Source organism: uncultured Nisaea sp., from assembly GCF_963974195.1.
In the GTDB taxonomy this organism is placed as follows: Bacteria; Pseudomonadota; Alphaproteobacteria; order Thalassobaculales; family Thalassobaculaceae; genus Nisaea.
This window is the reverse complement of the sequence record NZ_CAXBDC010000031.1, coordinates 1-42906: the sequence shown is the minus strand read 5'-3', so window position 1 is coordinate 42906 and position 42906 is coordinate 1. Positions and strand designations below refer to the sequence as shown.

At 63.6% G+C, this 42906-nt stretch carries 42 protein-coding genes; 12 read left to right on the top strand and 30 right to left on the bottom strand.

The features are described from left to right. The 9 genes from AAC126_RS09100 to AAC126_RS09060 form a co-directional block, all read right to left on the bottom strand. On the bottom strand, positions 1–476 hold a 476-nt coding region (locus AAC126_RS09100; protein WP_339852439.1), incomplete at its 3' end, for a P22 phage major capsid protein family protein. 136 nt (positions 477–612) lie between these two features. Continuing rightward, positions 613–1824 carry a RelA/SpoT domain-containing protein gene (locus AAC126_RS09095; RefSeq protein WP_339852436.1) on the bottom strand — a complete coding sequence of 404 codons (1212 nt, stop codon included), beginning with the start codon at positions 1822–1824 and terminating at the stop codon, positions 613–615. A gap of 32 nt (positions 1825–1856) precedes the next feature. Further along, the gene (locus AAC126_RS09090) at positions 1857–2465 is read right to left on the bottom strand and encodes a hypothetical protein (protein WP_339852433.1); all 609 of its coding nucleotides are present in this window, start codon (positions 2463–2465) and stop codon (positions 1857–1859) included. A gap of 84 nt (positions 2466–2549) precedes the next feature. After that, entirely contained in the window at positions 2550–3353 is an 804-nt protein-coding gene (locus AAC126_RS09085) for a protein phosphatase CheZ (protein ID WP_339852431.1), read from the bottom strand. Positions 3354–3467: 114 nt separating this feature from the next. Further along, positions 3468–4673 (bottom strand): DUF4055 domain-containing protein, encoded by a 1206-nt coding sequence (locus AAC126_RS09080; protein ID WP_339852429.1) that lies wholly within the window; start codon positions 4671–4673, stop codon positions 3468–3470. Between the two features lie 22 nt (positions 4674–4695). Then, entirely contained in the window at positions 4696–5397 is a 702-nt protein-coding gene (locus AAC126_RS09075) for a peptidoglycan-binding domain-containing protein (protein WP_339852427.1), read from the bottom strand. Between the two features lie 46 nt (positions 5398–5443). Beyond that, positions 5444–6703: a terminase family protein gene (locus AAC126_RS09070; RefSeq protein ID WP_339852425.1), complete on the bottom strand. Its 1260-nt coding sequence runs from the start codon at positions 6701–6703 to the stop codon at positions 5444–5446. Further along, entirely contained in the window at positions 6669–7136 is a 468-nt protein-coding gene (locus AAC126_RS09065; protein WP_339852424.1) for a hypothetical protein, read from the bottom strand. The genes AAC126_RS09070 and AAC126_RS09065 overlap by 35 nt, the downstream gene beginning before the upstream one ends. 202 nt (positions 7137–7338) lie before the next feature. Then, positions 7339–7755 (bottom strand): DUF6362 family protein, encoded by a 417-nt coding sequence (locus AAC126_RS09060; protein WP_339852423.1) that lies wholly within the window; start codon positions 7753–7755, stop codon positions 7339–7341. A 226-nt stretch (positions 7756–7981) separates the two neighbouring features. On the opposite strand from AAC126_RS09060, the gene AAC126_RS09055 reads away from it, so the two are divergent. Next, positions 7982–8716, top strand: a complete 735-nt coding sequence (locus tag AAC126_RS09055) for a S24 family peptidase (RefSeq protein WP_339852420.1) — start codon at positions 7982–7984, stop codon at positions 8714–8716. 106 nt (positions 8717–8822) lie between these two features. After that, entirely contained in the window at positions 8823–9233 is a 411-nt protein-coding gene (locus AAC126_RS09050; protein WP_339852417.1) for a YbaN family protein, read from the top strand. Between the two features lie 27 nt (positions 9234–9260). Here the strand turns inward: AAC126_RS09050 and AAC126_RS09045 are convergent, their stop codons facing one another. Then, entirely contained in the window at positions 9261–9788 is a 528-nt protein-coding gene (locus AAC126_RS09045; RefSeq protein WP_339852415.1) for a copper chaperone PCu(A)C, read from the bottom strand. 78 nt (positions 9789–9866) lie between these two features. Then, the gene (locus AAC126_RS09040; RefSeq protein ID WP_339852412.1) at positions 9867–10292 is read right to left on the bottom strand and encodes a hypothetical protein; all 426 of its coding nucleotides are present in this window, start codon (positions 10290–10292) and stop codon (positions 9867–9869) included. 73 nt (positions 10293–10365) lie between these two features. Here AAC126_RS09040 and AAC126_RS09035 point away from each other — a divergent pair, with 73 nt between their 5' ends. Both AAC126_RS09035 and AAC126_RS09030 read left to right on the top strand, forming a co-directional pair. Further along, entirely contained in the window at positions 10366–11772 is a 1407-nt protein-coding gene (locus AAC126_RS09035) for a class I SAM-dependent RNA methyltransferase (protein WP_339852409.1), read from the top strand. Between the two features lie 5 nt (positions 11773–11777). Further along, positions 11778–12014 (top strand): ribbon-helix-helix domain-containing protein, encoded by a 237-nt coding sequence (locus AAC126_RS09030; protein WP_339852406.1) that lies wholly within the window; start codon positions 11778–11780, stop codon positions 12012–12014. Here AAC126_RS09030 and AAC126_RS09025 read toward each other — a convergent pair. Then, on the bottom strand, positions 12000–15596 hold the full coding sequence (locus AAC126_RS09025; protein WP_339852404.1) for an AsmA family protein: 3597 nt from the start codon (positions 15594–15596) through the stop codon (positions 12000–12002). The two genes, AAC126_RS09030 and AAC126_RS09025, sit on opposite strands and share 15 nt — an antisense overlap. A gap of 215 nt (positions 15597–15811) precedes the next feature. Between AAC126_RS09025 and AAC126_RS09020 the strand changes: the two genes are divergently transcribed. Together AAC126_RS09020 and AAC126_RS09015 are read left to right on the top strand one after the other, a co-directional pair. Further along, positions 15812–16576, top strand: coding sequence for a sulfite exporter TauE/SafE family protein (locus AAC126_RS09020; RefSeq protein WP_339852402.1), 765 nt, complete (start codon positions 15812–15814; stop codon positions 16574–16576). A 39-nt stretch (positions 16577–16615) separates the two neighbouring features. After that, a complete protein-coding gene (locus AAC126_RS09015; RefSeq protein WP_339852399.1) occupies positions 16616–16906 on the top strand; it encodes a putative quinol monooxygenase in 291 nt (96 codons plus the stop codon). 24 nt (positions 16907–16930) lie between these two features. Here AAC126_RS09015 and AAC126_RS09010 read toward each other — a convergent pair whose 3' ends face one another. Beyond that, complete coding sequence (locus AAC126_RS09010; RefSeq protein WP_339852396.1) at positions 16931–17812, bottom strand: hypothetical protein; 882 nt, start codon at positions 17810–17812, stop codon at positions 16931–16933. A gap of 221 nt (positions 17813–18033) precedes the next feature. Between AAC126_RS09010 and AAC126_RS09005 the strand changes: the two genes are divergently transcribed. Both AAC126_RS09005 and AAC126_RS09000 read left to right on the top strand, forming a co-directional pair. Beyond that, entirely contained in the window at positions 18034–18489 is a 456-nt protein-coding gene (locus AAC126_RS09005) for a DUF350 domain-containing protein (RefSeq protein ID WP_339852394.1), read from the top strand. Positions 18490–18494: 5 nt separating this feature from the next. Next, entirely contained in the window at positions 18495–19361 is an 867-nt protein-coding gene (locus AAC126_RS09000; RefSeq protein ID WP_339852391.1) for a serine protease, read from the top strand. Positions 19362–19407: 46 nt separating this feature from the next. Here the strand turns inward: AAC126_RS09000 and AAC126_RS08995 are convergent, their stop codons facing one another. Next, positions 19408–21543, bottom strand: coding sequence for a protoglobin domain-containing protein (locus AAC126_RS08995; RefSeq protein WP_339852388.1), 2136 nt, complete (start codon positions 21541–21543; stop codon positions 19408–19410). A gap of 145 nt (positions 21544–21688) precedes the next feature. On the opposite strand from AAC126_RS08995, the gene AAC126_RS08990 reads away from it, so the two are divergent. After that, positions 21689–22951, top strand: coding sequence for a PQQ-dependent sugar dehydrogenase (locus AAC126_RS08990; protein ID WP_339852385.1), 1263 nt, complete (start codon positions 21689–21691; stop codon positions 22949–22951). A 94-nt stretch (positions 22952–23045) separates the two neighbouring features. After that, positions 23046–26933, top strand: coding sequence for a trifunctional transcriptional regulator/proline dehydrogenase/L-glutamate gamma-semialdehyde dehydrogenase (putA, locus tag AAC126_RS08985; protein WP_339852382.1), 3888 nt, complete (start codon positions 23046–23048; stop codon positions 26931–26933). A gap of 24 nt (positions 26934–26957) precedes the next feature. Here putA and AAC126_RS08980 read toward each other — a convergent pair whose 3' ends face one another. Then, positions 26958–27533, bottom strand: coding sequence for a YdeI/OmpD-associated family protein (locus AAC126_RS08980; RefSeq protein ID WP_339852379.1), 576 nt, complete (start codon positions 27531–27533; stop codon positions 26958–26960). Between the two features lie 84 nt (positions 27534–27617). Beyond that, positions 27618–28382, bottom strand: coding sequence for an SDR family NAD(P)-dependent oxidoreductase (locus AAC126_RS08975; protein ID WP_339852377.1), 765 nt, complete (start codon positions 28380–28382; stop codon positions 27618–27620). Between the two features lie 169 nt (positions 28383–28551). On the opposite strand from AAC126_RS08975, the gene AAC126_RS08970 reads away from it, so the two are divergent. Further along, entirely contained in the window at positions 28552–29661 is a 1110-nt protein-coding gene (locus tag AAC126_RS08970; protein ID WP_339852375.1) for an S-(hydroxymethyl)glutathione dehydrogenase/class III alcohol dehydrogenase, read from the top strand. Positions 29662–29782: 121 nt separating this feature from the next. Here the strand turns inward: AAC126_RS08970 and AAC126_RS08965 are convergent, their stop codons facing one another. The 14 genes from AAC126_RS08965 to aroA form a co-directional block, all read right to left on the bottom strand. Continuing rightward, positions 29783–30496, bottom strand: a complete 714-nt coding sequence (locus AAC126_RS08965) for a transporter substrate-binding domain-containing protein (protein WP_339852372.1) — start codon at positions 30494–30496, stop codon at positions 29783–29785. A gap of 4 nt (positions 30497–30500) precedes the next feature. Further along, entirely contained in the window at positions 30501–30869 is a 369-nt protein-coding gene (locus AAC126_RS08960; RefSeq protein ID WP_339852370.1) for a MerR family transcriptional regulator, read from the bottom strand. Positions 30870–30947: 78 nt separating this feature from the next. Next, on the bottom strand, positions 30948–31301 hold the full coding sequence (locus AAC126_RS08955) for a cupin domain-containing protein (protein ID WP_339852367.1): 354 nt from the start codon (positions 31299–31301) through the stop codon (positions 30948–30950). 88 nt (positions 31302–31389) lie between these two features. Further along, positions 31390–32133 carry an SDR family NAD(P)-dependent oxidoreductase gene (locus AAC126_RS08950; protein WP_339852365.1) on the bottom strand — a complete coding sequence of 248 codons (744 nt, stop codon included), beginning with the start codon at positions 32131–32133 and terminating at the stop codon, positions 31390–31392. Positions 32134–32303: 170 nt separating this feature from the next. Then, the gene (locus AAC126_RS08945) at positions 32304–33575 is read right to left on the bottom strand and encodes a folylpolyglutamate synthase/dihydrofolate synthase family protein (protein ID WP_339852362.1); all 1272 of its coding nucleotides are present in this window, start codon (positions 33573–33575) and stop codon (positions 32304–32306) included. A gap of 70 nt (positions 33576–33645) precedes the next feature. After that, the gene (accD, locus tag AAC126_RS08940) at positions 33646–34566 is read right to left on the bottom strand and encodes an acetyl-CoA carboxylase, carboxyltransferase subunit beta (protein WP_339852359.1); all 921 of its coding nucleotides are present in this window, start codon (positions 34564–34566) and stop codon (positions 33646–33648) included. Positions 34567–34601: 35 nt separating this feature from the next. Beyond that, entirely contained in the window at positions 34602–35438 is an 837-nt protein-coding gene (gene trpA, locus AAC126_RS08935) for a tryptophan synthase subunit alpha (RefSeq protein WP_339852356.1), read from the bottom strand. Then, positions 35438–36673, bottom strand: coding sequence for a tryptophan synthase subunit beta (gene trpB, locus AAC126_RS08930; RefSeq protein ID WP_339852353.1), 1236 nt, complete (start codon positions 36671–36673; stop codon positions 35438–35440). Before trpB ends, trpA begins: the two co-directional genes overlap by 1 nt. 124 nt (positions 36674–36797) lie before the next feature. Beyond that, a complete protein-coding gene (locus AAC126_RS08925; protein ID WP_339852350.1) occupies positions 36798–37439 on the bottom strand; it encodes a phosphoribosylanthranilate isomerase in 642 nt (213 codons plus the stop codon). 23 nt (positions 37440–37462) lie between these two features. Beyond that, complete coding sequence (locus AAC126_RS08920) at positions 37463–37804, bottom strand: LapA family protein (protein ID WP_339852347.1); 342 nt, start codon at positions 37802–37804, stop codon at positions 37463–37465. Between the two features lie 350 nt (positions 37805–38154). After that, positions 38155–38436 carry an integration host factor subunit beta gene (ihfB, locus tag AAC126_RS08915; protein WP_028467651.1) on the bottom strand — a complete coding sequence of 94 codons (282 nt, stop codon included), beginning with the start codon at positions 38434–38436 and terminating at the stop codon, positions 38155–38157. A 235-nt stretch (positions 38437–38671) separates the two neighbouring features. Further along, positions 38672–40393 carry a 30S ribosomal protein S1 gene (gene rpsA / locus AAC126_RS08910; RefSeq protein ID WP_339852343.1) on the bottom strand — a complete coding sequence of 574 codons (1722 nt, stop codon included), beginning with the start codon at positions 40391–40393 and terminating at the stop codon, positions 38672–38674. A 227-nt stretch (positions 40394–40620) separates the two neighbouring features. Beyond that, positions 40621–41253, bottom strand: coding sequence for a (d)CMP kinase (gene cmk / locus AAC126_RS08905; protein WP_339852340.1), 633 nt, complete (start codon positions 41251–41253; stop codon positions 40621–40623). Beyond that, complete coding sequence (gene aroA / locus AAC126_RS08900; protein WP_339852337.1) at positions 41250–42581, bottom strand: 3-phosphoshikimate 1-carboxyvinyltransferase; 1332 nt, start codon at positions 42579–42581, stop codon at positions 41250–41252. The genes cmk and aroA overlap by 4 nt, the downstream gene beginning before the upstream one ends. 221 nt (positions 42582–42802) lie before the next feature. Between aroA and AAC126_RS08895 the strand changes: the two genes are divergently transcribed. Continuing rightward, the coding region (locus AAC126_RS08895; protein ID WP_339852442.1) for an FYDLN acid domain-containing protein at positions 42803–42906 on the top strand (104 nt) is incomplete at its 3' end.

Genomic DNA, 42906 nt, shown 5'->3' with positions numbered 1-42906 from the left:
TGCTTGTTCAGCAGCTTCCGGGCGGAGGTTGCGTCGGACACGTCGGAGCCGAAAGGCGTCACGCCCGCCGCGCCGACAAGACCGAAGACGCCCTTGTATTCGGCATGGACGGAGGCGTTGACCGCATTGGCCAGCGCCCGGATCGCCTCGCTCATCTGCATCGGCACGAAACTCTCGTTCCGGTCGATCTCCATCACCTCTTTATCCGTGAGGTAGAAGCCCGCCTTCTTCCACTTGTCGAGAGGCACCTGGACCTTGGAGATGGTGATGTCGTCCGGCTGCGGGGCGGTGTTCGACGGGGTGACGTCGCTTGCCGTAATCGCGCTCGGCAGCGGCACGTCCACGGTGTCGCCCTTGCGGGCGGCGTCGTTCGAATAATCCGCGTTCACCAGCCGGGGCATGATCGCTTGCTCGCGCAGGGCCAGGAGGCCGCGGGCCAGGATTTTCGGCATGATTTCGGTCATGGCATTTGCCATCTGGAAGGCTCCTCGATGTGTGAAAAGGCGTGTTCGTGCCGTGCTGCCCGGCCCGCGCGCAGCACAAAGCGCCGCCAGCCATCCCGGCCGCCGGTTGTGTAGTCAGGGAAACTTAGTGGAAGGGGGTCAGTCTAATTTATGTCCAGCGACGATTTCGTCCTGGCCTGAACCACGACATATCTGCTGGCTCCAATTCGATATTCGGAGCTGAGTTGATAGGTGGTAAGGTATATTCTTGGGCTGTTTTTCCTAAGCAAAGATCTTTCAGGTTTTTGTTGAACAATTGCACGTCTCCAAAATAATTTGGATAGGTGACCCGTAGATCTTCAATTCTATTGGCTCCAATGATTACGGTATTGTCTTGGTTGTTTGAGTCTAGGTTTTGTTTTTCTTCATCTGAATTGTATTCGTCTATCCATTTTTTGGGTTCTGTGTATTCTGATATATCGACTTGTTGAGTTTCTTTGTTGAAAGCAATTTTGAAATATTCCGGTTTAGTTTTGTTGGTGTAGACTCTATCTGTCCAATGTATCGCGAATCTAATCCCGTCTAAAATATTCACGGCGTCCAATTTTCGTTCTAAATACTCAATTTCTTGTACTCGTTCGGTGTGTTCCGGAAGGTCGTTTCTCTCCGGTGAATTCTCCGCCAGAGCAAACTCAGCGGACATAAGATCGAACAATCGAAGCCAGTCGGCATCACCCTGTGATGCTTTCATGTCCTCGCCGCGAACAAGTCCTATGGTCTCAACGGCAGTTGCCCATGTGTGTTGGAGGCGTGTTCTGATTTGAATTTCGATTCGCCGACCATCGAATTCGGATTGTCGAGCGTTTCCTTTGAACTTGTAAACCATATGATGGCTTCGGTAGCCATCACCCTTGGGTAAGGCGATATAGTCGGTTTCCCGGGATAGATCGTGTTTCGATTTTTGCCTCATTTCCTCGATAAAAGTTTTGGTGTCTTCCATCGAGGGCAAAATGATCCGGCATCCGCCAAGATCTTGAATCTGATTTAATTTTGCGGATATCCGCCTCAGTTTTTTGCGAATTGAGATCATTCGCTTTAAGCGAGCGGCAGTTACTCCGCGGAGATTGAGCGAGCGCATTCTAGAAAGCATCTCTTGTCGGATGCTTTTCATGGGCAGGGCGTGAGAGTCTCTCCAACTATGAGCGATGCGAAATATTTCGATTGCTTGATCTTTGGTGCTCTCATCCCAATGCATATCGCCTTGTAAGGCCTTCCCGGCTCTCAGGACTTGTTTCATGCTGTATTCAAGGTGCGGGAATTGCGCCATTTCATTTTCAATCAGCTCTTCATGCAACCTTGGAGAGTATAGCGCTGATTTCATGATCTTTCGCTCTAAATCTATTGAAGCTGGGCCTAGTGGGAGACCCGTATCCGGCCGCTGGCGATGGCGGCGATGTTGCGGTCGAGCGCGTTCTGGTCGCTCAGCGCGATGACGCTCTCATTGCCGCCCGCCTGGCCGAGGCTGGGGGCACCGCTGCCGCCGCGTGCGGGCGGCTCGAAGGCCCGGCCATAGACCGGGCTTGCCTGCAGTTCGCGCACCAGATCGCGCGGGGTGAGCGGGGTGCCGTCTTCCGGGTTTTCCGCCGGGGCATCGCCTTCGCCCCGGATCGTCACCGAGATCCCGGCCTCGCTCTCGGTCAGGATCAGCCGGGGCACGATGACCGGCAGAAGCAGCTCGGCGATCCCGTGCTCGGCATGGATCGCGGCGCGAGCCTCGGCAGCGATCAGCGCGGCTTCCAGTTTCACCTGGGTCAGGGACACCTCTCCGGTGCTTTGCGCGTCCAGTTCGGCTTTCAGTTCCCGCCGCGCGGCGCGTTCCTTTTCCAGCGCGGATTTCAGGCCGGAGACGTCTTCCACGCCGTCGGCGTCGAGGCGATACCGGCCCTCGTCTGTTGCGACATAGAAGGCGCGCACCGCTTCCGGGACGGCGTCGAGAGAGTCTGTTTCGGCGGGCAACGGCATGATGAGCTCCAGTAATAAAAGATGCTGAAACGAAAAACGCCCCGCTGGGCGGGGCGCTTTGGAAAAGTCCGGGTAGGAGAAACGTCAATCGAACAGGGCGTCGATTTCGTCCTGCGAGATGGCCTGGCCTTCCGCCATTGGCCCGCTCAGGGTCAGATCCTCGTCCTTGCGGGTGATGTCCTGCGGCAGAGGCATGGTCTGGAATTCGCGGATATCCCAGGTCGCCATCATCGCATCGACCCGTTCCTCGATATAATTGAGAACCTTGATCACCTTGTTGATGCGCTGGCCGGTCAGATCCTGGAAGTTACAGGCCTCGTATATTCCCGTGATCAGATCCGCGATGTCGCCGAGGCGCGAATTCGCATATTCGTCCTGCGTGACCGTCAGGAGGTCGGCAACGACTTCCTCGATTTTCTCGGCGGTGGTCATGATCCCGTCGGTCGCGGTCTCGGTCTGGCGCACGATCTCGCTGAGTTCTTCCGTCGCCGACTCGAACTTGTCGTCGTTCGAGAGCGGATGGCGCAGGGCGGCAATCTCGACCTTGGTGGCCTGGATACGGCCGGCGATCTCGGAAATCTCTGTCCGGATCTCCTCGATCTTCTGATCCTGCTTGCCGACAACCGCTGCAGTATCCGCATCTTTATCTGCTGCTACCGGTGTTGGCTGCTTCCCGTCGATCTTGCGTTCCAGAGAACGGATCGCCTCCATCACTTCGGACAGATCGACCTCGGCGGCGGTGACGACACTCTCGGCGACCAGAGCATTTCTGCTGCCGGTATTGTGCTTGGTGCCCGCACCATTTTTCGCAACCGCGCCAGTCTTCGCACCCGCATTGGGGGCGCGGCGCGTTTCGATGCTGTACGGCGTTTTCATATACCTAGGCAAAGCGCTACTCCTCTAACTCGCCCAAGTTCTACCCGATTGAGGTTATCAATCGGTAAAGATGGTTTTGTTGCATCCTGTGCCACTGCAATCATTGGGTTGCAACAGCTTCGATCTTCAGCCGGCCGAAAGATCCTGCGGGTCCTGCCGGTGCAGGGCGACACGTCCGGCCTCGCTTCTTGGAACGCCGAGCCAGTCCGCCATGAAGCCGAAGGCGGTGCTCAGCCCGTCCTCGACGGCATGGATCAGGCCGAGCAGGGATGTGTTGTTCTCCGCCGCGTCTATGGCCCGTGCCGTCGCCGTTGTCGATCCCGCGCCGCCGCGCCGGGTCATCAGATCGAGACCCATGACCGCCATGCGGTCTTCCAGATCGATCAGATCCTGCCGGCCGGCGGCGATGGCGGCACCGCTATGCTCGACAAAACGCAGATCGGCGCTTTCGCCCTCGCCGGTCACGATCCGGTTCGGGCCGAGCGCCAGGCCGTCCTCGGGCAGGGTCAGGTTGCGGCCGAACAGGATCGGCACCCGGGCGACATGCAGGATGTGGCGCTGATCGCTTGCCGATTGCCAGTGCGCCAGATTGAGCCAGGCCAGATCCATCAGCGGCGGACGGGCGGTCATGAAACCGGCCCTGTTGGCATAGATGGTGACGAGCGGAATGCAGTCGAGGCTGCTGTCCCCGGCATCGTCGCGCAGCCAGGGGCCAAGGCCGTCACCGCCGCGCCGCCAGATTTCGAAGCGGCCGGGATAGAGCACCCGGATCTGGCGTTCCGCCCTGTCGTCCCAGGTTCCGGATGTCCGGTTGACGGTCTCCCGGATGCGGACCCGCGTCAGGGCGCTGCCGATGCCGCTTTCCTGGCCGCGCCAGCCGATCAGGTCCGCCGCCTGGATATGCACAAGATAGGGCCGGGCGGTATCCTTTCCGCTCTCCCCGGCCCGGGGATGGTCCACCAGGATATGCGTGAGACCGTCCGTCAGCGCGGCCTGCATCACATCGCGGGCGAATACCGTGAGATTGCGGCCGCCGAGATCGACATTGTCCGCCAGTGCCGCCAGTGCGTCCGGCGGCGTGCCGGTCAGGCTGGCGGGCCGGTGGAACGGCTTTCCAAGCAGGGTCTGGATGGTGCGCTGAAGCCCGTTGAACAGCACGCTCCGGTTCAGCCGGATGGCGTAGGCTTCACGGCTTTCGCCGGGCTCCCGGGGCAACCATTTCTCCCCGCGCTGCCGCATGATGCGGGTGCCGCCGAGCAGGTCGTGGATCAGCTCCCAGTCGGTGGCCATGTCCTGATAGGCGGCATTCGGAGTTGCGACGTCGGAACTCATTTTTTAGCCTTTCTGCGGAAACTCATCCGTCATGCCTGAGCCAGAGTTCCCGGCAGCCGGCATAGTCTATCTGTTCCGGTATCAGCCCGCCGACGGGGCGGGTTTCCGCCGTGACGAGGGACCAGAGTGCTTCGGGAACCGGGCTGTGCGGCTGCTCAGAAGAGGCCAGCCGCCCCTGTTCGGTCAGCCATTTCAGGCCGTGAAAATGCACCCGGACCCGCTGTGTCCGGCTGTTGCTGTCTTCCGGTGCCGGAAAGCGGATCAGGAAGCGGTGCCTGTCGAACACCCGTTCGGCAAGGGCCGCCAGCCGCCGCCCCAGAACGGTGTTGCCTTCAAAGCCCAGGCTGCGCAGCTTCGCGGCCATCACCCCCAGGACCTGCTCGCCGCAACGGGGCGGAATATAGAGGGTCGCGGTGCCGGTAACGGCGCGCAGACCGGAGAGGACAGGGGCCGTTGCTTCCCGCAGGCACTGGAAAGTCACGGAGGCGGGCGAGATCACCGTCCGGATATCCTCACCGGCAGTATCGAGCAGGCCGAATTCTTCCTGAAAGCGGTTGATCGCCTCCAGCAGGGCATCGCTGGCCACGCCATCGATCCTGTCCGGCCAGTAGGGGTGCCCGAACAGATCCGTGATGTGGGCGAGCAGGGCCTGAACGAGAGCTATATCGTGCGGCTGCCCGGTGCCGGGGCCGACGCTTGTTTCGAGATACGCGATTACAGGCATCTCCCACCTCCCCCAGTGGTTGGCCCCAAAGGTCATATAGTCAGGCTCAGATCAGAAATTGCCCGGTCTGCGTCCGGTTCCGGCTCAGCAAGAGTTCGGTCAGAGCCCAGACCAGCGCATCCACCCGGTCAGGCGAGCCATTGCCGCCCGATGCTCCGGTGAAGCTGCACATCTGGTCTTCGAGAAGATCAAGGCGCCCGACATGTCGGACGCGGCCCTGCTCATAGAGGGCGGCAACCGGCTCGGCCCTTGTCTGCTTGCCGCGGCTGGCACGCACCAGCCGCAGCGGGACGGACGGGTCGACACTGCGCAGCACCTGCTCCACCATGTCTCCACCCTGGTTGACCTCGGCGACGATGCGGTCCGCGTCATGCCGGTGATAGGCGTCGATGGCGCGGACAGCCCAGTCGTTCGGGGCCAGCCGCCCGGAGAGATCCTCCAGTATGAAAGCGGTCTCGGCGGCGCGCCCGGCAACCAGGATGCCGGTCTCGTTCGAGGCGGCATGGTGGCTCGCCGCCGGGTCGATGGCGATGACGATGCGGTCCAGAGCAGGGCGTTCCCCCGGAGCGAGGCGGTCGGCTTCCAGCCGGTCCCGGCGCCACAAGGCGCCCGGCACATCGGTCAGGAATTCGCCGTCGAGTTCCTGCCGTCCGAGCCGGGTGCCGCCATAGGTATTCTCCATCGCGGCCAGGAAACCCGGCGCAAGATTGAGCCGGTTTTCCGTGCTTCGGCCCTGGATCAGCCGGGTGTCGTCGGCTTCCGCGATCCGCTTCAGCCAGTCCTTCGGACGCGGCGTCGTGGTGGCGATGCATTGCGGCCGGGGGCCGAGCCGAAGCGCCAGCATCAGATTGTGCCAGGCTTCGGGCTGCGGCCAGGCCGCGATTTCGTCGGCCCAGGCCATGTCGAACTGATGGCCGCGCACCTGGTCCGGATCGTCCGCCGACAAGAGGGTTGCGACACTGCCGGATTTCCAGGTCAGCCGGCGTTTCGATGGCTCGTAACGCGGCCGTTCCCAGGGCGGGGCGATGGCCAGAATGCCGCTCTCGCCCTCGACCATGACGTCGCGGACATCTCCGGCGGTGGCCCCCATGATCGCGGCGCGCTGGCAGCGGCCGCTTTCAAGGGCGGCCCTGATCCATTCGGCACCGGTCCGGGTTTTCCCGAAACCGCGCCCGGCCAGGATCAGCCAGACCCGCCAGTCGCCGTCCGGCGGCAATTGTTTCTCGCGCGCCCAGAACGGCCAGTCATACAGCAGCAGGGCGGCTTCGGCGTCACTGATCCCGCCCAGGAACCGGGTCCGCTCCATCGGAGTCATTGTCCGGAGCGAGGGCTTCGAGACGGGCGGCGAGCTTTTCCTTTGCTCCCTTGAGGTGGCGTTCCATGTCGTCTGATCCGGCATCCTTGCCCTCCCGGAAGGTTTCCGGGCGGTGTGCCCGCAGCAGGAACATCAGGAGCGAGTCGGAATATTTCCGGACCGTCCCGCAGATCCTGCCCTGATGAAAACGCGGTTGTTCCACGCCCTCGACGGCCCTGCTCCGGGCTTCGCCCTCGAGCAGGTCGACGGCGATATCGAGTGCTTCATCCCAGGCCTCGGCGAAGGTCTGATCCTGGCGTCTGATCTGATAGGCGTGACTGCGGTCCAGCCGCGCCTTGCGGGCGGCTTCGCTGACGTTTCCGGTTTCGGCGAGAGCTTTCAGAAATTGCCGCTTCTTGCGGGTCCGTGCTGCGGATTCGGCCATGCGTTTCACCCAAAGAAAAAGGCGCCTTGCGGGGTGTTCCCACAAAGCGCCGACGATAGGATAGTATTTAGCCGATTTTATAAACCCTGTAAAGCGGTTTTTTCCGATAGTTGTCATTTGTTTGTATGTTGATCTAGCGATGAATTATAAATATTATAGCTATATCAACATATTATAGTTTTCTTTAATCGGAAAAAACCGATTAATCAGGCCTGCGAAAAACGTGCGGCGGGGGTGTCTTCCGCAAGCGGTCGCGGATTGCGGCCAGGCCCCGATCCTCGATCCGCCGCAGGGTGACATGGCTGCGCCCGTCGATATCCTCCAGTTTTCGCCAGGCGACGCCGCAGGCCCGGGCCCAGACCACGATCCGTTCCTCCTGATCGCAGGCAAACATCCAGCCGAGGCTTTCATCGAGCCGGTCGATCGCTGCCGGACTTGGGGACGCCGGCCGTGTCCTGCCCGGCGACAATTCATGCGCAAAGCTGTTTTGCGCCACGTCCGGCCATCCCGTGAGGCGGGCTTTGGCATATGCCCGCGGTAGTCGATGCAAAGTGTCCGCTGCTTCTTTCAGGTAATGTTTGATCCATTTTGGATCCGGCACAATCTGCGTGCTCGTCATTGACTCCCTCCAGTCGGGACCGGTCCGCGCCGCATGATCAGAGCGTCGTTAAAGATGTGGGCGTGGCTTTTCTGCATTCAGAGCGTTAGGTTGCGGCGGGATCGGATTTTCCCGGTCAAAAAACATCTTTGCCACTGACGCTTAGGTTGTTCTAGGCGAAAGATTAATATTCGGCAATAGGAAAAAAACTCTTGATCATCCGATTATGGAAGTTTAGGTTCCGGTTATGAAGCTCGATATCCAGCGAAAGCGCATCCTGGAATTGGTGGCGCATCGTGATCCCCCAACGGATCTGAAGAAAGCCTCGCTGGCTTGTGGCAAGAATCACGCCTACCTGCACCAGTTCATCAATCGCGGGACGCCGCGAAAATTGCCGGAAGACGTGCGCTACGCCCTGGCCCGTCATCTTGGCGTCGACGAGGCGGTGCTGCGGCCGGAACAGGGGGTGGTTCCCCTGCCTTCTGCTGCCGGCAGGGACAGTCCTTCGGCGGCCATGCGGCCCTTTTCCGGTCTCGGCCCTGCCGCGGGCTCCATCGACCCGGCGAGAGTCACGGCGGTCCCCGAAGTCCGGATTTCCGCTTCGGCCGGCGGCGGCGCCAATCTCGAGCAGGAGCCGGGCGGCAATGACTGGTATTTCGATGCGGGCTGGCTGCGCTACGAGCTGCGGGCATCGGCCCGGGATCTGCGGGTAATTTCCATCGATGGCGATTCCATGGAGCCGGTGCTGTATTCCGGCGACAAGGTGATGATCGATCTCAGCCGGACGGCCCCGTCGCCTCCGGGGATCTTCGTGCTGCATGACGGGATCGGTCTGGTTGCCAAGCAGCTCGAATATATTCCGAACAGCGATCCGCCGCGCGTGCTGATCCGCTCGGAAAGCGCGCGCTACCGGGATTACGAGCGGACGATTGAGGAGGTGAATATCGTCGGCCGCGTGATATGGTTCGCCCGCCGGCTTTAGGGATTGTCTCTCGGGTTTTGCCCCTGGGCAAATGCCTGGCCCGAACTAATTCTTAACGGATCGAGACCATAATCGGCGCGCGAGCCGGAACGCGCGGAGACGAGAATTGAGTGAACTTCCGAAAACCATCTGCGGCCCCTGGCGCTATGTGCTGTTCTGCTTCGGCATTCTGTGCACGGCCGTGGGCATTGCCGGTATCGTGCTGCCGGGATTGCCTGGAACGCTGTTCCTGCTGATCGCGGTCTGGGCCTTTTCCCGCTCTTCCGAACGGTTTCACCTCTGGCTCTACAATCATCCGCGCTTCGGCAGCGGTGTGCGTGCCTGGCATGAGCACGGGGTGATCCCGCCGCGCGCCAAGATCGCCGCCGTGACGATGATCGGTTTTTCCTTCGCGCTGCTCTGGGGCTTTGTGCTGGAGGACTGGCGACTGGCGGCGGCGACAGGCGTCGTGCTGGCCCTGGTCGCCACCTGGATCGCGACCCGCCCCGGAGCGATCAAGCAGGAAGACCCCGCCTGATCGTCCGGTGGTCCGCGTGTCTGCGGATCAGTTCTTCTTCATGCCGTGGCCGGACTTCATGTCGTGCTTCATGGGTTTGCTGCCAGCGCCCGCGCCGACGGACTCGACCTTCACCTCGACAGTGACTGTGCCGGACTTCTCGAAACTGAGGGTCAGCGGGAATTTCTCGCCTTCCACCAGCGGTGCCTTCAGGCCGATCATCATGACGTGAAAGCTGCCGGGCTCCAGCATGGCCATGCCGCCCGCCGGAACCGGCACGGGGCCGCTCGGCCGCATCTTCATCACGCCGTTCTCATGGATATGGGTGTGCAGCTCGACCCGGTCGGCGACCTCGCCGGACACGCTCATCAGCCGGTCATCCGCGCCGCCATGGTTCACGAGCTTCATGAAGGCCGCGCCGTTCTTGGCCCGGCCGGGCGTGGCCCGGGCCCAGGGATGATCGACCAGAATGTCACCGGCCTTGAATTCATGGGAGCAGGCGATGCCGCCGAACAGCGGCAGGGTGACGATGACAAGCGCGAGAACCCGCGCGGCGTTTTTTGCAAAAGTGATCATTGCTCTGTCTTTCAGCTTTTTTGGGCAGTTCTTTTGGGTGCGGCTATACCGCTGTCTTCCTGGAATGTGAGCTGAAAGTCAGAGGGGAGGGGCCCGGGGATTGCGGAACCGGGTGAAGCCCTGGCTGTGTACCTGATATGTCAGGCTCCGGAGGCGAAGGGAGGCGGCGATCCGTCCGGCCGTCTCCGGTTCGGTAGCGGGCAGGACCGAGGCCCCGGCCACGCCGCAGAGATTGCAATGCCCGCAACTGGCGGCGCTTCCCGAAGGGCTGCCGTCATCCCAGCCGCCATCCGGCCCGTCAATGGCGCCGAGGCACAGTTTGGCAAGGTCGGCGGCGAGGCTGCCGGGAGGCGCCGAGGTCAGCGCGGCGGAGGCGCCGAGGGTGAAGCCGGCCTGGGTCAAAAGCGCCAGAACGCCGAAAACAGCCGCGATCATCCGGCGCCGGGCATGGCTGTGTCCCGCCGGATTTCGCAGTTCGGATGTTGTCAGCCTGGCGCGTTGCATGTCATCACCATAACAGGCGCCGCCGACACTGGTTAGGCGCCATACGTCGCATGCAGAAAAGGACGATGGCTTTATGGGCCGAGGACGGCAGGGAAGCAAGCGGGGGAAGTCAGCCCCCCGGGCGGCAAAACGGTCATCGCAGCGGCCGGCACAACGCAAGGGGTACGCCTCCAATGCGCCACTCCTTGACGTCGTTGTCGAGCGGCTTGGCGGGCGCGGCGACGGGCTGGCCAAGGCGGATATCACGGTCGGCTATGTCACCGAGACCCGACCGCTTTTCATTCCCTTCGCGCTGCCCGGCGAACGGGTCCGGGTGCGCCCGGTCTCCGATCGGGGCGAAGGCGTGGCCTGCGATCTGATCGAGCTGGTGGAGCCCGCGCCCGAGCGGGTGGATCCGGCCTGCGAGCATTTCATGATCTGCGGCGGCTGCGCCGTGCAGCATCTGGAAGCGGGCGCCTACCAGTCCTGGAAACGGGACCAGGTGGTACAGTATCTCGGCCGGGCCGGGCTGGGTGATGTCCCTGTCGCGGCGCTGCGGACCTGTGCGCCGGAAGCCCGGCGGCGGGCGGATTTCGTACTGCGCATGATCGGCCGGAAGCTGGTCGCGGGCTTTCATGAGCGCGGCAGTAACAGGATTGTCGAGATCACCGAATGCCCGGTGCTGCGTCCGGCGATCTTCGCCCTGATGCAGCCGCTGCGGCAGCTTTTCGACGGGATGCTGGAGCAAGGGCAGTCCATCGATTGCGTGGTGAACGAGCTGGATAACGGGCTCGACCTTTTGCTCCGCCTGCCGGACCACCCGGATCTCGATTTCCGGGAGCGGCTCGCCGCCTTCGCCGAGGAACAGGACCTGACCCGGCTTTCCTATCATGCCGAGGGTGACAGTTTGCCCGCGCCGGTGCCGCTGGCACAGCGCCGGACGCCGGTGATCACGTTCGGCCCGGTTACCGTGACACCGCCGCCGGGGGCGTTCCTGCAGGCGACGATGGATGGTGAAGCGACCATTCAGGAGCTGGTGCGTCAAGGCACGCAGGGTGCCCGCGCCGTGCTCGATCTCTATGCCGGATGCGGCACGCTCTGTCTGGCGCTGGATGGCTCGGCGGAACGGCTTGCGGTGGAAGGCGACGATGCCTTGCTGGCCGCGATCCGGGGCGGGGCCGATGCGGCCCGGCTCGGCGGCCGGGTGCGGACCGAACGGCGGGATCTGACCCAGCGCCCCTTCGCGGGCAAGGAGCTCGGCAAGTTCGATGCCGTGGTGCTCGACCCGCCGCGTGCCGGCGCGCGCGAGCAGGCGGCGGCTCTGGCGGACTCGAAAGTGCAGAGGATCGTTTATGTCTCCTGCAATCCGGCGACCTTCGCCCGGGATGCACGGACGCTGGTGGATGGCGGCTACGCGTGTCTCGAAGTCACCCCGATCGACCAGTTCCTCTGGACCCCGCATATCGAGCTGGTCGCCCATTTCGTCCGGCGTGACGGGTAGCCGGAATGCAGGATCCGGCCCGCATTCGCAAGCGCACCGTGACGGTCTCCGGACACGTCACCTCGGTGTCGATGGAAGAAGCGTTCTGGGATGCATTGAAGGCAATCGCCACCGCCCGCGATCTGTCGATCAACGGGCTGGTTTCCGAGGTGGACGCCACGCGCAGCGGCAATCTTTCGAGTGCGCTGCGCGTGTTCGTGCTGTCGGAACTGCAGAACCGGAAGCCGTTACTTGTCGAGTAGGCCTTTCAGCAGACCGCGCAGAGCCTTGCGCGGATCGACCTTCTCGACCGGCTCTGTCGGTGCGGCGTCCGGCGTTGTCGTGCTGTCGCTGCTGCCGCTCGAATCACTGCCCTTGTTGAATTGCCGCAGGATGCCGCGCTCGATCACCCGTTGCAGCACGTAGGCCTGCAGCTTGTTGGCGTCCAGGATCTGGCGCGGATTGTCGAGCGGGCCGGTGAGGCGCAGACCGATGGGCGGTGAGTTCGAATGCTCGCTGAGCCAGAACTGGGTGCGGACATCCATCTCCTGCGGCGGCAGGTTGACCACGGCGGTTCCCCGGCCCTCGGCGGCCTTGGATTTCAGCGAGATATCTTCCGATTGCAGCACGCCATTGGTGATCTTGTAGGTCGCCGTCAGGCTGTCAAAAGGCGTCGTGCCACCCTGCATGGCCCGCTGGGCGAGCACGAGAAAATCGACGGAACGGTCGAGCTGCTTCAACTGGTCGCTCACCGCCGGCAGATCGAAGCCTTCGACGGTGCCGTCGCTGACCTTGATCGAGCCATTGCCCTGCAGCCCGGAGACCAGGGCGTATTCACTGCGGCCCGCGGTCTTCAGGCTGGTTTCGTAATTCAGGGTGCCGGTGACCTGCGCCGCGCCGGAGGCGGACATCGCCGCCTGCCGCACATCGGCATTCTTGATCGACAGGGTCAGGCCGCCTTCCGGAGTAGCGCCATGCTTCAGGGACGCGGTGCCGTCGAGCGTGCCGCCGAACAATCCGGAGGACAGCTTCGATACCGTCAGCGCGCCATTGTCCAGGATCGCGGCGAGATCGAGCTTGTCGAGCTTGTAGGCGCCGTACAGAACCTGCTCCGCCTTCAGGGTGATATCCGCATCGGCGGCAAGCAGGCCCGAGGTGTCGATGGTCTCCCGCGACCAGGTCCGTGAGCTGCTTTTCACCGGAACGACCGGGGCTATGCCGCCGGCCGGCGCGGCACTGCCCTTGGGCAGCCAGGGATCGATGGCGATGGTGCCGGTTTCGGCGGCCAGCGTCAGTTTGGGGCGCGGGCCCGTCAGGGAGAGCGAGGCCGTGCCCGTCAGGGAAATCGGGCCAAGGCCGAGCCGCAGGCTGTTGATCTTCAGGTTGTCGGTGCTGCCTTCCAGGCGGCTGGCCAGAGTCGCCTGGCCAAGATCGCGCTTCGACGGCGTGTAGTCCGGGGACAGGCTGCGTATCAGGGCAACCACATCCGGATGCGTATACCGAGTGTCGAGTGCGAGCGCGGTTCTCTCGGGGCCGGGAGTGACGGTGCCCTTCAGGCCGAGCTGGCCGCCGCCGAGATCCATCGTTGCATCGAGGCTATAGGCGCCGTCCTGTGCCGACATCACGGTTGCCGCAAGCGCCAGGGAGCCGAGCTTTACGCCCTTTGGCAGGGCGCCGGGGGACAGGGTTGCCGCGAGGCTGTCCGCATTCGGGTGCTGCAGCTTGATCGCGAGATCGACATTGAGGGGCTGTGCCAGGGGATGCACGATGCCTTTGACCGTGGCGGTGGCTCCGGCGGTGCTGGCCGTTGCATCAATGGTCATGGCGGACAGATCGCCGAGGATGCTGCCGCTGAGCCTGCCGCCGCCAATCCGCTGCACTGTCTCGTCGGGCTCGATCCCGGCAAGGCGGGCGAGCCGGGCCAGAGACTTGGCGTCGATGTCGAATTCAAGTTTGGTGTTCGGGTCCGATACGGCCCCGGCGAGCGAGCCGCTCAGGGTAACCTTCGCGCCGCCGAAATCGGCGATGGCGAGCTTGTTGACGGACAATGCCCCGTTCTGGATGCGCGCTTCCAGCTGACCGCCGATGATCGGGGTCTTGTGCACCGTGATTTCCTCGAACCCGATCCGGACATTCGCATCGAAACTGTTCAGGGCGACGGCAACCTGCTCCATGGGAGAGGGGCCGGGCTGCGGGCTTCCGGCCGCTGCGGACTGGTCCGTGGCGGGCTTCTGGCCGCCCGTCTGGCCGTCTGGCGGCAGATAGGCATCCAGATTGATCTTGCCGAGATCCAGCGCCAGACCGAAGGCGGGCCGGTCGCGCAGCAGCAGGGTCAGGCCGCCCCGGATCCGGGTGGTGTCGAGATCCATGGTCCAGTTCGTGAGCTGGATCTGTTCCTGGTTGGCGGTGATGTCCGCGCCGAGACTTCCCTTGCGCAGCCGGTCGGCGGCGACGGAGTCGAGACCGGCACCGAGCCAGTCGAGCGTGCCGCGCAGATTGTCCGAAACGAAGTCGGCCCGGCCGGAGAATTGCGGGCCGCCATTCGCGCTTTCGAGGCTGCCGGAAAGGCTGATGTCGGAGCCGCCGGGCATCTGCGCGCTGAAGTTTTTCAGGACCGCGACGCCATCGGCGAGGGAGGCTTCGAGCCGGGGCTGACGGATCACCCCGCCGCGATAATCCACGGCGTCCGCGGTCAGGACCAGATCGGCGTCGATCCCGGCGGGAAGAGCAAAGCCCGCATCCGCCGAACTGGCCGGGGCCGGACTGCTGGCGGGCGCCGGGGCAGGGCCGGTTGCCTGTTTCTGCAGGGAGGCCAGAACCTCGTCAAGCTGGAAGCGATCCAGGGCCAGCGCCGCGTCAATGGCCACGCGGTCCGCAAGGGAGACGGTCACGGAACCTTTCCCGGAGAAGCCGCCCGCACTCATCGTCAGGTCGCTGAGCGCGGCCTGTTCCGGGGAGGCCTGCATTCTGGCCGCGAGCTTGAAGGGGCCGGCGAGGGCCGGCGGAAGCGCGTCCGTGCCTGCTCTGAGCGGGGCCAGCGCGGCACCGGCCGCGACAAGATCCTTGCCGGAGGCACCGATGCTGCCCATCAGCCGGGGCGTGTCGCCGAGCACGAGGGTGCCGCTATAGCTCAGCTCCGCTGCCTTGTCGCCGAGCGTGACGATGGTTTCCAGCGGGGTTGCCCGCCCGGCATCGATCTGGCCGGTCGCGGCCGAAAGCGTGAGCGGAACCCCCTTGTAGGTGAGATCGCCCGTCAGCTTGAACGGGCCGTTCAGGCTGCTGGCGCTGAGGGCGGCATTCAGGCCGGACAGGGTATGCGTGGTGCCCGTTCCGTGGTCGTAAAATGAAATGCGCCCGTTCGTGATCGTGGCGCCGTCGAGGCTGAAATCAATATCCCCGCCTTCGGCTGCCTTGGTGTCCCCGGCGCTGCCTGCCGCTTCCCCCGCCGGGCTTCCGGGAGCGTTGAATGTCCAGTTGTTCCGGCCGTCGGGAAACTGTTCCAGCGCGACAACGGGATCGTTCAGGGTCACGGAGGCGACCCTGATCTTGCCGCTGAGCAAGGGCGCCAGTGCCACATGGATCTGGAGCGCGTCGGCGGAAACGAAGGTGTTGGCGCTGCCGCCCTCGATGTTGGCGAGTTTCAGCTGTTCCACCGAAAGCCGGGGAGCCGGGAGTATCTGGAAGCTGATATCGCCGTCGATCTGAAGCCGGCGGCCGGTCTGTTCCTCGACGGTGCGGGTAATCTCGTCCTTGTAGCTGTTCCAGTCGATGAAGCTGGGCCCAACGAGGACGGCTGCGCCCAGCACGATGATCAGCGCCAGAACCGTAAGAACCAGTTTCTTCAAGAGGGGTCTCCAAATGGTGCCGTCCAATGTGGGGCGGCACTGGGTTGATTGAGAGTACGGCTGCAATATGCACGCAATCAGGTTCTCACTCTACATGGCGCGTTCTCCGGCACAAGTCACCTGCGCGCGACAGGGTGGCGGCCGGGCCTGGATGGGGTAAGCTGCGCCCGCTTTTAATAATTCCAGTAATAATTCCAGCGTTGGGGGACGCGTCCGTGATCGAATTCCTGCTGCCTGATTCCATACCGCTATGGGCTGGTATATCGCTGATCCTTTTCAGCTATGTGACGTCCGCGGTAACCGTTGCCTTCGGCCTTGGGGGCGGGGTCATGATGCTGGTCGCGCTCGGCTCCGTCCTGCCGCCGCTGGCGGTAATCCCGGTGCATGGCGTCGTGCAGTTCGGCTCGAATGCCGGGCGGGCCTATGTGATGCGCGCGCATACGGAGCGCAGGCTCTTCGGGTTCTTCGTGATCGGTGCGCTGATAGGCATCGCCATCGCGGCGCAGATCGTCGTCTCCGTGCCGCAGGCGGCCCTGCAGGCGTTGCTGGCACTGTTCATCCTGTACACGGTCTGGGGACCGAAACTCGGCAAGCACAAGGTTCCGGCGCCCGCCTTCATCGGGGTCGGCGCGGTGACCAGTTTCGCCACGATGTTCGTCGGCGCGACCGGCCCGCTGCTGGCCGCCTTCCTGCCGCCGGACCGGTACGGAAAGATGGTCACGGTGGCGACCCACAGCGCCTGCATGACGGTGCAGCACGGGGTGAAGGTGGTGGCGTTCGGCATTGTCGGCTTTGCCTTTCCGGAATGGCTGCCGCTGATCGCCGCCATGATCGCGACCGGGTTTCTTGGCACGGCAACGGGCAAGAAGGTGCTGGAATGGATGCCGGAACGGGTCTTTGCCATCGGCTTCAAGACCGTTCTGACACTGCTGGCGGCGCGGCTTCTCTGGGTCGGCGTCAGCAGCCTGCTGGCGTCCTGATCAGGCCGGTATCGGAAAATTTCTGAAGGGGTGAAAGCGATGTATGTCATCACCGTCGAGTTTCATATCCGGCCCGACATGGCGGCCGGGTTCAGAGTGGCGATGCTTGAGAATGCGGAGGCGTCGTTGCGCCTTGAGCCGGGGTGTCACCGGTTCGAGGTCTGTTTCGATCCGCAGGATCCGGCGCATTGCTTCCTGTACGAACTTTATGACGACGAGGCGGCCTTCAAGGCGCATCTGGCGAGCGACCATTTCAAGGCGTTCGACGGCCGGGTCGCGCCGATGATCGAGCAGAAGAACGTGACGGTCTGGGAGCGGGCCGGCGTCTGAGCCGTGATCCTTTGCCGGCGGGAACTATTCCGCCGGAACCGGTTCCGGGGCGATGCCCTCGACGGCGGCCGGAACATCCGGTGAGGCCTCTGCGTCAATGCCTTGCGCCATTGCTGTAGCGCCCGCTGCCGTAACGCCCGCTGGCAGGGTCAGGGGCATCGGGCGTACCACCGGGTGCATTTTGATCGAGCGGATCTTGAGGTCGTGGATCGCATCGCGCGGCACGTATTCCACGGCGATGCGGGCCAGTTGCCGGCGGAGCTGCGGCAGCCGGATCTGCCACACCGCGCTATCGACCAGACGCTGGATTTCGGTTTGGCAATGCAGGGAGATCGCTTTCGATTTCTCCCGGATCACCTGGGCGCTGGCCGGGCCCGGCGCCGTGAAGATGACGTCGATCACGCATTTCTGGTCGAACCCGCGATCGGTCTCGAAATAAACCTCGATCGGAGGCACCAGCCGTACCGGTTCAATGCGGATATAGCGGTTCGGGTCGTGGCTGATGATCGGCTCGAAATGCAGCACGCTCATCATTGCCGTGATCAGGCAGGTGCCGAACGTGATGAAGCCGAACAGATGCGCCCAGGGCATGTGATCGAGCGTGATGGGGATCATCGGATACGTCACCAGCCGGTGATAATAATCCGGGTCGACCCGCCAGTTGAAAATGTTGATATGCAGCAGGAACGAGAAATCGCCCCAGTCGTTCAGGGTCGGTCCGATACCGAGGATCGCGGCGTTGTAGAGGGCGACGACCAGGCCGACCAGGAAGATCATTCCGAGGGCGGAGACCAGCGCTATGCAAAGGTGCCATTTCATCCAGTACGCAGCGACCTCGACGCGATAGCGGTGCATGACACGCGCTTCACGTTCGGCTTGCTCGTCGAGGATGACATACTGTTGCATCAGCGGAAATCTTTTCCCTTTTAATGCACTTTTTGTATTCTATTTCTGATCTTAAACCAATTTTGATCAATTGACTTAAAATATATTAGAGAACTTATGATTGTCCAGAGGCGCGTTTATTATAAGCCGAAATTGCGATGAATATCCTTAAAATTTCGAATATTTTGTGGCGCCCATGCCCGGCCTGACGCATATGTCGTGGCTGGGGGAGATGCTTTATCATGGCGATCCCGTTCGTGTTGTTTCTGGGTGAGGGGCGAAAAATGTCCGGTGTCTTCAGCAGTCTGGCGGCTGGTCTTCCGTATCTGATCGCGCATTTCGCGGCGAGCCTGGGAATGCTCCTGATCGGAACCCTGATCTATATGCGGATCACGGCGCATGACGAGATGAAGCTGATCCGGGAAGGTAACGCCGCGGCCGCGCTGTCGCTTGCCGGTGCCGTGCTCGGTCTGGCCATCCCGCTTGCCTTTTGCCTCGCGGCCAGTGTCGGCCTTCTCGATATTCTGATCTGGGGCACGGTGACATTGCTGATCCAGATTCTGGTTTTCAGGCTGACCGACCTCATGGTGCGTAATCTTTCCAAACGCATCGAAGCAGGCGAAATCGGTGCGGCGACGCTTCTTGTCTCGATGAAGCTGTCGGTGGCGGCCCTGAATGCGGCGGCTGTTTCGGGCTAGCGGTCATGCGCTCTCTTCCTCCTGAAAAACTGGGAATACTCGGCGCCGTGGCGGCCTTTGTGCTGGCCGGGCTGTTCGAGTGGGGTGGCGATCTTCTGCAGCCGGCGCCGGAAGACCGCCCCGGCCGTCCCGCATATGAGGCCCCGCCGGTTCAGGATGCGGGCCGTACGCCGCGCCGTCCCTTGCCCGCGCCCAGCCGGAATGACATCCGGCTGCAGCTCGAGGAGCGCGAAAAGATCCAGAGCGGGGTTGGCACGGCATTTGTTGTCTCGCGGGATTACTGGCTGACCGCGCGGCATGTCGTCGAGGGCTGCGACCGGCTGGGGTTTGTCGTTGACCGGCGGCATGTGACGCCGATCAGGGATGCCGCGGTCTCGCATCCGGACGCGGATATCGCGCTGGTGCATGCCGATGCCGGGCGCTCTCCCGCACTCTCCCTCGGCCCGCTGCCGGATATCGGCGATGCCGGGTACCATTACGGATTTCCCGGTACGGGCAAGGGACGCGTTTCCTCCACGCTGCTCGGGCGGGGCGATCTGCGCTCGGCGTCATTGCGCGGTGTTGGTCGTCTTGTTCTGGTCTGGGCCGAGACCGGCCGCGAGGGCGTGGCGCCGGGCAGCCTTGGCGGCATCAGCGGCGGGCCGACACTCGATGCATCGGGGCGTCTGGTCGGCATCGCCATTGCGTCGAACACGCGGCGCGGGCGTGTCTCGACGGTCGCGCCGCGCACCATCCAGCAGATGCTGAGCGCCGAAAAAGTGCCGGTCGAAACCATGCAGCAGGCCGGCTGGACCGCCGCGCCGTCCTTTTCGGAACTGGAGCGGGCCGGGACCGTCCGGCAGCTCTATTGCAAGGTCAACGGCCAGGGGTGAGGCTGGGCTTTTGCTCCGCCGCAGCCTTGTTCAGGGCCAACCCTGTTCAGGGAACAAAGGCGCAGCGCATGTTGCCCCAAAGACGCCCGGACAATGTGATCGGCGCGTCGATTTCCTTCAGCAGCACCTTCTTGCCTCCGCCCATATCGCGGAGATAGGTCTGCAACTGGTGCGGCTCCCTGTTGCCTGCCGCCAGCAGGCCCGCCCGGTCGTCGAAAATCCGCCGGTTGCGGCAGTTCGCGGCGTTCCAGACCGGATCGTCCGGGCGCTGCGGCTGCGAGACCGCTGCGTTGTGGGTGCCGATATAGCCATTTCTGTCGGTCGCACAGAGCAGCCGGATGCGGTCGTCCCGCTCCTTGTGGCGTTCCTGGATCGGCGTCAGCAGCTCATCCGTCAGATCGACAAACTGGGTCGTGTATTGTGTCGGGTTTGTCTCCGGTATGATCGAATACTGGCTGTCGAACAGCGCGTCCTCGGATATCCGGCCCGACCGCAGGGCGCCCTGCAATGCATCCTCCGCCTCCTGCGCGGCGGTCACGCAAATGTCCCGGAAGACATCGTTTTCGCCCATCGCCTGCTCGATCATGGCGCCGATCATTTCGGCGGCCATGGCATCGATATTCTCGAAGGCGACATGCAGGCCAAGGGATGTCGCCGCAACCACGCGGGCCGGAAGGGCAACCCCGTTCGGGAGCGTGATGCTGCCGATACTCGCCGCTTCCGCATCTTCCTGCCCGTCGCACAGCAACAGCGCGCCGCGTGGCGAGAGGTCCGCGATAAAGCCCTGTGCGCTGAGGCCGCCGAAGGTGAGCATGCCGCCGATCACCGTCGGCACCCGGTCGCTGCCCCGCCGGTTGGCTTCCTCGCCCGCCCGGACCACGATGCCGAGCCTGCGTTTCATGTCGCTGACATTGAGGCTGACATTCTTGGCCAGGGTCTCGATCGCGCTGGCGGACCGGCTCGTGCGCTCCGCCTGTTCGGCCACTTTTGCAATGGAGGCCGCGACCTGCCCCGTCATCTCCGACGCCTCGTTCGAGGAACGGCCGATTTCGCTCGTGGCGGCCAGTTGCTCTTCGACGGCGGAGGCGACGCCGGATGAAATCCCGTTCACCTCGGCAATCTTCGCCGCGATCCCGGTGATGGCATCGACCGATGAGCGGGTTGCGGTCTGTACGCCGGCGGTATGCTGGCTGACATCCTGAATGGCGCTCTCGGTCTGTTGCGCCAGCGATTTCACCTCGGAGGCGACAACGGCAAAGCCCTTGCCGGCTTCTCCCGCGCGGGCGGCTTCGATCGTCGCGTTTAGGGCGAGCAGTTTCGTCTGCGCCGCGATCGAGTTGATCAGATCGACGACGGAGCTGATGTTCTTGGTGGCTTCCTCGAGGGCGGAAACCTGCTCGCGCGCGCCGTCGGCGCTGCTGGTTGCTTCGCTGGTCAGGCGGGCGGAGTCGGATACCTGCGTGGCGATCTCCTGGCTCGACGCGCTGAGCTCCTCGGTCGCGGCGGCAACCGAATTCACGTTTCCGGCCGTGATATCCGTCGCCCCGCGGACTTCATTCACCAGCGCCGCCATTTCGGTTGCGGCGGAGGCCAGGCCGTTCGTCAGCTCGGCAACCCGGCTGGCCTGCAGCATGACTTCCTCGACGGTCTGGTCGATCTCCCGCTCCAGAGTGTCGGCGAGATTGAGGATCTGCTGCTTCAGTTTATCCGCCTCGCCGGACGAGCTGTAGGAATCGAGGGCGAGGTCCATGTCGATGGCAATCGCCTTGGCCACGGCATTGCAGTACCGGGTGGCGGCGTCGGCGCGCTTGTGGTGCTTTGCGATCAGAGAGAACAGGCGCGGCTGGATGAAGGCGTAGGCGCCGATATACCAGCGCGGGCTGAGCCCGATGCGGGAATGGATTTCACCGATCTTTTGCGCGCGATCGAGGAAGTCCTGATTGAAGCCGTCAGTAAAGACGGATTGCCAGTGGCGGATCTGGGCTTTCTTCAGCGGCTCGATGCCGGGGCCATGCTCCAGGATGACGGCGGTCTCCGGGGTGGCGGAGATGTGCCGGTAAAACTGGTCGAGGATCTGCGGCAGACTGCGTTCCACCAGGGGCCAGATCTCTCTGAGAGCCGCGAGAGCCGGCTGATCGATCTCGGCAAATGCCAGTCGCGAGGTTTCCATTTGATCCGTCATTGCCGCTTCCCCCTCGTATTGTCCTTGCGCGCCGTTGTCCGGCCTTGCCTGCGCGTTTTCTGACTCAGCTCAGTCTGAAGTTGATTCCCCAAACACTACAATAATGTTCGGGATAATTTCCGGGAAAATAGGACGGAATTTTTATGTGGGTTTGCTGAATGTCCTGGCAGGCACCGCTCTTTCCCGCCGGGGTCTTGCAGGTGGCGTCCATGACGCCATGTCCATGACAGGCGTTGCAGTGGAGGAAGACATGCGGACGGGATTTTTTTCACGTAAGCGGGGCGGGGCGGCTGGCGCACTTGGCGGCATGGTGCTGCTCGGCCTGTCGGCTTGTTCCGCCGGTGCCGACATCCCCATGACGGAGCGATCCGGCGTTCACGATTTCCGGGTGACGCGGCTGGCGGGCGGGCTGGATCATCCCTGGGGGCTGGCTTTTCTGCCGGACGGCCGCATTCTCGTGACCGAGCGGGAAGGGGCGCTGCGGATCGTCGGGCCGGACGGGCTGGAGCCGGAGCCGGTGCGCGGCACGCCGGAGGTCTATGCTTCCGGTCAGGGTGGCCTGCTCGACGTGGTGCTGCATCCGGATTTTGCCGAAAACCGGCTGATCTATCTGTCCTTCGCCGGGCGGGGCGACGGTGGCGCCGGAACCGAAGTCGCGAGAGCGCGTCTGGCCGATGGCGCCCTGACGGGCCTCGACGTGATCTTCCGCCAGAAGCCGAAGGTCGGCGGCGGGCGGCATTTCGGCTCCCGTCTTGTCTTCGCGCCGGATGGCACGCTGTTCATCAGTATGGGAGACCGGGGCAGCCATATGAACGAGGCGCAGAACCTTGGCACGCATATCGGCACCATTGCCCGGATCAAGGATGACGGCTCCGTGCCGCCGGACAATCCGTTCGTTGGCCGGGAAGGCGCCTTGCCGGAGATCTATTCCTACGGGCACCGGAACGTGCAAGGCATGGCATTGCGGCCGGGCACCTCCACGATCTGGGCGCAGGAGCACGGGCCGCGCGGCGGTGACGAGGTGAATATCCTCCGCCCCGGCCGGAATTACGGCTGGCCCGCGATCACCTATGGCATCGATTACAGCGGCGCCATCATCTCGGACAAAACGGAAGCGCCCGGCATGGAGCAACCGGTGGTCTATTGGGTGCCGTCCATCGCGCCGAGCGGGATGGAATTCTATGACGGCGACAAATTCCCGAACTGGCGCGGCAACCTCTTCGTCGGCGCGCTGGCGCATATGCATCTGCGGCGGCTGGTGCTCGACGGCGACAGGGTGACGGAGCAGGAAGTGCTGCTGGATGATCTGGAAGAGCGCATTCGCGCGGTGAAGCAGGGACCGGACGGCTATCTCTATGTTCTGACGGATAGTTCCGGCGGCGATCTGCTGCGTCTGGAGCCGCTGTAATCTTGTTTGGTTGCTCCCTGGAAGATTCAGGTTGCACCTTCCCGCAATTGTCGGTGTAACCTTTCGCCTTCGGATCGATCCAGGGGAGGTAGAGATGGCGGCCCAGACCATAGGCGTGAAGGTCAGCGAAGACTTGCGGGCGCGGCTCAAAAGTGCCGCCGACAGGATCGGCCGCACGCCCCACTGGCTGGTAAAGCAGTCTCTCGTCGGCGCCATCGAGCGGATCGAACGCGGCGAGCCGCTGGACGGCTATCTCGCCGGGGACGCGGATCTCGATCTCGATGAAAACGCACCCGCCGGCGAGCATCTGCCCCGGCCGTTTCTGGATTTCGCCCAGGGTGTGCAGGCGCAAAGCGTGCTGCGGGCCGGGATCACGGCGGCCTACCGCAAGCCGGAGATGGAATGCCTGCCCTATCTGATTTCCGAGGCCACCCTGACCCCTGCCAAGCAGCAGGCGGCTTCAAGTCTGGCCCGCACGCTGGTCGAAGCCCTGCGCGAGAAGAGCGTGCGCGGCGGCGTCGAGGGGCTGATTCACGAATATGATCTGTCCAGCCAGGAAGGCGTGGCCCTGATGTGCCTCGCCGAGGCGCTGCTGCGGATTCCCGACCGGCAGACCCGCGACGCGCTGATCCGCGACAAGATCTCGAACGGCGACTGGAAATCCCATCTCGGCCATTCCCCCTCGATGTTCGTGAACGCGGCCACCTGGGGCCTTGTCGTCACCGGCAAGCTGACCGCGACCCAGAGCGAGGACAGCATGGGCGCGGCGCTGACCAAGATGATCGGGCGCGGCGGCGAGCCGTTGATCCGCAGTGGCGTCGATGTTGCCATGCGGATGATGGGCGAGCAGTTCGTCACCGGGCAGACCATCTCCGAGGCGCTGGCGAACAGCCGGTCGATGGAGAAAAAGGGCTTCCGCTATTCCTACGACATGCTGGGCGAGGCAGCGACGACCGCCGGAGACGCGGCTCGCTACCTGAAGGAATACGAGCAGGCCATCCATGCTATCGGCAAGGCCTCGAAGGGCCGGGGCATCTATGAGGGTCCGGGTATCTCCATCAAGCTCTCCGCCCTGCATCCGCGCTACTGGCGGATGAAGCAGGACCGGGTGATGGAAGAGCTGCTGCCGATCCTGAAGAAGCTGGCCCTGCTCGCCCGCTCCTACGATATCGGCCTGAATATCGATGCCGAGGAGATGGACCGGCTGGAGCTTTCCCTCGATCTGCTGGAAGCAGTCTGCTTCGATCCGGATCTGGCGGACTGGAACGGCATCGGCTTCGTCGTGCAGGCCTATTCCAAGCGCTGCCCCTTCGTGCTCGATTACCTGATCGACCTGGCCCGGCGCAGCGGTCACCGGCTGATGATCCGGCTGGTCAAGGGCGCCTACTGGGACAGCGAGATCAAGCGCGCCCAGGTGGATGGGCTGGAGGATTTCCCGGTCTTCACCCGGAAGATCCACACGGACGTTTCCTACCTCGCCTGCGCCAAGAAGCTGCTGGCGGCGCCGGACGCGGTCTATCCGCAGTTCGCCACCCACAATGCCCAGAGTCTCGCCGCCATCATGCAGATGGCCGGGCCGAACTATTATGCCGGCCAGTACGAATTCCAGTGCCTGCATGGCATGGGCGAGCCGCTCTATGAGGAAGTGGTCGGTCGGGACAAGCTGAACCGGCCCTGCCGGGTCTATGCCCCGGTCGGCAGCCACGAGACCTTGCTGGCCTATCTGGTCCGGCGGCTGCTGGAAAACGGCGCCAACACCTCCTTCGTGAACCGGATCGCCGATGCGGCTTTCTCCGTGGACGATCTGATCGCCGATCCGGTGGCCGAGGCCCTGAAGGTCGAGCCGGTCGGCGCGCCGCATCCGAAGATCAGCGCGCCGCGCACGCTCTACGGCCCGGAACGGCCGAACGCGCAGGGGCTGGACCTGTCGAACGAACACCGGCTGGCCTCGCTGTCGGCTGCCCTGCTGTCCAGTGCCGAAACCTTCTGGCAGTCGGCGCCGACGGTGGAGGGCGCCGCCGAGACCGGCCCGGTGCGGGAAGTGCGCAATCCGTCCGACCGGCGCGATCTGGTCGGCACCGTGCGCGATGCGGACGAGGCGGTGATCGGCAAGGCGTTCGAGAATGCGGAGGCTGCGGCCCCTGTCTGGGCGGCGACGGAACCCGCCGAGCGCGCGGCCCTGCTGATGCGGGCCGCCGACCTGATGGAAGCCCGCATGCCGGTGCTGATCGGGATCTGCGTCCGCGAGGCCGGCAAGACCATGGCCAACGCCATCGCCGAGGTGCGCGAGGCCGTCGACTTCCTGCGCTATTACGCGATGGAGGTGGAGGCGAAATTCAACATGGACAGTCACCGTCCGCTCGGGCCGGTGGTCTGTATCAGCCCGTGGAACTTCCCGCTGGCGATCTTCACCGGGCAGATGTCGGCGGCATTGGCAGCGGGTAATCCGGTGCTGGCGAAACCGGCGGAGGAAAGCCCGCTGATCGCCGCCGAGGCGGTCCGGCTGATGCATGAGGCGGGCATCCCGAAGGATGCTCTGCAACTGGTGCCGGGCGCGGGCGAAGTCGGCGCGGCGCTGGTTGCTGACAGCCGCGTGCGTGGTGTCATGTTCACCGGCTCGACCGAAGTCGCGCGGCTGATCCAGGCGGGCCTTGCCGGGCGTCTTGCGCCGGACGGCACGCAGATCCCGCTGATCGCGGAGACCGGCGGCCAGAATGCCTTGATCGTCGACAGCTCGGCCCTGCCGGAACAGGTCGTCGCCGATGTCATCATGTCCGCCTTTGACAGCGCCGGGCAGCGTTGCTCGGCCTTGCGGGTGCTCTGCCTGCAGGAAGACGTCGCCGACCGCATGCTGGAAATGCTGAAGGGCGCAATGCACGAGCTGGCCATCGGCAATCCGGACCGGCTCTCCACCGATGTCGGCCCGGTCATCACGGCGGAAGCGCAGGCGGGCATCCGGAAACATATCGAGAGCATGCGGGAGCGCGGCAACAAGGTCGAGCAACTGGATCTGCCCGCCGACACGCGGCATGGCACCTTCATCCCGCCGACCCTGATCGAGATCGGCAGTCTCGCCGAGCTGGAGCGCGAGGTGTTCGGCCCGGTGCTGCATGTTGTCCGTTTCAAGCGGAACAGGCTGGACGCGCTGGTCGACGATATCAACGCCACCGGCTACGGCCTCACCTTCGGGGTGCATTCCCGGATCGACGAGACCATCGACCGGGTGGCCCGCCGGATCGGCGTCGGCAATGTCTATGTGAACCGCAACATCATCGGCGCCATCGTCGGCGTGCAGCCCTTCGGTGGCCGTGGCCTGTCCGGCACCGGCCCGAAAGCGGGCGGCCCGCTCTATCTCACCCGCCTGCTGGCCCGCCGTCCCTTCACCTCGGCCATCTCGGACCGGGCCCCGGATGTCGGACCGGAACCGGCGCACCAGCTCGAAGCCTGGCTGCGCGAGGCAGGCCGGACGACGGAAGCGGACATGGCTGCGGCCTATATCGCCCGCTCGCCGCTCGGCACCGATCTCGATCTGCCGGGCCCGGTCGGGGAGCGGAACCGTTATCTCATCCATCCGAAAGGCCGGGTCGCGGCCATCGCGCAGGGCGAGGCCGGTTTGCTGCGGCAGATCGCTGCCATCCTTGCGGCGGGTGACGAAGCGGTGTTGCAGCAGAACGCGGCGGCCAGCGCATTGGTCGGCAGCCTGCCCGGCGATCTGAAGGACCGGGTGCACCTGACCAAGGACTGGCACGCCGAGCTCGATCTGGCCGCCATACTGTTCGAGGGCGACGCGGATGCGCTGATCAGCGTGCAGAAGCAGGCAGCCGACCGGGACGGCCCACTCGTCGGCGTGCAGGGCGTCTCGCCTGCCGGGCTCGCGTCCGGCCGGGAGGATTACTGCCTCGACTGGCTGGTCGAGGAGCAATCCATCAGCATCAACACGGCGGCGGCGGGCGGCAATGCCAGCCTGATGTCGATCGGCTAGGACGCGGCAGGGGGCGGCAAGGGGCTACCGATCGGTGATCCCCTTGCCGGCAAGAACTCTCTCTCGCGCCTTATCGATCCTGGCGATCCGGGTTTTGGCTTGTTTGGCTCCGGAAAAATGCAGGAGATATCCGCGCTTTCGCCCGTGCGTCAGAGCGTCGAAGGCGGCTGCAAACTCCGGGTCGTCGTCGAGACGGTCCTGCAATTCGTCCGAATAGGATAAAGTCTCCTTCTCGCGGAAGACCACTTTCAACCCGTCCCGTTCGGCTTGGATGGCTTTTTGAAGGAAGCGGACAATCTGGTCCTCTCGGTCCTTTATCTCTTTCAAACCAGTGAAGCGGAGCTGACGCATTGCCTGGGAATGTGCGCCGGGGGCAATCAGCACGCCGTCATCGTCCTTCAGCAAGGCGCCCTTGAAGAAGCCGAGCGCGCAATAGCCCTTGAGGCCGTAGATGATGGCGATGTTGTTGCCGTTGAGGCTGAAGCACAATTTCCCCCATTTGACCGATTCCTCAAGGTCACATGAGAGCGCCAGGGAGCGGAGTGTCTTGCGCTCCTCGTGCCATTCCACTTTGTTCAATAGCTGGTTAATTGCAGTCATTTTCCCCACTCACGCGATCCGATAACAGGCTGTTCCAGGTTTTCAAGGCCGGATTTATGCATATGTGACTCTTGAAGGCTTGCATCAGGCCACCCGGTAGGCGGAATTCTGCAAGCCCGCCCCCATCCAGCCGCCATCGACGCCGATGGACTGGCCGGTGATGTAGGACGCCTTGTCGCTCAGGAGGAAGGATGCCAGCTCGGCGACTTCCTCCGGCTCGCCATAGCGGCCCATCGGGATGCCCACCATCCAGTCGGCGACGGCCTGCTCGTCCTGCACGCCTTCGATCAGCGGCGTGTGGATCGGCGCCGGGCAGAGGGCGTTGACCCGGATCCTGTGCTGGGCCAGCTCGATGGCGGCGGTCTCCGACAGGTTGATCACCCCGGCCTTGGCGGCACCATAAGCCGCCCGGTCGGCACAGCCGCGCACACCGCAGACGCTCGCCAGCGTCACGATGGAGCCGCCGCTTCCCTGCTCGACCATGACCAAAGCCGCCGCGCGCAGTGTCGAATAGACGCCGGTCAGGTTGATGGACAGCACACGCTCGAAGTCGTTTGTGTCGGACTCGAGGATCGGCACCCGGTAGCCGATCCCGGCACTGGCGACACAGGCATTCAGCCCGCCCATGAATTCGGCCCCGGCCCGGATGGCGATATCCAGTGCCGCCGCGTCGCGCACATCCGTCGCCGCCGTCATCACCCTGTCGCCGCCGAGACTTGTCTGTGCGTCTGCCAGTGTCTTCTCGTTCATGTCCAAGAGGCAGACGGCGCCGCCATCCGCGAGGATCTTCTTGGCGGTGGCATATCCGATGCCGCTGGCCCCGCCTGTAATCACTGCCTTGATACTCATGCTCCGGTCTCCTCCCGTTATTATTTGTTGGCTTTATCTTTCCCTGCTTTGCCGGACAGGTCGAGAGCGGTGGCGGTTTCAGAATGCTCGGAGACGTGCATTGCAAAAGCGGGTCCGATGAAAGACTGTATGCCTCCAATTCCGATAGAGGCACGAGAGGGAGCACCCCATGGAAACCAAAGCCGCCGTTGCATTCCAGGCAGGCAAGCCGCTCAGCATCGAGACCGTCACGCTGGACGGTCCGCGCGCGGGAGAAGTATTGGTCGAGATGAAGGCGACCGGCCTCTGCCACACGGACGAATTCACCCGCTCGGGCGACGATCCGGAAGGCATTTTCCCGGCCATTCTCGGCCATGAGGGCGCGGGCATCGTGGTCGAGGTCGGCCCCGGCGTGACCAGCCTGCAAAAGGGCGATCATGTCATTCCGCTCTACACCCCGGAATGCCGGGAGTGCGAATATTGCCTCAATCCGAAGACCAATCTCTGCCAGAAGATCCGCACCACCCAGGGCGCGGGCCTGATGCCGGACGGCACCAGCCGGTTCTCCATCAATGGCGAGAAGATCTTCCATTACATGGGCTGCTCGACCTTCGCCAATCATTCGGTGATGCCGGAAATCGCGCTGGCGAAAGTCCGCAAGGACGCTCCGTTCGACAAGATCTGCTACATCGGCTGCGGTGTGACCACCGGCGTCGGCGCGGTGGTGAACACGGCCAAGGTCGAGCCGGGCTCGAACGTTGTCGTCTTCGGCCTCGGCGGTATTGGCCTGAACGTGATCCAGGGCGCCCGCATGGTCGGCGCGGACAAGATCATCGGTGTCGACCTGAACCCGGCCCGCAAGGAAATCGCCGAGAAATTCGGCATGACCCACTTCGTCAACCCGAAGGAAGTCGAAGGCGATCTGGTGCCGTATCTGGTGGACCTCACCGGCGGCGGCGCCGATTACAGCTTCGAGTGCATCGGTAACGTCAACACCATGCGGCAGGCGCTGGAATGCGCGCACAAGGGCTGGGGCGAAAGCATCATCATCGGCGTCGCCGGTGCCGGTCAGGAAATCTCCACCCGCCCGTTCCAGCTGGTCACCGGCCGGTCCTGGCGCGGTACCGCCTTTGGCGGCGCAAGAGGCCGGACGGACGTGCCGAAGATCGTCGACTGGTACATGGACGGCAAGATCGACATCGACAGCCTGATCACCCACACCATGCCGCTGGAAGACATCAACAAGGGCTTCGACCTGATGCATGCGGGCGAAAGCATCCGCAGCGTGGTGGTTTACTGATCGCCACCTGATTTTGGTTCGTCATCCCGGCCGGAGAGCCGGGACCCAGATGATCGCAGGGCACCGCCTGCCGCCCCTGGGTCCCGGATCAAGTCCGGGATGACGGTTTCAGGGATAACGCCTAGCGTGCCACCAGCATATCCACATCCGTGTCGCTGAAACCGAATCCCGCCATCATCGCCCGGTGTTCCGGGCTGCCGATATAGGCCTCCAGAATCTCGTCCACGGCATGGCGGAAAGCATCGTCTTCGAGGGAGAAGCCAAGGCAGCCGAAGGCCGGTTGCTTTTCTTCCCGGGGCACGGTCACCACCTCCAGATCCCAGTCCGGATGCTGCGCGAGAAAGCCGTCATGGGCCTTGGCGACGCTCGCATAGGCGTCGGCACGTCCGTCCCGTACCGCCGTGGCGGCTTCCGTGTAGGTTTCGAAAATCATGCAGCGCTCTTCCTGCACGCCAAAGGCGATGGCGCTCCGGTGCTGGAACTGGTCGCGGATGACGGCGAGCCGGCATTCCGCGCGCGCCGCCACGGACCGGTAGCCGGTGAGGGCGAGCGGATTTCCCTGCTGCACCAGAAGTCCGTCTGGCAATGCCCAGACCGGGCGGCTGAAAGCCGCCGTCCGCCGCCTCTCCTCGGTGGCGAAAAGACCCGTGGTCATGCGCCAGCGGCCGGCCGCGACGCCGGGCAGAAGTTCGGCGAATTCAGCCTCGACAGGCTCGAACGGCCCGCTGCCGAGCGCCGCGGAAACATGGCGGGCGAGGGCGACATCGGCGCCGTCCACGCGTCCGTCTGCGTGGCGAAAGTTGAACGGGGGCTCGATCAGATAGGCAAATTTCATGGCGCTAAGACTCCTCTTTGGCGCCGTAGCTCTCGATCTTGATCGCGAGGACCGCTTCGCATTTGTCGAGGAGGCTGCGGCGCTGTTTCAACCGGTCCGAATGCTCGATCAGGATCTGACGGCGTTCGTCGATTGTGTCCGTGCCGCCATCGGCATCGGCGAGGGCCAGCGAAGTGAAGCGCTGCATCTGCTTCATCGTCATGCCGGTTTCGCGGAGCCAGTAGAGCAGGGTCAGCCACTCGATCAGACGCGGCGTGAACTGCCGGTGCCCGCGTCGGTCGCGCGGGATTTCCGGCAGCATTCCGGCCTTCTCGTAAAAGCGGATCGTGTCTTCGCCGAGGCCGGAGGCCTCGGCTGCTTCTCTGATGCGCATGGCGTACTCCGTCAGATCCTGTCCAGACCTGCCTAGCGGGTTGGAGTTACTCCAAGTCAAGCACAGTTCGGCGCCGTGTCAGATCTCTGTAATCACCGCCGCCGTCGCCTCGTCGCCGGTATTGGGCGTGCCGGATTTCTCGATCAGCATCAGATGGGCCTCTTCCTCGGCCACCGGACGGTGCTGGATACCCTTCGGGATGACATAGAGCTCGCCCGGACCGAGTTCGACATTGCCGTTCTCGGTCTCGATGCGGATGCGCCCCGAGAGGACCATGAAGAAATCATCCGTGTCCTCGTGGGAGTGCCAGTTGAACTCCCCCTTCACCTTCACGACCATGATGTCGTGGCCGTTGAATTTGGAGACGGTCTTCGGCGACCAGTGCTCGCTGAATTTCGAGAGCTTCTCGGCGAGATTGATGGCTTCTGGCATTGCTTGCTCCTGTTCCGTTTTCCCGGCCACCGAGCCGGGACCTTCGGGAGCGCGTGTGCTGGCCAGAGGTCCCGGATCAGGTCCGGGACTAAAGGTTCTGCGCGCCGTCGACGGCGATGGTCTGGCCGGTGACCCAGCTTGCCGCGGGCGACAGCAGGAAGGCGGCGACGGTGCCGATTTCTTCCGGCTTGCCGAAGCGGCCGAACGGGATGCGGTTGAGGGTGTTGTGATAGAGTTCGGGGTTTTCCGTCTCGCGCCGCTCCCAGCTGCCGCCGGGGAAGATGATGGAGCCGGGGGCGATGCAGTTTACCCGGACCCGGTCGGCGGCGAATTTCTTGGCCTGGCTCTGGGCCAGCTGGATCACCGCCGCCTTCACCGCGCCATAGGGCATGTTGGTGGTGGCCCCGATGCCGGAGACCGAGGAGATGGTCAGGATCGCGCCCTGGCTGGCGACGAGGTGCGGATAGGCGGCCCAGGTCGCCCGGACGACGCCCATCAGGTCGACATCCATGCTTTTCTTCCAGCCGTCCTCGTCATCGGTGGCGCCGAAGCCGGACGGGTTGTTCACCAGGCCGTCGATGCCGCCGAGGGCTTCCGCCGCCGCGTCGATATAGGCCTTGAGCGCATCCGCGTCGGCAACGTCGCAGGGGGCCGTGTGCACCACACCGCCATGACGCGCGAGCTGTTCCGCCGCCGCCGTGAGACTGGCTTCGGTGCGGCCGCAGATCGAGACGGAAGCGCCTTCGGCGGCGCAGGCGTCGGCGATTGAAAGGCCGATGCCCCGGGTGCCGCCGGTGACGATGATTTTCTTGCCTTTAAGTCCGAGATCCATGGTGCTGCTCCAATGCGTGAAAGGACGGAAACGGCAATCGGCGTTGCCGCTTGTATTCTCTGGCCGTCACCCCGGCGGAGGCCGGGGCCCAGGGATCATCGAATTGAGCCTGTGTTCACTGGGTCCCTGCTTTCGCAGGGATGACGATTTAAATTGTAACGCCCGAGAGTTCAGGCGCCTTGATTGAGGCCGAGGGCATGCCCGGCGAGATAGAGCGAGCCGCAGATCAGGAAGCGCACGGACTTGCCTTTTTTCTGGCTGTCCCGGAGCGCCTGCTTGACGGTGGAAACCGGAATGGCGGGCAGGGCGGCGCGCTTGGCGCCGTCCATCAGGGCGTCCTCGGTGAGGCTGTTTTCCTCGCCCGGGATCGGCAGGACGTAGAGCCGCTGGGCCCGTCCCCGCATATGTTTCAGATAGGATGCCGGATCGCGGGTGTTGAGCGAGCCGAACAGCAGATAGACCGGCAGCGCACCGGGCTCGGCCGCCCAGCCGTCGAGGATCTTCGCGACCGCTTCGCCGGCGCTCTCGTTATGACCGCCATCGACCCAGAGGCTGGAGCCGGGATTGAGATACTCGGTCAGGGCGCCGCTTTCCAGATGCTGCATCCGGGCGGGCCATGTGGCCTCGGCGATGCCCTTGGCGCGGGCGCCCTCGGTTGTCTTGACGGAAGCCTCCGCGAGATCGGCCGCCATCAGCGCCTGGCCCGCATTGAGGATCTGATGCGCGCCGAGCAGGCCCGGGCGCGGATAGCGCCTTGTCTTGCCGCCAGTGCTGAAAAGCATGCCGTCGCCGCCTTCGGCAATCGTCCATTCATGGCCGTAGCGGTAGAGCGGGGCGCCGACGTCCGCCGCGCGGGCCTCGATCACGGCGAGCGCCGCCGGGTCCTGCGGGCCGATTACCGCCGGCACGCCGGGCTTCAGGATGCCGGCCTTCTCGAAGGCGATCTTCCCGATCGTGTCGCCGAGAAAGCCCATATGGTCCATCGAGACCGGGGTGATGACGGAGACGGCGGGCTTGTCGATCACGTTGGTCGCGTCGAACCGGCCGCCGAGGCCGACTTCGAGCAGCAGCACGTCCGCCGGGGTGCGGGAGAAGGCGAGGAAAGCCGCCGCTGTGGTGATCTCGAACAGGGTGATCGGGGTGCCGCCATTGGCCCGCTCGCACTCCTCCAGGATCTCCACCAGCGCCGCGTCCTCGATCTCCTTGCCGGCGATATAGAAGCGCTCGTTATAGCGGACGAGATGCGGCGAGGTGTCTGCATGGACCTTGCGGCCCGCCGCTTCATAGATCGCCCGCAGCATAGCCACGGTCGAGCCCTTGCCGTTCGTTCCGGCGACATGGATCACCGGCGGCAGCGTGCGTTCCGGATTGCCGAGCAGCCCGAGCAGCCGCTCAAGGCGGTCCAGCGTCAGGTCGATCAGCTTCGGATGCAGGCGCTGCAACCGGTCGAGGATCGGCTGCGGCGAGGATGCGGTTGCGGAAATCTTGGTATCCTCCGGCGAACGGGAACGCTCAGCTCTCGCTCTCGTCCTCTTCGCTTTCCGGTTTTGCCGCTTTCGGCAGGGCGACGACTTCGGCCTGCGGCATCGGATTGCGGATCATGGAGAAGACGCGGATCAGCGTGTTGCGCAGGTCCTTGCGGTGCACGACCATGTCGACCATGCCGTGCTCAAGCAGATATTCCGACCGCTGGAAGCCGTCCGGAAGCTGCTCGCGAATGGTTTCCTGAATCACGCGCTGCCCGGCGAAGCCGATGATCGCGCCCGGCTCGGCGATATGGATATCGCCCAGCATGGCGAAGGAGGCGGTGACGCCGCCGGTGGTCGGGTCCGTCAGCACGACGACAAAGGGAAGACCGGATTCGCGGACGATTTCCCGCGCGATCACGGTGCGCGGCATCTGCATCAGCGACAGGATGCCTTCCTGCATGCGGGCGCCGCCCGAAGCAGGGAAGACCACCAGCGGGGCTTTCTGCGCTTTCGCGAGTTCGGCCGCGCGGACCAGGGCGTCGCCGACCGCGGCCCCCATGGAGCCGCCCATGAAATCGAAGCGGAACAGCGCCAGCACCACCGGCACGCCGCCCATCTTGCCGTGCGCGACGATGATCGCGTCATCCGCGCCGGTCTTCGCCTGGGCTTCCTTCAGGCGATCCGTATAGCGCTTGCGGTCCCGGAATTTCAGCGGGTCGAGAACCGGTTTCGGCAGCTCGATCCGGTTGAAGCTGTCATCGTCGAACAGCATTTCCATCCGGGTTTCCGCGCCCATCCGCATGTGATGCTGACAGTTCGGGCAAACCTGATGGTTTTCCTCGAGATTGCGGTGGAAGATCATCTCGCCGCAGCCGCCGCATTTGATCCAGAGATTGTCCGGAACGTCGCGCGGCTGCACGAGGGCTTTGATCTTCGGCAGGACCGAGTTGGTGATCCAGTTCATATCCGTCCTCTCCGCAAGATGCGGTGATTATAGTATCAAGACCGGGCCTGCCGTACACCGGCGGCAAGGTCGGAGACAAGAGCGGTTACGGCGCCAACGGTCTTCCCGGTGGCCTTGCCGGACGCGTCGAGCGAGTTCTTGATCGCATCGACCACGGCCGAGCCGACGATGCAGGCATCGGCGACAGAGCCGACCGCGGCGGCCTGCTCTTTCGTCTTGATGCCGAAGCCGACGCCAATCGGTATATCGGTATGCTTGCGCAGTCTTTCCAGCGCCGCCGTGACCCGGTCGATCGGAACATCGGCCGTGCCGGTGACCCCGGCGATGGAGACATAATAGATGAAACCGCTGGTATTGGTCAGCACTGTCGGCAGGCGGGCATCGTCCGTCGTCGGCGTGGCCAGCCGGACGAAGGGCAGGTTGCGCTTGACGGCGGGCAGGCACAGCTCTTCGTCTTCCTCGGGCGGCAGATCGACAACGATCAGGCCGTCAGCCCCGGCCTCGATCGCATCACTCAGGAACCTGTCGACCCCGTAGATATAGATCGGGTTGTAGTAGCCCATGAGCACGACCGGGGTGGTCTTGTCGTCCTCCCGGAAGGCGCGGAGCTGGGCGAGGGTCTTGGCCAGGCTGCCGCCGGCCTTCAGCGCGCGCTGGCTGGAGGCCTGGACCGACGGGCCGTCCGCCATCGGATCGGAGAAGGGCATGCCGAACTCGATCATGTTGGCGCCTGCTTCCGGCAGGGCCTTCATGATGGCGAGCGAGGTCTCCGGGTCCGGGTCGCCGGCGGTGATGAAGATGCCGAGACCGGCGCGGTTCTCGGCTTTCAGGGCCGCGAAAGACGCATCGAGGCGGGAAGCGGTGTAATCCATCAGAGTTCGCCCATTTCTTCGAGCCGCGGAATCACCGCATCCAGATCCTTGTCGCCGCGGCCACACAGATTCATGACCACGATTTTGTCTTTCGCCAGATCGCCGATCATGGTGCCGACATAAGCCAGCGCATGGCTCGGCTCCAGCGCTGGAATGATACCCTCCAGCTTGGAGCAGAGCGCGAAGGCTTTCAGGGCGTCCGTGTCGGTGGCGCTGACATACTTTACCCGGCCGCTCTCATGCAGCCAGGAATGCTCCGGCCCGATGCCGGGATAGTCGAGACCGGCCGAGATCGAATGCGCCTCGGTGATCTGCCCGTCATCGTCTTGCAGCAGGTAGGTCCGGTTGCCATGCAGAACGCCCGGGTTTCCGCCGGTCAGCGATGCCGCGTGCTCGCCGCTGTCGATGCCGTGTCCGGCCGCCTCGACGCCGAAGATCTCGACGCTCTCGTCATCCAGGAACGGATGGAACAGGCCGATGGCGTTGGAGCCGCCGCCGATGCAGGCAACCAGCGCGTCCGGCAACCTGCCTTCGCCCTCGGCTTCTTCGAGCTGCCAGCGGACTTCCTCGCCGATGATGGCCTGGAAGTCGCGGACCATGGCCGGATAGGGGTGCGGGCCAGCCGCCGTGCCGATGATGTAGAAGTGGGTTTCCGCTTTCGAGACCCAGTAGCGCAGGGCCTCGTTCATAGCGTCCTTCAGGGTGGAGGAGCCGGAGGTCACCGGAACCACCTTGGCGCCGAGCAGGCGCATGCGGTCGACGTTCGGCTTCTGCCGCTTCACATCCTCGGCGCCCATGAAGACTTCGCATTCCATGCCGAACAGGGCGCAGGCGGTCGCGGTGGCGACGCCGTGCTGACCGGCGCCGGTCTCGGCGATGATCTTGGTCTTGCCCATGCGCTTGGCGAGCAGGGCCTGGCCCATCACGTTATTGATCTTGTGGGCGCCCGTATGGTTCAGCTCGTCCCGCTTGAAGTAGAGCTTGCCGCCGCCGAAATGCTCCGTCAGCCGGGGCGCGAAATAGAGCGCGCTCGGACGGCCGATATAATGCTTCCGGTAATATTCCATCTCCGCCCAGAAATCCGGATCGCCCTTCGCCGTCAGGTAGGCCTTCTCGACCTCCAGGACCAAAGGCATCAGGGTTTCAGCGACATAGCGGCCGCCGAAAATACCGAAATGGCCGTTCTCGTCGGGGCCATTGCGGAATGAGTTCAGGACTGGCGTGGAGCTTGCCATTTATCAGGCTTCCTCGTCGGATCGGGGCTTGCGGACTCGAGCCTATGTTCAGGACGGCTCGCGAAACGCCGCATAATGCGTTGCGCGCTTTTGTAAGGCAAGGCTGGGAACGGTATTGCGGGCGCTAATCTGCCTGCAGGGCGGCGCTGACGAAGGCCCGGGTCTTCTCCGGGCTCTTCACGCCCGGCGCATCCTCGGCACCGGAGGCTGTATCGACCGCCTTTGCGCCGGTCACCCGGATCGCCTCGGCGACATTCTCCGCAGTGAGCCCGCCGGCCAGCATCCAGGGGGTATCTCCCCTGTAGGCCTTGAGCGCGGTCCAGTCGAAGATCAGACCGTTACCGCCGGGCAGCTTGTCCTTGTCCTTTGGCGGCTTCGCGTCGAACAGGATCAGGTCGGCGATCCCGTCATAGGCCTCGGCGGCCCGTGCGTCTTCCGCTTCCGCGACCCGCAGCACCTTCATCACTTGGGCGCCGTAGCGCTGTTTGATCTCGCGCACCCGGTCCGGGCTCTCCTTGCCATGCAACTGGAAAATATCGGGATGCACGTTCGTCCAGATTGCGTCGAACAGCGCGTCGTCGGCATCGACCACGAGGGCGACGATTTTCACCCCGTCCGGAACATGGGCGACGAGGTCCGCCGCCGCCTCGGGCGTGACTGCGCGCGGGGAGGGCGGAAAGAAATTCAGGCCGATATGGCTGGCGCCCGCCGCCGCGGCCACGGTGATGGATTCCGGCGTTTTAAGGCCGCAGATTTTGACGTCCATTGCAGTCTCGGCTTTCCAGAAGCTCAGTGTTTTTCCGGCGCCGGCAGGGCTTTCCGGAGGCTGTCGGCCTCGTGTGTCTTGTGATCCAGGTCCTGTTCCAGCCGGCGAGCCCTGTTTTCGGCCATGCGGGCCCGGTGGCGGGTCGATCCGCCGCTGATCCAGGTGGCGACAACACCGAGAACAAAGCCGAAGGCCATGGTGCAGAGACCGAGAATATAGGCGGGCACGTCGACAATCACCGGCAGCGGCCAGAAACCGACCTCGACAAGGTGCCGGTTGGAGATCGCGAACAGGACGACAACCGCCATGATCGGAAGCCCGATCAGCAGGAGAAGCGTCTTTGCAAAGAAGGATCTGCGGGCCATGGCGCTACCGTTATTGCGAAACTGGTTTCGAATATAGGCGATTGGCCGCCCGGTGCGTAGCCCCGAGGCGGATATCAGGCTGTATTTGTTGAAACGGACGGGGCCTGAAGGGGCAAAGTGGCTTCAGTCCTAATTGAGCCGGGTGCGCAGGGCGCGTTCATGTGCGGCCTTGAGCTGCTCTGTTAACTTCAAACCCAAACCGTCATCCCCGACTTGATCGGGGACCCAGTGATCGAAGGGCTTTGCGCACGTTCCCTAGGCCCCCTCTTTCGAGGGGATGACGATTAGGGAACGGGTATGACGATGTTGGAATTGGTTATTTAGGGCGGATGCTGTCTGGGCCAGGCGGCTCAGCCGTCGTTGATACGGTCGCGCAGCTGCTTGCCGGTCTTGAAGAAGGGCACGAACTTTTCCTGGACGGGCACAGAATCGCCGGTGCGCGGGTTGCGGCCGACGCGGGCGTCGCGTTTTTTCACGGAAAAGGCACCGAAACCACGGAGCTCCACACGATCGCCGCTGGCGAGTGCATCGGAGATTTCGTCGAAGATAGCGGAGACAATCCGCTCCACGTCACGCTGGTAAAGATGCGGGTTTGCCTCGGCAAGACGCATGATCAACTCGGATTTGGTCATGTTTGCCACGCTCCCCCCAATTGGCCGTCCGGCTCGCTTTCCATGCAGCCTGACGGGACACCGCCACAATAAAACCTAATCTTGACGCGGTTCGTCAAGTGTAAGTCTCTCTTTTGCATAATAAAAACGCACTTCATCAAATTGGAAGTGCGGATTTGTCACGCTGAATGCGAAAACGGCGCCGCCCAAACAGGGGCGGCGCCGCATTTCTGGAAACAGTTGGTAAGGCGGAGCCTTAGTCTTCCTGCTGTCCTTCTTCGCGCTGCTTCAGGGCCGCGCCCAGAATGTCGCCCAGGCTGGCGCCGCTGTCGGAAGAACCGTAGTCGGCCATGGCCTTCTTCTCTTCTTCGACTTCGCGGGCCTTGATCGACAGGGTCAGCTTGCGCGTCTTGTTGTCGATCTGGGTGATCTTGGCATCGACCTTTTCGCCAACCGCGAACCGGTCCGGACGCTGCTCGGAGCGATCCCGGGACAGGTCGGACTTGCGGATGAAGCCGTGCAGGCCTTCGCCGACAGCAACCTCGAGACCGTTGTCGGTCAGCGTGGTCACGGTACAGGTGACGACAGCACCCTTGCGCAGGTCGGAAGCACCGGACTCGAAGGGATCCTCGGAGAGCTGCTTGATGCCGAGGGAGATACGCTCCTTGTCGGTATCAACGTCAAGGACCTTCGCCTTGACCATGTCGCCCTTCTTGAATTCCTTGATGGCTTCCTCGCCCGACTGCTCCCAGGAGAGGTCGGAGAGGTGAACCATGCCGTCGATCTCGCCGGAGAGGCCAACGAACAGACCGAATTCGGTGATGTTCTTGACTTCGCCTTCGATCTCGGTGCCGGCCGGATAGCTGGTGACGAAATCGTCCCACGGGTTGGCCATGCACTGCTTGAGACCGAGGGAGATACGCCGCTTGCTCGGATCGACGTCGAGGACCATGACCTCGACTTCCTGGCTGGTGGAGACGATCTTGCCCGGATGCACGTTCTTCTTGGTCCAGCTCATTTCGGAGACATGGACCAGGCCTTCGATGCCCGGCTCGAGTTCGACGAATGCACCGTAGTCGGTGATGTTCGTGACGCGACCGGTGAACTTGGTGCCGACCGGATACTTCAGATCCACACCTTCCCACGGATCGGCCTCAAGCTGCTTCATGCCGAGGGAGATACGCTGGGTTTCCGGGTTGAAGCGGATGACCTGGACCTTGACGGTCGCACCGATCTGCAGGGCTTCGCTCGGATGGTTGATACGGCGCCATGCGATGTCGGTGACATGCAGCAGGCCGTCGACGCCACCGAGATCCACGAACGCGCCGTAGTCGGTGATGTTCTTGACCACACCCTGAAGGACCTGGCCTTCCTGGAGGTTGGCAACCAGCTCGGAGCGAGCTTCGGCCCGGGACTCTTCCAGAACGGCACGGCGGGAAACGACGATGTTGCCCCGGCGGCGATCCATCTTGAGGATCTGGAACGGCTGCGGCGTACCCAGCAGCGGGCCGATGTCGCGAACCGGACGGATGTCGACCTGGCTGCCCGGCAGGAAGGCCACGGCGCCGGAAAGATCGACGGTGAAGCCGCCCTTGACCCGGCCGAAGATGGTGCCGGTGACACGCTCGTTGTTTTCGAAACCGGTTTCCAGAACCGCCCAGGCTTCCTCGCGGCGGGCCTTCTCACGGCTCAGCATGGCTTCGCCGTTACGGTCTTCCATGCGCTCGACATAGACCTCGACGATGTCGCCGGGCTTCAGTTCGGCTTTCTGGCCCGGGTTGCCGAATTCCTTCAGCGCCACACGGCCTTCGGACTTCAGTCCGACGTCGATCAGGGCAGCGTCGTTATCCACGGAGATAACGGTACCCTTTACGACGCTGCCTTCGATGCTCGTGACGTCGCCAAAGGACTCGTCGAGCAGGGCAGCAAAATTCTCAGTCATTTCCGGTTCTTGGACCGCTCCGGCTGTATCAGCCATGTAAGCTCCTCAATGGGTCTTGCCGGAAAACCGAAGTTTGCCGGCATCTGTTCATGGTGGCTGTGCAAATTGGATTTGCGTCCCGCATCGCGGAACCGTTCCACCCGGTCCGGGGTTGGAACGCGGCTGAGCCTGTCAGCCACCGTTGGTTTCCAAAACCGGTCATCGGACCTAATGACCGGCATCTCTCACGTTCTGTCGTTCTCACGCTTCGCAGTCTGCGCTGATCAGCCCGCGCCTTCGATCACGTCCAGCGCCGCCGCAAAGGCTTCGTCCGGGGTCATCGACGACGTGTCGATCAGGATCGCATCGTCCGCTTGCTTCATCGGGGCATCGCTCCGACCGGCGTCGCGGGCATCACGTTCACGCATATCCTGCAAAACGCGCGCATATATAGCGGCCTCGCCCCGTTCCTGCAACTCTTTGAATCGCCGTTCCGCCCGCGCTTCCACCGACGCGGTGACGAAGAGTTTCCGGTCTGCGTCCGGGCAGATCACCGTGCCGATGTCACGGCCGTCCAGAATGGCCCCGCCGGCATTGCCCGGCGGGTAGGTGGCGAACTGCCGCTGGAAGTCCTTCAGGGCGGCCCGGACATCCGGGATTGCCGCGACTTTCGAGGCGGCGGCCCCGGCTTCCCCGGTGCGCAGGTCAGGGCTGCCGAGAAGCTCCATGTCGAGCATGCGGGCCGCATCGGCCGCGGCCTCCGCATCTTCCGGATCGGCTTCGCGCCTGAGCATCATCACGGCAACGGCACGGTAAAGCGAGCCGGTGTCGAGATAGGCATATCCGAGATGATCCGCCAGGCGCCGCGCAAGTGTTCCCTTGCCGGCGGCAGCCGGCCCGTCGATGGCGATGATCATGCCTCTGCCCCGGTATCGATCTTCGCACCGGCGCCGCGCATCAGGTCGGCGAAACCGGGGAAGCTGGTGTCAATGGTCCGGCCGTCATCGATGACAACCGGGGCCTCTGCCCCCATGCCGAGGACGAGGAAGGACATGGCGATCCGGTGGTCGAGATCGGCCTCGATGGTCGCGCCGCCGGCCACGCCGTTCGCAGAGCCGGTGACGGCGAGCGTGTCCTCGCCTTCCTCGACACGGACCCCGGCAGCGGCAAGGCCTTTGGCCATCGCTCCGAGCCGGTCGCTTTCCTTGACCCGCAGCTCGCCGACCCCGCGCATGATGGTCGCGCCCTCGGCGAAGGCGGCGGCGACGGAAAGGATCGGATATTCGTCGATCATGCTCGGCGCGCGCTCGGCCGGAACCTCGATGCCTTTCAGCGCGCTGCTGCGCACCCGGATATCGCCGACCGGCTCTCCGGCCTCGATGCGGCGGTTCGAAATCTCGATATCCGCGCCCATTTCCAGCAGCGTCTCGAACACGCCGAAGCGCAGCGGGTTGAGCCCGACGGCGAGCAGGGTGATGTCGGAGTCCGGCGTGATCAGCGCCGCCACGGCCGGGAAGGCGGCGGAAGAGGGATCGGCCGGAACGACAATGTCGCTTGCCTTGAATTCAGGCTGACCGGTCAGGGTAATGACGCGGCCTTCCGGAAGATCCTCGACCCGCACGTCCGCGCCGAAATGGCGGAACATGGTTTCCGTGTGATCGCGGGTCTTTTCCGGCTCGATCACGGTGGTCTCGCCCGGCGTGTTGAGCCCGGCGAGCAGGATCGCCGATTTCACCTGGGCGGAGGCGACGGGGAGCGTGTAGCGGATTGGCAGCGGATCGGTCGCCCCCTCGACGCAGAGCGGCAGCCGGCCGCCGGAGCGGCCATGGAAGACGGCGCCGATCTGGCTCAATGGTGTGGTGATCCGGCTCATCGGGCGGCGGCGCAGGGACGCGTCGCCGGTGAAGACGGCATTGATCGGATGGCCGGCGACCAGTCCCATAAGAAGCCGGGCGGCTGTGCCGGAATTGCCAAGGTCGAGCACGTCTTCCGGCTCGTCGAGCGTGCCGATGCCGCGTCCGAAGACCTCCCATGTGCCGTCATCCAGCCGGTTCACGCTGGCGCCGAGGGCGCGCATGGCGGCGGCCGTCGCGAGCACATCCTCGCCCTCCAGGAGGCCTGAAACCGCGGTCCGGCCGATGGCGAGACCACCCAGGATAAGGGAGCGGTGGGAGATTGATTTGTCGCCCGGAACCTTGAGTGTTCCGGTGAGTGCAGCGCTTTTTGATGAGCTAAGGGACGTCATGGGTTTCTCACGGGGCTTCGCGCGAATAAAAACGCATTGCTTCGGGTTGACCGCAGGCTCTCTATCACAGAGGCTTGCGGCCTGTCTGGGAGAAATAGGCGCGATTGGCGGGAATCCGGGTTCTCGCTTGTGCATTTTCACTTTGACAGATACATGCATCACCGTTATTCGGCGCCTCGTTGAATAGCGATATAGAGTCAAGTGGCTGTCGGAGAAACGACGTGGCAAAACCGGAATGGGGCATCAAGCGCACCTGTCAATCATGCGGCGCGCGCTTCTATGACCTGATGAAATCTCCCATCGTCTGCCCGAAATGCGAAACCGA

What these genes read in the sequence shown, in the direction of transcription:
- AAC126_RS09030 (WP_339852406.1), top strand. Translation starts at nt 11,778, where the DNA reads ATGCAGGATCCGGCCCGCATTCGCAAGCGCACCGTGACGGTCTCCGGA.
- AAC126_RS08970 (WP_339852375.1), top strand. Translation starts at nt 28,552, where the DNA reads ATGGAAACCAAAGCCGCCGTTGCATTCCAGGCAGGCAAGCCGCTCAGC.
- AAC126_RS09035 (WP_339852409.1), top strand. Translation starts at nt 10,366, where the DNA reads ATGGGCCGAGGACGGCAGGGAAGCAAGCGGGGGAAGTCAGCCCCCCGG.
- AAC126_RS09065 (WP_339852424.1), bottom strand. Translation starts at nt 7,136, where the DNA reads ATGGCCGAATCCGCAGCACGGACCCGCAAGAAGCGGCAATTTCTGAAA.
- AAC126_RS08920 (WP_339852347.1), bottom strand. Translation starts at nt 37,804, where the DNA reads ATGGCCCGCAGATCCTTCTTTGCAAAGACGCTTCTCCTGCTGATCGGG.
- AAC126_RS09010 (WP_339852396.1), bottom strand. Translation starts at nt 17,812, where the DNA reads ATGCAACAGTATGTCATCCTCGACGAGCAAGCCGAACGTGAAGCGCGT.
- AAC126_RS09005 (WP_339852394.1), top strand. Translation starts at nt 18,034, where the DNA reads ATGGCGATCCCGTTCGTGTTGTTTCTGGGTGAGGGGCGAAAAATGTCC.
- AAC126_RS08965 (WP_339852372.1), bottom strand. Translation starts at nt 30,496, where the DNA reads ATGAAATTTGCCTATCTGATCGAGCCCCCGTTCAACTTTCGCCACGCA.
- aroA (WP_339852337.1), bottom strand. Translation starts at nt 42,581, where the DNA reads ATGACGTCCCTTAGCTCATCAAAAAGCGCTGCACTCACCGGAACACTC.
- accD (WP_339852359.1), bottom strand. Translation starts at nt 34,566, where the DNA reads ATGAACTGGATCACCAACTCGGTCCTGCCGAAGATCAAAGCCCTCGTG.
- AAC126_RS08925 (WP_339852350.1), bottom strand. Translation starts at nt 37,439, where the DNA reads ATGGACGTCAAAATCTGCGGCCTTAAAACGCCGGAATCCATCACCGTG.
- cmk (WP_339852340.1), bottom strand. Translation starts at nt 41,253, where the DNA reads ATGATCATCGCCATCGACGGGCCGGCTGCCGCCGGCAAGGGAACACTT.
- AAC126_RS09000 (WP_339852391.1), top strand. Translation starts at nt 18,495, where the DNA reads ATGCGCTCTCTTCCTCCTGAAAAACTGGGAATACTCGGCGCCGTGGCG.
- AAC126_RS09040 (WP_339852412.1), bottom strand. Translation starts at nt 10,292, where the DNA reads ATGCAACGCGCCAGGCTGACAACATCCGAACTGCGAAATCCGGCGGGA.
- AAC126_RS08955 (WP_339852367.1), bottom strand. Translation starts at nt 31,301, where the DNA reads ATGCCAGAAGCCATCAATCTCGCCGAGAAGCTCTCGAAATTCAGCGAG.
- AAC126_RS09080 (WP_339852429.1), bottom strand. Translation starts at nt 4,673, where the DNA reads ATGAGTTCCGACGTCGCAACTCCGAATGCCGCCTATCAGGACATGGCC.
- AAC126_RS09070 (WP_339852425.1), bottom strand. Translation starts at nt 6,703, where the DNA reads ATGGAGCGGACCCGGTTCCTGGGCGGGATCAGTGACGCCGAAGCCGCC.
- AAC126_RS09075 (WP_339852427.1), bottom strand. Translation starts at nt 5,397, where the DNA reads ATGCCTGTAATCGCGTATCTCGAAACAAGCGTCGGCCCCGGCACCGGG.
- AAC126_RS08960 (WP_339852370.1), bottom strand. Translation starts at nt 30,869, where the DNA reads ATGCGCATCAGAGAAGCAGCCGAGGCCTCCGGCCTCGGCGAAGACACG.
- ihfB (WP_028467651.1), bottom strand. Translation starts at nt 38,436, where the DNA reads ATGACCAAATCCGAGTTGATCATGCGTCTTGCCGAGGCAAACCCGCAT.
- AAC126_RS09045 (WP_339852415.1), bottom strand. Translation starts at nt 9,788, where the DNA reads ATGATCACTTTTGCAAAAAACGCCGCGCGGGTTCTCGCGCTTGTCATC.
- putA (WP_339852382.1), top strand. Translation starts at nt 23,046, where the DNA reads ATGGCGGCCCAGACCATAGGCGTGAAGGTCAGCGAAGACTTGCGGGCG.
- trpB (WP_339852353.1), bottom strand. Translation starts at nt 36,673, where the DNA reads ATGGCAAGCTCCACGCCAGTCCTGAACTCATTCCGCAATGGCCCCGAC.
- AAC126_RS08995 (WP_339852388.1), bottom strand. Translation starts at nt 21,543, where the DNA reads ATGACGGATCAAATGGAAACCTCGCGACTGGCATTTGCCGAGATCGAT.
- AAC126_RS09015 (WP_339852399.1), top strand. Translation starts at nt 16,616, where the DNA reads ATGTATGTCATCACCGTCGAGTTTCATATCCGGCCCGACATGGCGGCC.
- AAC126_RS09060 (WP_339852423.1), bottom strand. Translation starts at nt 7,755, where the DNA reads ATGACGAGCACGCAGATTGTGCCGGATCCAAAATGGATCAAACATTAC.
- AAC126_RS08950 (WP_339852365.1), bottom strand. Translation starts at nt 32,133, where the DNA reads ATGGATCTCGGACTTAAAGGCAAGAAAATCATCGTCACCGGCGGCACC.
- AAC126_RS08975 (WP_339852377.1), bottom strand. Translation starts at nt 28,382, where the DNA reads ATGAGTATCAAGGCAGTGATTACAGGCGGGGCCAGCGGCATCGGATAT.
- AAC126_RS08980 (WP_339852379.1), bottom strand. Translation starts at nt 27,533, where the DNA reads ATGACTGCAATTAACCAGCTATTGAACAAAGTGGAATGGCACGAGGAG.
- AAC126_RS09090 (WP_339852433.1), bottom strand. Translation starts at nt 2,465, where the DNA reads ATGCCGTTGCCCGCCGAAACAGACTCTCTCGACGCCGTCCCGGAAGCG.
- AAC126_RS09055 (WP_339852420.1), top strand. Translation starts at nt 7,982, where the DNA reads ATGAAGCTCGATATCCAGCGAAAGCGCATCCTGGAATTGGTGGCGCAT.
- AAC126_RS09095 (WP_339852436.1), bottom strand. Translation starts at nt 1,824, where the DNA reads ATGAAATCAGCGCTATACTCTCCAAGGTTGCATGAAGAGCTGATTGAA.
- rpsA (WP_339852343.1), bottom strand. Translation starts at nt 40,393, where the DNA reads ATGGCTGATACAGCCGGAGCGGTCCAAGAACCGGAAATGACTGAGAAT.
- trpA (WP_339852356.1), bottom strand. Translation starts at nt 35,438, where the DNA reads ATGGATTACACCGCTTCCCGCCTCGATGCGTCTTTCGCGGCCCTGAAA.